We start from the raw sequence: 57,671 nt of genomic DNA, 5'->3' as shown, positions 1-57,671 counted from the left end.
GGATATTCGCTACTTTCGCGGTCAAAGATATTTGTTATGCGAAAATTAAAAGTAACCGAATTGAACCGCCTGACTCCCGAGGCTTTTAAGGAAAGTAAGAAGATACCTTTAATCGTTGTCTTAGACCATATTAGAAGTCTTAACAACGTAGGTTCCGTGTTTCGTACCTCCGATGCTTTCCGGGTAGAGGCTATTTATCTTTGTGGTATTACGGCTTGCCCTCCGAACGCGGAGATCCATAAGACCGCCTTAGGAGCGGAAGAAACCGTAGATTGGGAATATTTCAAGGATACCCCGGAGGCTGTTGATAAACTGCGCCAAGAGGGATATACGGTATGTGCCGTAGAGCAAGCGGAAGGTAGTGTCATGTTAGATAACTTGCAGTTAGACAAGACAAAGAAATACGCTATCGTCATGGGTAACGAAGTAAAAGGCGTTCAACAAAATGTGGTTGATAACTGTGATATATGTATTGAAATACCTCAATACGGTACAAAGCATTCCTTGAACGTATCGGTTACTACCGGTATCGTGATCTGGGATTTCTTCAAGCAACTATCAGATTAAACCATTCTCAACCAATACGACGACCCGTTCGGTCATGGCATCTTTACCTTTCGGGTCGTATTCCGATTTCAGACTGGCTCCGAACATGCCTGCGAAGAAATTCCAAAAGCCCGCACGGAAACTTCCCAGATAGGCTTTCAGTAAATTGTAACTGGATTGATTACATTCCCTATCGATCAGTTTGATAAGTAGCTTGCCTTGCGAGAAGGATAATTTTTTTAGTTCCGGTTTATATTGGGCGAACAACTCTTTCTCCATCCGTTTCAAGTGGGCTTGGCGGGCCTTGTCATTCGGTAAGGTTTCCATGTATTCGTAGGTCTCTATCAACGTATCATACACCATTTTGGCATAGGGCAAAGTACGCTTTACGTCTCGTACCAACTTATTGTACTTGGCTTGTTCACGCTTATTCTTAAACTTAACTTGAGGATATATAAAAACTTCCCGAAGGTTGACGACAGCCATTGTATCACCTTCATACAGTTGAGCTTTCTGATAACCTTCCGGAACAATATTTGTCTTTACCGCCTGCGCCATCCCTTTAAAGCTACAGAGAACAAGTAGAGCCAAAACACAATATATCCCTTTTCGTATCATATACCGCGAAAATATAAATACTGCGTGACTCTCAGCATCATTTATCTGTTAATAACTTGCTAAATGAATATAAAACATTACATTTGCGCAATTGACAACAACTTAAGAATATATTAACTATGAAGAAAGAAGAAATTACCGCCCTATTCGGAAAATTCGAATCCATTTCATGTGAGGTAGAAGGCATAGAATGCTGGAGTGCCAGAGAGTTGCAACCCCTATTAGGATATGCCAAATGGGATAACTTTATCAATAATGTAGTGGTGAAAGCCAAAGAAGCGTGCCGGAATGCGGGAGAAGATGTACAAAACCATTTTCCCGACGTCGGGAAAATGGTTTCAATAGGTTATGGTGTTGAAAAACAAATAGATGACATCTTATTAACACGCTACGCATGCTATTTAATCGCACAAAATGGTGATAGTCGTAAACCACAAGTAGCTTTCGCTCAGACTTATTTTGCGGTACAAACCCGTAAGGCCGAGGTGATTGAACAACGCCTATTGGATTGTGAACGCTTAAAGGCCAGAGAAAAATTAAGTCAGACTGAAAAACAATTATCCGGAATCTTATACGAAAGAGGTATTGATAATAAAGGATTCGCGATTATTCGTTCTAAGGGAGATCAAGCTTTATTCAATTTAAGTACACAGATGTTGAAAAAGAGAATGAACGTCCCCACGAATAGACCTATCGCTGATTTTTTACCGACTATAAGTATAAAAGCTAAAGACCTAGCGACTGAAATGACAAACGTAAATGTGCAAGCGAAGGATCTATATGGACAATCTCCTATTGAAAAAGAACATATTGATAACAATACTGCTGTACGTGATATGTTATTGCAAAGGGGGATTAAGCCTGAACAACTTTCTCCTAATGAGGATATTAAAAAGGTACAGCGTAGGATAAATAAGGATAATAAGAAAAACTTGAAGAATAAGTAGAAACCATACAAAATCTTAACTATGAAATATCTATTGCTATCCCTGTTTGCGGGGGTATTTTCATTGTATGTACATGGTGTTGATAACTTACGTTTACCGGATGTTCGTAGCGTGGGAATGGGAGGGAATGTGGCGACGCAATCTATTTTATTCAATCCGGCCCTTATTGTCGATAAAGAGAAAAAATCTATTCACTTAGAATACTTTAATCGGTACATGTTGAAAGAACTGGGTACGATGTCCGGTAGTTTTTATTATCCGAATCAACTATTATCCGCAGGTGTTGATATCTCTGTTTTCGGGTTTGATAAGTACAGGGAGATGATGGTTCGTGTGCTGGGAGGAAAACGCTTGGGGGATCAATGGGCGTTAGGGCTTGGAGTTCACTATAGTTTCTTGCAAACTGATCTATTGGAAAATACAAGATCCAGACTGTCAACAGATATTGGAATCACTTTCTCTTCTATTGATAAGTTGTTAATAGGAATGTTAATAATGAATTTTCCTTCTGTTTCTATAGGAGATAAAGATATTGAAATAGAAGATTTTAATTATTATTTAATTCAAATAAGTTTTCAATGGGAGATTATAAACAGTCTGTTAATTACAGGAAGTGTAGGAACGGAAAATGAAAACCTAGTTGTTGGAAACTTTGGTCTTGAATACACCGCTTTCGATTCTTTTTTTATTCGTGCCGGAATACAGACCGCTCCTCTCCTGCCCTCTTTAGGAATTGGTTATAACTTTTCTTGCTTTACGATAGATGTAGCCTCTATTTACCATCCGATTTTAGGGATGAGTACCGGTCTTGGTTTATCATTCTCTTTTTAAATGATACTTAGCTATGAAACGATTGTTTATAATCTTGTCGATAATCCTGTTGATAAATAGTTATTACGCTAATTCTCAAATAGAATATTCTGTTGATAAGTGGATGGAGTATGTAGAGGAACTAGCCTTGGAAACCGAGGATACGGAGCGTATCGAAAGTTTGTATGCCGATTTATCTTATTTAACTGAGCATCCTTTTGATTTGAATGCCGTGACGGAAGAACAACTGAAGCGATTACCTTTTCTATCCGATCGCCAAATCGAGCAGCTACTTTCCTACCGGAAACGATACGGAAATATGGTTAGCATCTATGAGTTGAAGAATATAGAGGATATCGATTTTCAGACGATATCTCTTCTCCTTCCATTTGTTTATATAGGTGATAATCTTGTTGAAAAACGGTTGCTTACGGTTAAGAACCTGTTGAAATATGGTCGTAATGAATTACAAATCAGGTATGATCAATGTTTTCAACAGAAAAAGGGATATGGTGAACAAACGGACAGCATACTTTCGTTATATCCAAATCGTAAATATAGAGGAGAACCTTTCTATCACTCCTTACGTTATTCCTATACTTTCGAGGATCGTTTACAAGCAGGCTTCGTAGCCGAGAAAGATGCGGGCGAACCTTTTTGGAACGCATATCATAAAGGATATGACTTTTATTCCGCACATCTATTCCTAAAAGATATCAACTGGTTAAAAAGCTTGGCTATAGGGGATTACAAGATGTCTTTCGGACAAGGTCTGGTGATTAGCAATGACTTTTCTCCTAGTCGTACGGCAGTAGTCGCTCAAGCGGAGCGAAGGACAAATGGCTTCCGTAGGCACTTCTCAACCAATGAACAGGATTTCTTCCGAGGGGTGGCTAGTACGATCACGATTAAAAACTTGGATATAAGTGTTTTCTATTCGTACCGGAAAATGGATGCGGCCGTAGATAGCTTGACATTCACCTCATTAAAAACGGATGGACTTCATCGTTTACAACGGGATTGGGAAAAGAGGAAAATGATAACGATGCAGGTATATGGAGGAAATATCCGCTATGCTACATCTCATTTTCATGTAGGTTTAACGGCTCTCTCCTATTCATTCGGTAAGTTTAAGATGGACCCCGATCCAAAACCTTATAATTTGTTCTATTTCAGAGGTTCCAACAATTTCAACATCGGTGTTGACTATATGTTGAAAAGTAACCGTATTAAGTTTTATGGCGAAACTGCCCTTTCGAAAAACGGAGCTATTTCTACCTTGAATGCCTTGCAGTTAACACCCGCTTCTTATATATCTTTCTTGGTATTATACCGTTATTACGACCGCCGTTATCAAGCTTTGTTTGGAAATGCTTTCTCGCAAGGCTCTACGGTTCAAAACGAGCAAGGGGTTTATATGGGATTGCAATTAACCCCGATCGCCCGCTGGAAATTATCCGTTTATGCGGACTTATTCCGTTTTCCTTGGTTGAAATACGGGATAGACGCTCCTTCCGGAGGACAGGAATATATGGCTCAGATAGATTATACCCCTAGTAGAAACTATTCAGCTTATCTTCGTTATAAATACCGGCAAAAAGAAAAGAATGGAACTTTTGAAAATGATAATTTATTGAGAATCAATTCTTATAAACAACATCGTATTCGTTTTCAACAGGTTTATAACTTTTCTTCTCCTTTTATTTTTAAGACTTCCTTAGATGGTATTCTATTCGATGATCCTATAAAGAAACTTAATAAAGGAATTATGATATCCCAAAGTATAGGCTGGAAGCCCACTACCCTACCTCTTCAAATGGATGGTTATCTAGCGTGGTTTCATACGGATGATTACAATAGCCGGGTCAGTTCGTATGAGAAGAATATATTGTATGCCTTTAATATGCCCTCTTTTTATGGGGATGGGATGCGGTTTGCCCTTACCTTTCGTCTGGATATTTGGAAACGTTTATCCTTATCCGCGAAACTGGCTCACACCCATTATTGGGACAGGGATTTGATAGGTACTGATACGGAGGAGATAAGCGGTTCTGATAAAACAGATCTTTATGCTTTGCTTCGCTGGAAATTTTAGAGTAGATTTGCGTGGGTAAAAACAAACAGCGCTATGTCTACAATTCTTTTTGATAAAATTGTATTTGGCCCGATACATAGTCGGCGCCTAGGTGTCTCTTTAGGGATGAATTTACTTCCTACAGACGGGAAATTATGCTCTTTTAATTGCATTTATTGCGAATGTGGATTGAATGAGAATCATAGGACCCATAGTAAACTGCCTACTCGTACGGAAGTGAGGGAAGCCTTAGAGCAAAAACTAAGTTCCATGAAAGCGGAAGGGATCGCTCCGGATGTAATTACGTTTGCCGGAAACGGAGAGCCTACGATACACCCGGAATTCGGTGGAATCATTGATGATACGGTCGCTATCCGGGATCGGTTTTTCCCTGACGCTAAAATCGCCGTACTTTCTAACTCTACGATGCTCCATAAAGAGGAAGTCTTTCAAGCCTTGAATAAAATAGAGGATAACATATTGAAACTGGATTCTGTATTAGACAGTCGGATTCGGCAGATAGATGTACCTAATTCTCCGGCGTTTAATTTCGAGTCTTTATTAAAACAATTATGTCGTTTTAACGGAAACTTGATTATACAGACCATGTTCTTGAAGGGGGAAGTGAATGGGAAATCGGTTAATAATATGACAGAAGAGGAGATAGCGGGCTGGATTTCCGCCTTAAAACAAATCCGTCCGAAACAAGTCATGATTTATACGATAGACAGGGAGACCCCGGTTAAAGCTTTGAAAAAAGCTACTAAAGAAGAATTAGATGCGATTGCGGAACGGGCCCGGAAGGAGGGTTTTGACGTGACGGTATCTTATTAAACTAACTAATTTAGAGAAACACAATAAGTAGTATGAGAACATTCAGTAAAAAGAAAAAATTGCCTCGACTCTTGACGCTTTGTGGAGCGGTAGCGGTCTCAGCATTGCTAGGGGGATGTGGGCAGAGCGGTGTTCCGGCGGAATCTTTCGATCGGTCGGATTATTATACCAGAGGTATCGGTTCGTATCCGGGAGATCCGGGGGAGGATTTTTCTCCTTCATTACGTCCGGATTATTCCACGTATCGTAACATAGCTCTTTTGCGTAGCGCTTACAACTCCTCCAGTTATGATTACAATCTAACGGCTCAACTGGTGACGGATGGTGTTATTAGCGATAAACAGCCTCAGTATCTCGATCTCTCCACGCAAAATGGGGATATCGCTCGTCGTGAGCGTGAGTGGATGATCGATCAAGGTCCTTATTCTCGTAATGCGGTTACAGGCGAGGATGCCTATTTCCTGTTCACGCTGAATAACTGGAAAGAGAAAGCCGACAAGGTACAATTTCGTGGCAGCGTGGCTTATGACGAGAATAAGATTAAGGATGGATATGAGATTGTTTGCGAGGGATCGAATGATGGAAATACTTGGACGGAATTGGCTGCCTTAAAGGGTAAAGGTATGCCGGGTAAGGCCAGCAAGTATAAGGCCCATTCGGACCCGAATAAGAATAGCTGGGATCCGGGTACGTTGCCCACCCGTATGTTGAATGAGACTTTGACATTCGATCAACCGGGTGAATATGCTTATTATCGGATGCGATTGAAAATGGAAGGTGCCGCTTATTGGGCATTCTTCGAGATGAATTTCTATAACCAAGATAAGTTGATAGATTTGCTTCCTTCCAAATTCTTTAATAGCGCTTGGATGAGTGCCACGACAGGAGAGGAGTGGGTCTATGTAGACTTGGGTAGCCAATCCGAATTCGACAAAGTAAAATTACATTGGATCAATAAAGCGATCAAGGGTAAGATTCAAGTTTCCGACGACGCGAAACAATGGGTTGACATAGCGAATCTTCCGGGTGGAGATGCTAATCTGGATGAGATCAAGCTAAAAGGAAAGGGCCGCTACGTACGGGTATGGATGGAGCAACCGGCTAATGACGGACGCTATATCTTAAGCGAGATAGAGGTGATGGGTAAAGGTGGCTTGCTTGCCCAACCGGCTGCTGCTCCGGCTTCTACAAAAGACGAGATCCGTTTATCGGGTGGAAACTGGAAAGTACAACGAGCTTCCGAGGTAACCGCTTCTGGTGAGGAAATATCGAAACCTTCTTTCTCTCCGGAAAATTGGATCGTGGCGACCGTACCGGGAACGGTATTGAGCAGTTATAAGAATATCGGAGCTATCCCGAATCCGAATTACGCGGATAACTTGATGCAGATATCCGAGTCATTCTTCAACTCTAATTTCTGGTATAGGGATGAGTTTGAGGTACCCGAAGGATTCAAGCAAGATCGTTTGTTCTTGAATTTCGATGGTATCAACTGGAAAGCGAATGTATATTTAAACGGTAACAAGATCGGCCGTATCGAGGGAGCGTTTATCCGGGGTGTATTTGACGTTACAGACAGGGTCGTACCGGGTAAGAACGTTGTCGCGGTGGAGATCATCAAGAATGAGCATATCGGAGCTATCAAGGAGAAATGTGAGAAGAATACGGATTTCAACGGTGGTATCTTAGGCGCTGATAACCCGACCTTCCACGCTTCGATCGGTTGGGATTGGATCTCGACGATCCGTGGTCGTAATATCGGTATTTGGGATGATGTGTACTTGACTTCTACAGGCAAGGTAACGATTCAAGACCCGTTCGTACAGGTTGTATTACCGTTGCCGGATACGACTTCCGCTACCTTGACTCCGGAAGTGATCGTGAAGAACCATGATGCCGCTCCCGTGAAGGGTATATTGACAGGAAAGATCGGTGATATCACTTTCGAGCAACCGGTGGAATTGGCCGCCAACGAGGAGAAGAGCGTTGCTTTCGACCCGAATACCTTTAGCCAATTGAAGGTTCAGAATCCACGTTTGTGGTGGCCTAAAGGGTACGGATCTCCTTATTTATACGACGCTAATTTCACCTTTAAGGTAGGTGATAAGGTATCCGACTCTGAGGATTTCAAGGTAGGTATCCGACAAATGACCTTCAATGAGAATAATAGTATCTTGAGTCTCTTTATCAATGGTCGTCGTTTTATAGGCCGTGGCGGTAACTGGGGATTTGGTGAGTCTAATCTGAATTACCGGGGTCGTGAGTACGATATCGCCGTGGCTTACCATGCCGATATGAACTTTACGATGATGCGTAACTGGGTAGGACAGATTGGCGATAAAGAATTATATGAGGCTTGCGACCGTCATGGTATCATGATCTGGCAAGATTTCTGGTTGGCGAATCCTTCCGACGGACCCGATCCTTATGATCCGGAGATGTTTATCGCTAATGCTGAGGATTATGTGAAACGTTTCCGTAACCATGCCTCTATCGGTATTTATTGCGGGCGCAACGAGGGCTTCCCGCCGGAGCAGATCGACAAGGCTTTACGCCGTATCGTGAAAGAGGATCATCCGGGCTTACATTATATCTCCAGCTCGGCGGATGAGGTGGTAAGTGGCCATGGCCCGTACCGTGCGCTTCCTGTTAAAGAATACTTTAGCTTGAAGAATGGTAGTGATAAGTTCCATAGTGAGCGGGGTATGCCTAACGTGATGAATTACGAGAGCTTGGTTCGTACTTTCTCTCCGGAAGCGCTTTGGCCGCAAAACGCTCAATGGGGACAACACGATTATACGATGGAAGGCGCCCAGTCTTGCGCTTCTTTCAACGCTATCATCGAAAAGGGCTTTGGCAAGCCGAACAACGCCAAGGAATTCGCCGATCTGGCTCAGTGGGTAAACTATGATGGTTACCGGGGTATGTTCGAATCGAGAAGCTTGAACCGTAAGGGATTATTGCTGTGGATGACGCATCCGGCATGGCCTTCTATGGTATGGCAGACCTATGACTATTATTTCGAGCCTACCGCCGCTTATTTTGGCTGTAAGAAAGCTTCCGAGCCTTTGCATATCCAATGGAATCCGGTTACGGACGAGATCGAGGTAGTGAACTATAGCGCCGGCGTACGTAATGGTTTGACGGCAAAGGCTCAAATCATCAATATGGACGGTTCTATTTCATGGGAAAACGAGGTTTCCGTGGATAGTAAGGAAGATACGACCAACAAATGTATGAAACTGGATTTCCCAGCTAGCGTATCCAGCGCTCATTTCGTCAAGTTGACGTTGACCGAGAACGGTAAGATCGTATCGGATAACTTCTATCTGCGTGGCGTAGAGGAAGGCAATTACCAAGCTCTGCGTGAGATGCCAAAGGTTACTTTACAATCCAACGTGACAACCAATAAGGGTAATGACGGTACTTGGACCGTTATCGCTACCTTAGAGAATACTTCATCCACCCCGGCTCTAATGATTCGTGTGAATGTAGTGGGCGAGAAGGATGGCGAGCAATTCCTCCCCGTCTTCTATAGCGATAACTATTTCTCCTTGCTTCCGGGCGAGAAGAAAGAGATCAACATCCATTGGAAAGATGTAGATACGAGAGGCGAGACCCCGAAGGTGGTTATCTCCGGTTATAACGTGAACTAGTCAGCTAGGCTGATACCTATAAAAAATCCAACCATTCTCCGATATGAATAGGAGAGTGGTTGGATTTTTTTTGCAATTCTAAATTTCAGATTTATCTTCGGTTTTATTGTTATTTTTAATACGTTTTACTGTATGTTTAAGTTTTACGGCCATAAGATTCAACTCTATGGTAGATTCCATTTCAGTTGTATCAGCATCATCTATCAACAGATCAGATAAGAGTTGGCCAGTTCGTTTCACAATACCTTTTTGTTTTATTAGGTCAGGTTCATTTTGAATCGCATCTACATTTCGGATAAGCTCACGTAGTTTTACGAAAGAATCTATTATAGCGATAGTTGTTTGTGTGGCTCTTGGACTTTTTAATATAGTAGCCAGCATATAAAGTCCTTTTTCAGTGAAAGCTTTAGGTTCTACTGTTGATTTTTTTAAGTTTTCCATCCGGTGGAAATTTTCCACCACATACTGTTTCTCAGAGGGTTTCAATGTGAAAAAATAACCACTGGGGAACTTTTCAGGATTATTTCTCACGGCTTTGTTTATATCCCTTGTTTCTGTTTTATATAATTCTGCTACATCTCTATCTAGTAGTATTTTTTGTCCTCTTAACTCAATAATACGTTCCTCTACTTCTTTCGTTCCAATAACTTGAAGTTCATTTTCCATAGTTAAATTATTAATTTGATTTTTGTATTTATGCTTTGTATATAGAGCAAATATAGTGATTTTTTGTTCTATATACAGAGCATAGATCATTTCTTTTTACAACTTGATATAAATCTTCTTCTTATACAAGAAATATCCCGGTATCCAGTTTAGTACCACGAAGAAGATAGCCCATGCTAATGAGCCTCCGAAATCGCCGAATATCGGCCTGAACAGATCCATATACATAAAGGCGGAGATACCGCTCATTTCCAGCAATACGGCGAATATATCCCCTTGTACATACAGATATAAGGGGTTGATACCGAACGACTCAAAGAATAACGTCCATTTCTTCTTCCCGTTTATATCGATGATCCAGATTAATAAAGCGAGGAATAAGGAGGCGAATCCGCAAGTAACCAATACGAACGTACTACTCCATATCTTTTTATTGATAGGGCAACCATAGCTTAGCAAGAAACCGGCAAAAAGAATAATCGTACCGAAAATGAAGATATTACGGATAATCAACTCATTGTTCTTTTTACAATCCTGTATTACCTTTCCTACGTAGAAACCGAGTAATACATGCGCTATGCTACCGATGCAGCTCAAGAGCCCTTCCGGATCAAAGGCGATCCGTGTACCATCTGCCATATCATCGTGATACATATGCGATGTACCGAATAAAGTTCTGTCCACGATCGCTATAATGCTATCCTCCGACATTTCCATACTATGCGTGAAACCTAGTAATGCCCAGTAAAATATCAATATACCAGCGGCTACCTGCAAAATATACTTATGATTAATCGCTAATCCTATCAACGACCCGAAGCCGTATGCCAGCGCCAACCTTTGCATCACCCCAAGGATACGTAAATTCTGGAAATCGGTAAATCCATTGTAGCAAACATGCCCGAACAGATTCAGCCCTAATCCCACGAGGAATATCAATACCGTGCGTCTCAATACTTTCGTCACGCTTTCTTTCGACAGCTTGAAGTTATATTTCCGAAGCGAGAAAAACATGGAGACCCCCATGATGAACATAAAGAACGGAAATACCAAATCGGTGGGAGTGAGGCCGTTCCAACGCGCATGCTCTAAAGGCGTATATACATACTTCCATGACCCGGGGTTGTTTACCAAAATCATCCCTGCGATCGTAATTCCCCTCATCACGTCGAGGGATAGCAATCTTCCGGATTGTTGTGCCATATTGATAGTAGATTAAAAAGTTACCAATGAAAGTCCAAAGATAATGGAATTTCCTACAATATCCCTGCCTTTGGGAATACTGTTTTTAGTATATTGAAAATCAGATGTATAAAAACATGTACATGTTTTCGGAAAAACACGTACGTCTTTTTTCGGAAACACGTACGAGAATTTATGAAAACACGTACGTGTTTTTCCAAAAAGATGATGGAGATATCCAAGCGATAAGAATTTTATACAATAAGCCTAATAATCAATTATTCTTTAAGGTTTGATGAAAAATATGCCTATCTTGCGCATAGAATCTAAAGATAGGAACCAATGAGGCATTTGCTTATTTTGATATCGCTATTATCCACACTCTCATTTATAGGTTGTCGAGATGAGAGCGATGCCATATACCTAATCGATCGTGCGGAATCCTTGTTGAAATCCGATCCGGATAGTTCCCATATCCTATTGGATAGCATAGCCGTGCCCGATAATTTGAGTGATAAATTATTGGCTCGTTGGTGTATGCTATCCGGTAAAGTGGCGGACACGTTATATACGGATCTGCCCTATGTACAACAATTGCTACGTGCGCAAGCCTATTATAAGTCACACGGGACAAAGCAAGAACAAGCGAAGATTGGTTTGTATTTGGGGCGTTCGTATGTGGAAGATAAAGAGAACGAGAAAGCGATGAAGGTTTATTTGCAAGCTTTGGATATCGCTTTACGCAGTGAAGACTATAATCAAGCCGGATATATTTGTAGCTATATGGGAGATCTGTATGATTTCGAGGGTAATTATCTGTTAGGAAAGGACAAATATAAGGAAGCGGAATCTTATTTTCGAAAAGCGGGTAATATGCGAAGTTCGGCTTTCGCCTTGCGGGATGTGGGAAGAATGTATGCGTTTTCGGATTCTTTGGATATAGCGTTAATTTTTTTGTTGAAAGCGGATACTATTATAGTTGAAGTAGGTGACTCTTCTGATATAGGGACTATATATAATGGAATAGGAAATATTTATAATATGTTAGGTAATAAAGAGTTAGCTAAATTGTATTTGTGGAAAAATGTCAATATGTCAGATTTTGATGACGCACCAAGTTACAGGACATTGGCTGGTATATATATAGAAGAAGGCGATTTTAAGAATGCACGTATTTGTTTGGAGAAAGCAAGTGTACCTAGTTTTAATGATATGACCCGTTTTTCGGTACTTTATGGTTATTCTTTGTTAGAGAAAGCGGAGGGTAATTGGGAAAAGGCTTGGTTTTACTTGGATGAATATAACAGTGCCTCAGATTCGATCTTGACGATACGAAATAGGGAAAACATAATAAAAATAGAAAAGGAATATGAGCATTTAAAAATATCATTGGAAAATATGCGATTAAAATCGGATAAACAAAAGTATTTTATCTATTGGGTAATATCTGTATCTATTCTTTTAATATTATTATGGGTCTTTCAAATACGAATTGATAGAAAAAATAAAAGACTTCTTAAGCAGGAAATCGATTTGTCGAATAAGAGTAATGAATTATTCAGACTACGGGATAATTTACGTAACAAACAAGATAGATTAGAGGCTTTATCTATTCAATTGTCTGAAAAAAATGAAAAACTGAATGAACTTGATTCAAGAGAGAAACTGGAGAAAGAATATGAACAAATAAAAAAAGAAGAGGAAACCCTCGTCCTTCGGATAGCGGAACGGCGTAAGGATCTATTCTTATCATCCGCTATAGCCAAGAAAGTAATCAAGCTATCCCAAAAAGTAGTACCGGGAGCTACCAAATCTCCACTATCAGAAAAAGACTGGCAAAATATTATTACGCAAGTGAATGAGGTTTATCCTTTTTTAGCGGATCGACTCGCTGCGTTTAATTTATCTGCCGCCGAATTGCGTTATTGTTATTTGAGCTTGTTGGGTTTGGATTCGATAGGTGAATCTATCCTGTTACATATCCAGCCGGATTCGGTAAACAAGCGTCGGCAGCGTGTACGCCAAAGGCTGGGAATCATAGCGAAAGAGCTTGATTTATGTGCTTATCTTATTAATAGTGTACAATAGATTGATAAACAATAGCTTCTATTAATATTGGCTTTACCCTTTGTCCTGCTAGTTGATTTATAATCAATTAAATATTAGTTGATTATGAATTTCGTTTGTCGCTTATTATTTAGCGTTATATTTGCTTGTTTCTTCTATAGGCTTGATCTTTACGTTGAAAAAATAAAAACGAAATGAGACAGCTTAAATTGTTATTAGCGGCAATAGCTTTATTATGGGCTATGCCATGCTGGGGTAAGCCTATAGATCTACATGGTAAATGGGAACATAAGAAAAAATCCATTCCAATAGGTTTGCCAATGGATGCATCGATTGAGGAGGCTAATAGAGAACTGATAGTAAACTTTCACGAGGATCTTGGTGATGTATGTGTTATCGTCACTAGTTCTACGGGAGAAGTGATCTATAATGAAAAGGTACAAACGAGTACTATGCCATATTTAGTAATACCTCTAAAAGTAAGAGATCAAGAAAAAGGAGTATTACATATAATGAATGATTATAATCATGTATTTGGGGATTTTTAAATTTAAACTTTTGTATTTGTAAATGATATAGGAGTAAAAATATAATTTTCTATTGTTTTACCTTTTAAAAAGTAGTATTATGAAAAAGGTGTATTTATTATTTATTTGCTTAGTTTTTATATCATCTTGTAATGATGATTTAGTGATGGAAAGAAATGATATATTATCTACAAATAATATAGAAATTTCTATTCATGATTCTCTTCTAATGAATAAAGACTTAGTTTTGAAAAAAGATTTTGCTAAAGCATTATCAAAAGTTTTTAATGAAAGCCTAATGGCTAGAAATTTGATTAAAAACGAGGCTTTAAAAATGATTGATAATGATTATGATGTTCTTTATCAATTAGTAAAAGATGAGATGCTGGAAGATAATATTACATTTGAACAGTATATAGGGAAATATATTGAAATGGATAAATTATTATCTATTAATGAAAAGTTTCCTACTCTAACAATTTTTGTTCCAGAATTACCTAAGAATTCGTTCTCTGCTGCTCTTTGGAATACTGATAAAGAAATACCAGTTGTTGCTGTTAGAACTTGTATCAGTAACGATGTTCCTATATATGATAAGGATGGGGAAGAAAAAATTATAAAATCAGATCTCATTCCTATGTATCCTATTGTTGTATTAAAGGATAATGAAAGAATCGTAGCGAATGAATATAGTAATTTGTCTAGAAGTAATTTTAGTAGTACTAATTTTACTTTTTCTTCTAAATCGGGAATAACTTATTCTTTTCTTGGAGAATCTTTTAATAATATGAAACAAAAAAACATTTTAAGATCTCGAAATGTAAATAAAAGTATGAAAGATAGATTACAAAAATCAGTTGATGCATATAATATTTATAAAAATAAGGATGGATGGCATAGGGACTATATATATTATGATATGGTTCCAGGTTCAGATAAAGGTGTATTTGTTTATGATTATAAAGAAACACTATATTCTTTCCAAATGAAAGGGGATCCAAATATAGCTTTCCAAAAGATATCAGATCAAACAGGAGATGCACAGTTAGATTATGATCAAATATTTAATCCTAGGCAATCTTATAAAGCTACTCCTTGGACTGATGGTAAATTTGATTTTTTAGTTAAAGTATATGTTGGAACAAAAAGTCCTATAGGGACAGAACAAACTTTTTCTTTTGGCGTAAAACCAGAAGATCTATTTAGAGTATCTTACAAAGATATAGGAGGAGGTAATTCTAAAGTTGATGGTGTAAAAGAATGCCTAGTTGTTCCTCTTGATTTACCTCTGTTTGAATGGAATATAGAAAATTTTAGTTGTGTAATAAAAATTTCTATAGAAGAAATTGATGGTACAGAAACTCAAAGGACGCTTAGCCAAACTACTGCTGAATTTGCAGGAAATTTTGAACTTAATCCTGTAAAAGGAGTTTTTGAAAAAGTAGGATTGAAATTTGGTGCAAGTGCGAAAAAGACAATTACGACTACATTTGAAAAAACATTTACATTGGGTAATGATGAATTGGGGGATGTTATTGTTAATTTTTATGATCCTGTTGTTCTTTCTGGTGATTGGATTGAATATGCAGGACGTAGAGATACGGCATATTCAATTCCATTAAATAGTAAATATTATAATGGTTATTATAAAATAGAGTTGGCTCCTTTGAAAATGTATTAATGGATATGCTTATATGAATAAGCTAAATATGAAGTAAATAGTTTATAAATAACTATTTACTTCATATCTTAAATATAATTAGTAATAAAATGTAATAGTTTCTTTTATTTGATTTTGACGGTTTGACCAATATGAGTGAGAAATCATATTACTATTAGTGTCATGGATGAAAACTGTAATAGAATGAATAGTTTCTTCTGGTTTTATTTCTAGATAGCCATCTATATTTGTTCTTTTTACTTGATTAGGTATAATTGTATTTTTACCATTAGAGTATATACCATTCCCTTTATCTGTGTAATTTGCGAGATCAATAGGTGCTATATCATAATAAATGTATGCTATTGCATTATAAATAGGTGTTTTTGTGTTATCTTTGCTAATTCTAAGCACTTTTATTTCAATATATGATTCACTAATCTCTTCTATGCCATTATCTTTATTACAAGAAGATAGAATTACTATAATAAATAGTAAAATGCTAAGTTTATTAAATGATGATTTTTGCATGGCTTATATTTTATGTTGATTAATATTTCAAATGTAGTGAATATATTGTAATAGGCTATATGTAAAAATATAATTAATGTCTTTTTGTGTAAAATAGAAATAATAAAATACGGTTTACTTTATTGTGATCTTTTATATACATTGAGGATAGGGGTATTTGATGGTTTCCTGTCTTATAAGAAAACAATAGTCATTATGGAATCAACAACTGAAAAACGGAATATCTCTATGCTTTACTGGGATGAAGCTAAAAAAGGAATGATGGCAGGTTTCATCTTTTCTTTATTCATTCTTTTACTATTCTCATTCGTTTCTTGTGACAAGGATGAGGATACTTCTTTTGAAGAAACTCCTTACTATTTGGGGTACTTTGAAGGAAAGGTGAATAGTCAAGATATTTCTATAGCTAATCAGTCGAACTCTCATTCTTTCATTGATCATGGAAATTTTTGGCAGGAGGTAAATACCGATTTAAGCGGTTTCTATTGGGAGATACCATTAGGAGTGCATATCTCTGACTATCCTTATCCTATGCTGAGGATCTCATTGATTCCATTGAGAGAAGGAGAATATCTGATCGATAAGGGTAAATTATTGAATGAAGAGATAGAATCTACTGTTAGGATCACGAAAGATGACGCTAAAATAGTGTATCATCCACTGAAATCTTCATTTCGGATACAAGTGGATAGTATTCGTTTTCATGAGGGAAGTGGTACCCCTTATATTGAAGGGAAGATGGAAGGTATTTTATATAATATAGAGAATTCGGAAGATTCGATCGTCATAAAAGACGCTATATTCGGAATACACTAACTTGGAGCCGAATAATGATATAGAAGCAATATTTAGATTGAATGGGAGTTCTATATCATGATATGTCGAACTTTTATTCAATCTAAATATTAATATTAATACCTTGTAAGTAATGAAGAAGTTGTTTGTTCTGTTAATATTGCTTTTATCTTTTGGTCGATCGCAGGCCGCTGATATAGAAGCTCGTACCGGAATACTAGGAGGAGATGGATGGGGGCTTCAGACGGGGGCGTATATAAACTTTCCACAATCACGGTTGTTTTCTATACAAACGGGATTGTTGCTGCATACCGCAGGGAATTCGTTTTCATATGGAGATGATTGGAATATTGATTTTTTTGTACCCGTGTATGCTTCTTTTCATATTCCGTTGAGCGATAAAGTGAATCTCCGATTAAATGCGGGTGCTTACACCGGTAGTGGTGAATATTGGAATCTGGGAGCTACGGCGGCGGCCGGTATAGAGGTAAAAAGATTTTATGTGGGAGTGAACTATTTCCAGAATTGTGTCAATGACCGGGATTTGAAATTGGGGTTGTCGGTTGGATATAAATTCACATTATTTTAATCTTTTATATATTTTGAGGATAGGGGTATTTGAGCGTTTCCTGTCTTACGATAAAAACAACGAGAATTATGGAGTCAACAAGTAAAAAACAGAATACCCCTAAACTTTGGTACTGGGGGGAACCTAAAGGAGGAATGAGCCTTGAGGATTGTGAGAAAATAGTAAAAGAGATCCCGCATTTTGACAGGAAAACCCGGCTTGCGGATATGTATATAGCTTTTGTTTGACAGCAAGGGTTTCATTGTGGCATTTAACATAAGGAAGAGAGCCTGTTTTTATACATCGCTCTCTTTTTTTTATAACTTAGCCCCCAATTACTAAATCGAAGAACATGAAAAAGACTTTTTTATTAGCGATAGCCTTGTTGTGCTTTTGTGCCCCGATGAGCTTATTCGCACAAAAACAGCTTGCTTTCAAGGATGGGAAATTCAAGATCGTCCAATTTACAGACATTCATTGGGATCAGAAATCATCTAAATGCGCTAAGACAGTCGCTACGATACAATCCGTATTAAAGGCGGAAAATCCGGATGTGGCGATGCTGACGGGCGACGTGGTGACAGCAAATCCCGGTTTGGAAGGATGGAAGTCAGTGATCGGGATCTTTGAGGAGGCCAAGATACCGTTTACGGTGATGATGGGAAATCATGACGCAGAGATCGTTCCCAAGGACGAGATTTATGCCATGCTTAGTAAATCACCTTATTTTATGGGCGAGAAGGGACCGGGTGATATCCATGGAGCCGGAAACTATGTGGTACCGGTCTACAGTTCGGACGGAAAGAAACCGGCGGCCTTATTGTATTGTATCGACTCCAACGATTATCCTACGCTGAAGGATTATGGCACGTATGATTGGATTCATTTCGACCAGATCCATTGGTATCGTGAGCAAAGTATGCGCTATACCAAGGAAAATGGCGGCAAACCGTTGCCAGCCTTGGCTTTTTTCCATATTCCTCTGTTGGAATATAATGAGATCGTTGGGGCGGAGACTACATTAGGACAGAAAGAAGAGGGAATCGCCTCTCCTAAGATCAACACGGGCTTCTTCGCTTCCTTGGTGGAAATGAAGGATGTGATGGCTACTTTCGCCGGGCACGATCATGATAACGATTATATAGGAATGTTATATAACGTGGGGCTAGCTTTCGGGCGTGTATCCGGATGGGACGCTTATGGAGATTTCGAGCGGGGTGGCCGTATCATTGAATTGCGTGAGGGCAAGTTTGAGTTTGATTCATGGATTCGTACCTCGTCCGGAAAGGAATATACGTATTATTATCCGTCTGGCCTGACCTCTAAGGATGAGGAAACGATGGAATTCTTACCCGCCAAAACGGTAAAACCTAAAAAGCACGGGGTAGCTTATACCTATTATGAAGGCAAGTTTAAACATACGGATCAGATCGCTTCCGGGACAAAAGTGAAAGAGGGTACGATGAAAAATATCTCCATTCAGGAGGCTCCGGCCAAGGATCATTTCGCTTATGAGTTCCGTACGTTGATAAATATCCCTGAAAAAGGTGTATATCGCTTTTATACGTATTCGGATGATGGTTCCAAGCTATTTATAGACGGTAAAGCTATTGTTGATAATGATGGCTCTCATAATGCTCGTATAGCGAAAGGAAAGGTAGCGTTAGACGCTGGTTTCCACGAATTACGTGTTTTGTATTTCGAGGATTATATGGGCGAGGCCTTGGAGGTCGGGGTTTCCAGCCGTAAAATAAAGGAAGCTGTCTTACCAGAGGACTGGTATTATTTACCGGAATAAATATCCAGTTGTAGAGACGCAGCATGCTGCGTCTCCCACTGTCTGATAGTATCTTAGTCTTGTACGGCAGCTTTCGCTTTCTCTACCGCCTCATTGATATTACTGCAAATATTTTCTGCGCCAATCTTCTTATCGAATCCGGATTTTGTCAATACACGGTGTACATGTTCATTGACCCCGGAAAGTATCATATGGATATGCTCTGCCTCGGAAAGACGGAAAAGACTTTCCAAGTTATGCAGACCGGTAGAATCTATGAACGAAACCTTACGCATACGGATGATGCGGACTTTCGGTTTATCTCCCATACTTTTCATGATGCCGTCGAACTTATTCGCTACGCCGAAAAAGAACGGACCATCGATCTCGTATACCTCTACACCTTTAGGCAGGGAGAGGACTTCCTCGTCATGATGAATCTCGCCCTCGTCGGAAAGATCGATCTCATCCGTGGTGACGGATACATGCGTGGTCTCAGCCACACGGCGCATAAAAAATAACATGGCGATCAAAAGACCGATCTCTATAGCGATCGTAAGATCAAAGATAACCGTCAGGAAGAAAGTCACCAACAAGACGGATACGTCGCTTTTCGGGTTTTTCATCAAGGAACGGAACGTACGCCACTCACTCATATTATAGGATACGATGATCAATACGCCAGCCAGACAAGCCATTGGAATGTGTTTGGTAAGCGGTCCGAGGAAAAGCAAAATCAATAATAATACGATGGCGTGAATAATACCGGCAACCGGAGTTCGTCCACCATTATTTATATTGGTCATTGTACGGGCGATGGCGCCGGTCACGGGAATACCGCCAAAAATAGGAACGATGATATTCGCCGCACCTTGGGCGATTAGTTCCGTATTTGAATTATGCTTGTCGCCTGTCACACCATCCGCTACCGTAGCGGATAATAAAGACTCGATAGCCCCAAGGATAGCGATCGTAAAGGCGGAGGGAAGCAATAAGTTGATTGTCTCCATATTAAACGTGATCGGAGCCGGGGCTGGCAAGGAAGCGTTAATAGTAAACCGGTCTCCAATCGTCTCGATACCTGTAATACCCAAATGATTACGCATAATGTAAACAACGATCGTCATGATGACGATAGCGATCAAGGAACCCGGAATTTTCTTCGTTAGCCTCGGGCTTAACGTAATGATCAGGATACTAATGATACCGATAACGAATGCCCAAGGGTTAACCGTATCGAACGCCCCGAAATATGCGATCCATTTAGAGATGAAATCGGCGGGGACTTTATCCATAGTCAATCCAAATAAGTCTTTCATTTGTGTCGTGAAGATAGTGATAGCGATACCACTCGTGAAACCTACGACAATCGGGTAGGGGATAAACTTAATCACGGTACCGAGCTTCAGCACGCCCATCAATACCAGAATAATACCCGCTATGACGGTAGCGATGGCAAGCCCTTCGATACCGAAGTTCTGTATAATGCCATAAACGATCACGATAAACGCTCCGGTAGGTCCGCCGATCTGTACGTTGCAGCCTCCTAAAAGGGAGACAATGAATCCACCGATAATAGCCGTGATCAATCCTTTCTCCGGACTTACCCCGGAGGCGATACCAAAAGCGATGGCGAGTGGTAGGGCAACTATGCCGACAATTATACCCGCCATGAGATCCGTCATGAATCTCTCTTTGGAATAATTTCTCAGCGCCGTAAAGAGTTTGGGCTGAAAATCAAATTTGTTCTTCATTTTTCTTCTTGCCTGTTTGATTTGAGGATGCAAAGTTAATAAAATAAAGAAGATGCAAAAAATCTAAAGACGCATTCCGGTTTTGTGTAAACAATTTAGGAGGATTTGTTGTTTCATTGTATAAAGGAGGAGAAGTTTTTCCTTGATAAATAAGTGATATCTATTGAGAGATAGATATTATTTAATGTTTGCGTAATCGATATCTGGAAACAAATTCTTACTTTTGATCGGTCATGAGAAAAACGATATACAAAACAGACTCATTAATTTACTACATAAAATTAGCATTATGGAAAAAAGTATTAAAGGTACACGTACCGAGCAGAATTTATTGAAATCATTCGCCGGAGAATCTCAGGCAAGAAGTCGTTACACATTTTTCGCTAGCGTAGCCAAGAAAGAAGGTTACGAGCAAATCGCAGGTGTTTTCATGGAAACAGCCGAGCAAGAGAAGGAACACGCTAAACGTTTCTTTAAATTCTTGGAAGGTGGAATGGTTGAGATTACCGCTTCTTATCCTGCAGGCGTAATCGGAACAACCGCTGAGAACTTGGCAGCCGCAGCAGCTGGTGAGAATGAGGAGTGGGCTGAATTGTATCCTGAGTTCGCTAAGATTGCGGAGGAAGAAGGTTTTCCCGCTATTGCCGTAGCTTTCAAGATGATCGCAAAGGTAGAGGCTGAACACGAGAAACGTTATCGTAAATTGTTGGCTAACGTAGAGGAAGGTAAAGTATTCGAGAAAGATGAGGCTATCTTCTGGCAATGCCGTAACTGTGGTTTCGTATTCGAGGGTAAGAAGGCTCCGGTTAATTGTCCGGCATGCGCTCATCCGCAAGCTTACTTTGAACCGATGAAACAGAACTATTGATAATTAAAAGTTGAGAATTGAGAATTAACATAGCTAGTAATTCTCAATTCTCAATTTTCAATTATTTAATCGGTGGGTAATCAATCGTATAATGTAATCCCCGGCTCTCTTTCCGTTCCATCGCTTGACGAGTGATCAAATAACCTACATTGATCATATTACGCAACTCACATAATTCACGGGATGCCTTACAACGTTTGAAAAGGCTCTCTGTCTCCTCATATAAAATATCCAAACGGTTCCACGCACGGATCAAACGTGTGTTACTACGAACGATACCTACATACGCTTCCATGATCTGGTTTACCTCTTTCATGCTTTGGGTGATCAATACACGCTCTTCATTGGTGATCGTTCCCTCATCGTTCCATTCCGGTACATCCTGGTTGAACTCATAGCGATCCATGACGCTTAATGAGTGTTTCGCCGCGGCATCGGCATATACAACTGCCTCGATCAATGAGTTTGAGGCCAATCGGTTACCACCGTGCAAGCCGGTACAAGAACATTCTCCGATTGCGTATAGCCGGCGGATGCTGGATTGCCCGTTTAAGTCTACCTTGATACCTCCGCATAAATAATGGGCGGCAGGGGCTACCGGGATGTAATCTTTCGTGATATCGATCCCTAAGCTGAGGCATTTTTTATAGATATTGGGGAAATGTTTCTTCGTCTCTTCCGGATCTTTGTGCGTCACGTCCAAATAGACATGGTCTTCACCCCGTTGTTTCATCTCGCTATCGATCGCACGGGCTACGATATCACGGGGAGCCAAGGAAAGACGGGGATCATATTTATGCATGAACTCCTCTCCGCCAAGGTTTCTCAATACAGCTCCATATCCGCGCATCGCCTCGGTGATGAGGAAAGAGGGACGGTCGCCCGGATGATACAAGGCGGTCGGGTGGAACTGGATGAACTCCATATCTTTTACGGAGCCTTTCGCACGGTAAACCATGGCGATACCGTCTCCGGTAGCTACCAGCGGGTTTGTCGTATTCCGGTAAACGGCCTCGCAACCGCCTGTCGCCATAACGGTTATCTTTGACAAGAAAGTATGTACCTCGCCCGTATCCTCGTTTAATACATAGGCACCGAAACATTTGATACCGGGGGTATGGCGGGTGACGATAATCCCCATATGATGCTGGGTGATAATCTCTACGGCGTAATGGTTCGTGAATACGGCGATGTTGGGATGGTTGTTTACCGTTTCTATCAAGCTCGTCTGTATCTCGGCTCCCGTATTGTCGGCATGGTGCAGGATACGAAACTCGGAGTGTCCTCCTTCTTTATGCAGATCGAATTCTCCGCTTTCTTTCTTATCGAAATTAACTCCCCATCGGATAAGCGCCTCGATCTGGGCAGGGGCCTCGCGCACGACTTTCTCCACGGCTGCCCGGTCACTGATCCAGTCGCCGGCGATCATCGTGTCTTCTATGTGCTTCTCGAAATTATCTACTTTCAAGTTGGTTACGGAAGCGATACCTCCTTGCGCGAAATATGTGTTGGCTTCTTCTTGTCCGGCTTTACAGATAAGTGCTACGCTCTTGCCTTCATTGGCTACTTTCAGAGCGAAACTCATACCGGCGATTCCTGAGCCTATCACTAAGTAATCGAATCTTTGTACCATGTTTTCTATTGTTTAGGCTCACAAAGTTAGGGATTAACTGATTAGGTTGTTCCTTTTGCGCTTGCTTTTCGTACAAAATAAATATTGACTACAGGTTTTCCGGATAGAGCCTTGCGGGTTGTGTTACTGCAACCCGGCTTGCAGTGGAGGTCTTTAGAATTGGACGGATAATCCCAGCGTGAAGGTACGGGCTACAGGATAGATGGAAGTGGTCTCGATACCGGGTTCTACGCCATTCACGTTGATATTAGCGGGATCGCCTCCGGTATATCCGGTAAGTGTAAATACATTATTTACCGAGAAATAGCAGCGTAACGATTGAATCCATTTATTGTCTGGGAGAGGGGACAAAAATATCATTATACGGGATTTAGCGCCGGTGCCCGTGGCTTTGAGACGGATTACTTCGGTTATAACAACCTGAAAGCGGGTGGTACGGTGAAATACGGAGACGTGACTTCTTTCCAAAACGAGAATCGTCTGGCCTCATTCATGGGTCGTTTCAATTATATGTATGACAACCGTTTTATCGCCACCGTGAACTTACGTGCGGACGGTTCCTCTAAATTGGGTATGAATAATAAATGGGGCTTCTTCCCTTCCGCTTCCGCCGCTTGGGTGTTGAATGAGGAGGCTTTCTTGAAAGACGTGGATTGGCTGAGCCAGTTGAAACTACGTGCGGGTTATGGTCTGACCGGTAACCAAGATGCTATCGAGGCTTATAACTCGTTGGCTTTGATGAGCCCGAACGGTGTGACTTCCGTCAATGGAAATTCTACCGCTACCTATGGCTTTACACGTAACTCGAACCCGGACTTGCGTTGGGAGGTGAAAAAGACATTCGATGTGGGTGTGGACGCTGGTATCCTCGATGGCCGCTTTACGTTGACCGCCGATTGGTATACTTCCAAGACTACGGATCTGTTGTATAAATACGCGGTTCCGGTTCCTCCGTTCGTATATCCGGAATTATTGGCGAACTTGGGAGAGATGACCAACTCCGGCGTGGAATTGGCTGTAAGCGGTGGTATCGTGAAGACAAAGGACTTCGATTTCAACATGGGCGTGAATTTCTCTTACCAGAAGAATAAATTGAACTCCTTGAGCGGTTCTTATATGGGACAAGAGTTGCAGGCGAAACAATATATGGATCTGTCCAGTATGAGTGGTGCCGGTTTCGTAGGAAACAACCGTGTGGTTTATCAGATGGTAGGCCAGCCTGTCGGAGTGTTCTACATTCCTCGTTGCTTGGGCTTGACTCCGGCTTTGGATGAGAATGGAAACGCTATCGAAGGCCGCTATATCTACAACTTGGATCAGACGATCGATGGAAAAGAGGGTTTGGATACCAATGATGGTGGCGACCGTTATATCGCCGGACAAGCCATGCCGAAATATTATCTGGGAATGAACTTCAGCTTCCGCTACAAACGCTTTGACTTGATGACGCAGATGAACGGCGCTTTCGGTCATAAGATCTTCAACGGTACATCGCTAGCTTATATGAACTTGAGCCAGTTCCCTACATACAACGCGTTGGCTAAGGCTCCGGAAAGCAAGATCTACGACCAGTCGATCTCTGATTATTGGTTGGAAAAGGGTAATTATTTGAATATCGATTATATTACGTTGGGTTACAACATCGATTGCAAGAAGATCGAGAAATACGTGAAGAATATCCGTGTGACATTCTCGGTGAACAACGTAGCTACGATCACGGGTTACTCCGGTTTGTCTCCGATGATTAACAGTACGACGGTCGATAAAGATAATAATGACCTAGGTATGGATAACAAACGTTTCTATCCGTTATCCCGTACGTATTCATTAGGTTTGAGTGTTAACTTCTAAATCCATTTAAAGAGTCATGAAAAAGAAATTTATATATAGCTTTATGATAGCCGCTGCCGCCGCGGCATTTTCTTCCTGTTCTAATTTTTTGGAAGAGCGTCCTACAGACGCGTTTGATGAGGAGACCGCGTTCCAAAGCCCTACGTTGGTCTATGTAAACACGGTTGCGAGCTTGTACAATAATATGTTTAAGATCATGGGTAACGACCGTCATGTATATGACTTGAATACCTTCTCCAGCGATGAGGCTATGCTTCCTTGCCGTATTGGCGACTGGGAAGATGGCGGTTTATGGCAGAATATTTTCTTACACCGTTGGGGCACGATGAATGATTTGACCAAGAACTCTTGGGATTTCTTGTATGAGCAGATCGGAAAATGCAACCAGAGTGTTGATAAGTTGCAAGCCTTTGCCGAGGAACAACCGGACGTGGAATATTTCAAGGTTTATCTGGAAGAGGTCCGTGCGGTCCGTGCGTTTTTCTATTATGAGTTGTTGGATTTGTTCGCTCGTGTTCCGTTGGTAACTTCCTCTACGACACCGATGTCTGAGGTAAAGCAATCTGAGCGTAGCGTTGTATTTAACTTTGTCCGTTCGGAGTTGGAGGAGGCGTTGCCTTATCTTTCAGATAACCGCAGTAACCAAAAAGGTGAGTATTACGGGCGTATTACCAAGCCGGTGGCTTATATGATCTTGGCTAAGTTGGCGTTGAACGCGGAGGTTTATGCGGACGACAATTGGACGGACGGTAATCGTCCGGATGGAAAGAACATCAAGTTTACCGTTGACGGTAAAGAGATGAACGCTTGGGAAGCTACGATCGCCTATGTGGATAAGTTGGAGGCTTTGGGCTATAAGTTGCAGGGAAACTTCTCTGAGAATTTCGCCGTAGCGAACGAGACCTCGGTTGAGAATATTTTCACGGTTCCTATGGACCCGGTCGCTTATCCGGACGCTAAGGACTACAATTTGGTACGTACCCGCCATTATGATCATGCAACCGCTTACGGCCAATCCGGATGGAATGGCTCTTGCGCTACGGTGAAGGCGATGAACGTGTTTAAGTTCGGTACGGCGGATGAGGATCCTCGTTGTAAGCTTACTTATTTTACGGGCGAGGTGACCGGCCCGGATGGAAAGACGATCTATACGGAATGGGACGGACAGAAAGTGCCTTTGAAATATGAGCCGAACGCCCCGAAGGTATATATGGATGCCTCCGATGGTTTGTTGGTGAAGACCGCCGGAGCTCGTATGGCTAAATATGAGTTCGACCAGAATGCTCAGGATGGTGGAAACTTGCATGGAAATGACTGCGTGATCTTCCGTTTCGCCGACGCGTTGCTGATGAAGGCGGAAGCCAAGATTCGTCTGGGACAGAATGGAGACGATGAGGTGAACCAAGTTCGTAACCGTGTAGGTGCCAAACCGCTACAAAACGTAACGCTGGATACGCTATTAGACGAGCGTATGCTTGAATTAGCTTGGGAAGGCGTACGCCGGCAGGATTTGATCCGTTTCGGCAAGTTTACCGAGGCTACGGTAGACCGCTATGTAGGCGTGAAACATTCCGCCAGCTCGCTGGATTATCAAGAGGATAAGACGGGATATACAACGGTATTCTCCATCTATGCCGATATCCTTAGCCTGAATCCTAACTTGACACAGAATCCGGGATATTAATACGATTCATTTTAATCTTTAAGGCTTTATCAGGGGGCTGTCCGTTATTGGGCAGCCCTTTCTTCTTTTTTCTTGATTTTCCCTAGTATCTTCGGGAATTTCCATATAAATAACAACGTACAGCAAATAGCGGCCGTGGCATCCGATACGGCTTCTGCCGCATATACGCCGGTTACCCCCATAAAATGAGGTAATAGTAATGCCAAAGGAATCAAGAGGATTACTTTACGAAGCAAGGCGATAAAGATAGATATCTTAGCTTGTCCCAACGCTACGAACATATTCTGGCAAGCTCGTTGTAAGCCAAAAATCGTCATACCCGCCAAGAAGATGGGCATGGCCCAACGGACGGTATCGATCAACTCCTTGTCGCTTGTAAAAGCGGAGGCTACGGTTGAGGGGAATAAGATCATGAATAGCATGAGTATCAAGTTGAAAGAGAACATAACGATTAGCACGATACGAAAACAATCTTTCACCCGCTGTTTGTCTCCATGTCCGTAATTATAGCTTATGATCGGTACGAATCCTTGGGCGAAACCGGTCAGCGGTACGCTAGCGAATTGCATGGCACTCTGTAAGATAGCCAATGCGCTCACATAGATATCGCCAAAATTTTTCAAACTACTATTCAAGACGAAACCGACCAGACTCTCCGTGCTGGCCATGATGAACGGAGAAATTCCCAAAGCGAACATCGAGAGTACGATTCTTCGGTCCAGTCTCATATACCGCCTTTCCAAAGGCAAGGAGGCACGTCTTGAGAAAAGGAAGCTCAATACCCATATGGCACTGCAAGCTTGCGATAGGATCGTGGCGAGCGCAGCGCCTTTTACCCCCATATCCAACCAGAAAATGAAGATAGGGTCTAATACGATATTCAATAAAGCCCCGATCAAAACTGAGCACATAGCGATAGACGGACGCCCTTGTGCGTTGATAAAGGCATTCAAGCCCGTGGATATCTCGACAAACAGAGTGCCCAGTAAATAAATAGAGAGATAATCCACCGCATATCCTAACGTATATTTTGATGCTCCTGTAAAAAGCAGGATCGGTTCCATGAAGGTATAGGTGATGAGGGAAGTGAATATAGTAAATAGGATAAGCAATATAAATCCATTTCCCACTATTTTTCCGGCCCGTTCCCGGTCGCCCTGCCCGAGAGCGATAGCCGCTAACGGCGAACCTCCCGCTCCCACGATAGCGGAGAAAGAGGAGATCAAGATCACGATGGAGGTGGTCACCCCTATACCGGCCAAAGCGTTTGTCCCGATCTCGGGAATATGCCCGATATAGATACGATCTACGATATTGTAAAGTAGGTTGACAAATTGGGCCGCTACCGCCGGAAGCGCCATTTTGAAAACCAGCGGTAGCATACGTTCCGTACCTAGCCTAGCCTCGTATTTGTTCTTCATATTCAATCGGGATTTCAATTAAAATGGCTGCAAAGTTACAAGAACTTGTTGGATTATATAATCGAGTTCCATAAATTACCAGTTAATAAAAAACACTTAATATCTACCACATCTACAATTCCTTCTTATATGCCTTATAAATAAACATCTTATATAGTGGTTGTAGATAGAAAATATCTACAATTATCATTCTTTATCTACCATGTTTTGATAGAAAACGCAAGAAACCAAATTATCGTTTAGGTTCGTGTGTCGTAGTGCCTATATATGTAAAAGTAGTTTCTATTAGGGAAAACAAAAGTTTCGTGCTGAAGAAACTTTAGTTTCTATATAGGGAAACAAAAGTTTTCTGCTTGATAAACTTTTGTTTTTTACCATAAAAACTGCAAATGCTTATATGCTAATATTTTAAATACATAATACAACTAGTAGATACGTAGTGTGCCGCATCTCCCTACTGGCTGATTGTATCTCAAAATCACTATTGAAAAACAAATATTTTAGTGGTATTTATAAAATAAATTTTATAACTTGCGTTTAAGTTGTAAACTGTAATCTAAATGAAGAGAACACTAGGACTGACTTTGCTACTTTTCGCTACCCTTTTTTCTTGTATGCGCCAAGAAAAACCATTACCAGCGGAATTATCTCGTGCGGAATCTGTTATGTGGGAGCATCCGGATAGCGCTCTATCTATATTACGTTCTATGCCTCAATCATCACTTTCAAGCGGAAAGAACTATGCTACTTGGGCACTATTGTTGGCACAAGCCCGGGATAAGGTATATGGTAAACGCCTTCCGGATTCGTTGAATATCCCTTTTTCGGATAAGTTGGTTCAAGATGCGATGGATTATTTCGAGAAGGAGGATGACTTGAAAAGGATGGCGCAAGCGTATTATTATAAGGGACAATTATTGGAGGATCAGAAAAAGTTAACGGAAGCGATACCTCTCTTTTTAAAGTCTAAAGATATAATGACAAGGTTGGATGAGCCGCTTTTTACTTATCTGATCTGCCAATCATTAGGAAATACGTATCGTTATCAAGATCTTTATGAAGAATCGTTGGTACAATTAAAGGATGCTTATCAATACGCATTACGATCAGGAAATGGAGAACGGATATCTTATGCTCTATCGGAGCTGGGAAGAACTTATGTACATATAAATGAGATGGATAGTGCCTTATTCTATTTTGGTAAATCATTGGAAAATGCTAAAAGATTAGGAAATTTAGAACTTGAAGCTATGGCTATGGGAGAATTGGGGTTTGTCTATGGGAAACTGAGACTGTATGAAAATGCTTTACAATATATAAGAAAAGAGGTCGATATAAAACAAGAAATATCATGTAGAGAATTACCTCAAGCTTATTATGGGCTAGGTTATGTTTTTTTCGATGCTGGTCAGTTAGATTCATCGAAAGTGTATTTTCTTAAATCATTAGAAACAGATAACTTGTATACGATAAAAGGAGCCTATGACTTTTTATCTAAAATAGAGGAAGAGCAAAATAAATATACAGATGCCATATATTACAATAAACAATACCGTATTTATTCTGATTCGATATATGTATTGACTCATACATATGATCTGGCTGAACTTCAAGCAAGATATGATCATGAGAGATTGTTGAACATAAATAACCAGCTAAAACTAGAAAAAACGAATCAAGAGATAATCGGCTTGTTTGTCACCGCGGTTCTGTTGATTCTTATAATAGTGTATCAATATCGTGTATTGCGGAAGGAAAAATCTTTAGCGCATGCTAGAGAGCAAATACGAATTTACAAGGAATCGATAAGAGAGAATGAGAATCGTATAAAAGAAAATGAGCAATTGATCGCCACGTTAAATAATAAACAGCAGGAAATCGATGAGATTGTTTCAGAGAATAAAAGTTTATTGGATCAAAATGCGGAGTCCCATAAAGAGATAGAGAAATATGAAGAGCTACTGAAATCCTCATATAAGAAACTAGATGAGCAATTGCCTTATTTCGATAAATTGAAAGACCTAAAAGAGCATCCTAGATATCTGAAGGATGCAGATTGGTCATTAATCATAAACTGGACAAACTTGCAATACCATCAGTTCTATACACGGTTAGAGAAAGATTTCCCCGATTTCTCCGAATTAGATAAGCGATATTGCTGCTTGATCAAGATGGGGTTCAGTTCTTCCCAAATAGCTGTTTTTGCGAACTCTCTCCCCGAGTCTGTATCCAAACAGAAACAGCGTATCAAACAGCGTATCAAAAAAAGTAAACAAATACCTTCCGACGTAAGCTTCTTGCTAGATCAATATCTCAAAGAGTACTAAAAACAGGGGATGTCCATATGTTTGTTTTTAATTTGTTGATTATCAGTGGTGTCTGGTCTTGATTTGTCCATGTGTGTTCCTTGACTATGTATGAAAATGAGTCTACATTTGTGCTAGACTTTTATACAAAAGATATGCGTTTATACTCCATTATAATTCCTGTTTATAACAGGCCGGATGAGCTTGATGACCTGTTATCAAGCCTTTGCAAGCAAACCTATGTCCATTTTGAGGTTATCGTGGTGGAGGATGGTTCGGAGATACCGGCGAAAGAGATCGTAAGGCGATACCAAGAGCGGTTGGACCTCCATTATTGTGTGATCACGAACTCCGGCCCGGGTATGGCGCGTAATCATGGCGCTAGGCAAGCGCGTGGCGAGTATCTGCTCATACTGGATTCTGACGTGGTACTACCCTCCACGTGGCTTGAGCATATACACGACTCGTTGAATCATTATCCGGTGGATGCGTTCGGTGGTCCGGATAAGGCGTATGCCTCGTTTTCCCCGATCCAGAAGGCGATCAATTACGCCATGACCTCATTCCTGACGACCGGTGGTATCCGCGGCGGGAAGAAAAAGTTGGATAAATTTTATCCCCGTAGTTTTAATATGGGAATAAGGCGGGATGTATATGAGCGTCTGGGCGGTTTTTCCGGCATGCGATATGGTGAGGACATTGATTTTAGCATACGGATCATGGAGGCTGGTTATCGGACCCGGCTATTTCCTTCGGCATGGGTTTATCATAAAAGGCGGACGGATCTCATGCAGTTCTTCCGTCAGGTGCGTCATTCGGGGGAGGCCCGGATCGCGTTGAACCGGAAACATCCCGGCTCATTGAAATTGGTACATTGCTTACCGGCATTATTCACGTTTTCAGTCTGTCTATTGGTTATCAGTTCATTCTTTTGCCGCTTGTTTCTGGTGCCTCTTATTATTTATGCCCTTTTATTGTTTGTAGACGCAATGTTCCGCAATAAATGTGATTTACGTGTAGGATCGCTATCCGTAATAGCCTCTTTTACGCAATTATTGGGATATGGTACAGGGTTCCTTAGAAGTATTATGAACTTTCCATGAAGAGGAATCTAATTATAATAATGTGACTTGTATTTCGTTAGAAAAATATCAAAAGTGAAATTGTATCAAATAATTATTGTGGAGATATGAGGGTCATCAAAATTTTCTTGCTGTTTGTTTGTTGTATTTCATTAGATGTACAATCTCAAACATTTTTGTCGGACACATTGGGTATCAATGAGGATGGCTCTGTTATCATTGCTAAAAGTTTGGCTTTACCCGGCTGGATTCTTGGAGTAGATGTGGATTCGACGGATAATTTGCTTTTTATCCGGTATCGGAATTTGTCGAAAAATGAGACTTCCTTGAAAAATAGGGGGGGAATTTCCGTTTACTCCTTGGCTGATCAGAGGATGCTATGGCAACGTCCTGTCAATTATTTTAATCAAGATCCAAAGTTGACTTCAGAGGGAGTTTTGTTCGTGACAATGGGGAAGGCTACATCGTTGCTGGATTTGAAAACAGGTAATGAGGTTTGGAAGAAAAAGAAAATGATTCCTTATTGGGTGGACGCTAAGAACCGGATGTTTTTGGCTTATAAAGGCAGTTATATGAACGGGGTGTCTAACGAGTTGGAAGGCCATAGCCTTGCGACGGGAGAAAAGATGTGGAGCCGGAAAATGAGCCATGTATATGGATGGAATGAGAGTGGTTTACTGGATGACTCTACTCGATTGATTGTCTCGGATGGGATTCATCTGGTTCACATGGGAAATGGGGAAGGGCCGAGTTATGCCATGCCGACTGGGGCAAGTGATTATAAAGAGGCCGTCGCTCTTGGTGCGCTCGGTGTGGTGACGGGTGTCTTAACCGGTTTTGCGGCAGTGCCTACTGGGCCGAAGAAGGTGATGGAACTGGTATCGAATGTTTTATCGGACGACACGGTTTTTTACGTGGCAAGCCGGGAGAATTTGTTTTGCCTGGATCGGCAGTTGCAACCTAAATGGGGGTATCCGATACCTGATGGAATGGGATCTCGCTCTCATTTGTTTGCGAGAGGAGATAGCCTTTATATGATTAATATGGGAACTGGGTATCGAAATACTATTTTTGATACTTCTGAGGCTTATGCTCACGAATACTTAAGACTGAAGGTTGGCTGGCCGTTTATCGCCTGTTTCGATAAACGAAAGGGTGAGAAGGTTTGGTTCCGCCAGCTCTCGGATAAGAAAGAGATGGTGGAGGAGTTTGATATAAATTGGGAAGAGGATGCTCTGATGGTCTTGTTTTCCGATCATATCCGGAAGTACTCGTTATCTGGGGATTCCTTGTTGAGTGAGGTATCATGGAATACCGAAGTAAACGGGAAATTATTATATCTTACCAATTCTTCTTATTTCTTGCAGGATTTTGAGGATAGTACATCTTATCAGCGATATAAACGCCCGGATTCGATTTATTGTTTGATTACTGATAAGAATGAAATGGTTGAGCTAGACCAGCAACTGAATGTTTTACAAACTTATCCTTTGTCTAAGTTGCGTACGTTTAAGGCTTTACCAAATGGGGATAATTTGATATTCTTGGGAGACAAAACATTGTGGGTTAATTCAAAGGGTGAGAAGAAAGCTTATTTATATACTTCATCCAAGATGTTTAGGGTAGGTGAAAAGTTTTTCATCTATAGTTTGGATGGTAAAAAGATATATGAATTTCCTTTATAATTAGGGGATATCCAAAGGCGGGTTGGATTGGTAAGTCGTATACAAATGCTTACATGGATAGAATCCCTGTTTTTGACAATGTATCCAAATAGTTTATTATATAACTATCAATGTTTTTAGGTTCTAGGGTATCCCTTGTCCAAGAAACTTGCTTTCCTGTTTCATCAATTTCTTTTTTAGCCCTATACAATAAATCGAAGTCACGCAGTAAAGATATTTTGGAATGTATATATAGTTGACTTAAGCATTGGATTACTTCTAAGACAGTTCTTCTTTTGTGATAATTTTCAAATAAGAGAAATCGAAGATAGTTCAAAAGTATGTATTCTTTGTTAATATCTAAATTGAACTCACATATAAGAATATCCATTCTTTTCCTTAGATCCTTTTGATTATCTATACAAGGTATCTGAGAAGCGAAGTCTTGCATGTTCTTGTTGACAAAGTCTGCTTTTATCATATTTTTAGACCAGGTTATCCATTTTTCATCAATTTCCATATCAAATACTGTCATGGCAAGTATCTCGAGGGTGTTTGGTACTTTATTTAATATTGCGGTGGGATTATAGAATGTGGATGTACGCAAATCAAAACGTCTCATAGCGTACAAAAGTTCTTCAATACTTTTATTTAGGTCTAACTTCGGAAAGACTTTGACTGGTATGGTGAAAAAAGCCATGTCTTGCTTTATCTCAAAAATACATTTCTCGCTCAGATAGCGATTCACATTTTCGATATGCTGTTCTTTGTCTTTTATTGATTTAGGTATATAATAAGGAATAATCATGCAAGTGAACCAATCTTCTTTTCCTTCATTCTTTAAAAGGCAAACCTCAATTCTGAAAAGTTTTCCCTCTTTTATGCATTCGAATGCTGTTTGGCTGACCTTTTTGGGTGGACTATCCCAAAGATAGAGTCCCAATCCTTGAAGTATGTATTTTCTTAATGTCTTTGGTCTCTTATAATTGTTGATAAAAGTCAATGTCAATGTCAGAGGTAAAATAAATATGAAGGGAATCAATGAGATTGCGATCAGTAGGTCCAATGGAATATTTCCGGATATGAGACCTGTAATAATTAGAATAGCCATACAAGGTATACAAAGGATAGTCACTAAAGAAAGTGAATATAGTAACCATCCTTTCAAGGTCAGAAACTCTAGATGAGTAAATTTACCCAAATCATGTATTATTAATTGTAGGTATTGTTTGATTGTAGAGATTGATATCTTATTTTCTTCCAGTTCCATTATGCTTGTTTAATGTCTATATTAATTACAAAATTACAACATATCCTTTATAAACTGGTATATTTCATGTAAATATGTAATAGATTACTTCATAGTTATGGTTAAATGTATTGTCAAGAAAGATATTTTGGCTATTTTTAATTTTTACCTTCTGAACATTTAGGGGTTCACTCTGTTCTAACAAAGCATTGGATATCCGGCATGTATTTAGTAGTGAATTAATTAAACGTCAAAATTATGAAGGTGAAAATATTATACACGGCTTTAATCTCATTGATTGCGGGAGGAGCGATGGCGCAAGACTGTACGTTCTTCTTTCCGCAGACAGAGGGAACGGTATGGGTCCGTAAAGGATATGACGCGAAGGGAAACTTACAATCTGTTATGAGTTATCAAGTGGATGAGGTGGAAACACTACCTTCCGGTCAAGAGGTGGAAGCGGATTACGTATATACCAATCCCTCCGGTACGATCGTGAACAAAGGAGATATCAAGGCATACTGCCAGAATGGAGAATTTTTCCTCGACTCGAAAGAGACGCTCTCTTATCCGGGAGTGGTATCGGAAATGAATACGAATGTGGATATCACGGAGAACTTTATAAATTACCCAAATCCGTATGCGGCTAATTTCGATAAGAATAACGTGTATTTCGACGAGGCTTCCGTAAAGATCTACGATAAGAAGAACCGGAAGAATCGTAAGGATATGGCCATTAAGGACCGTGAGTTTATTAAAACGGAAAGCATAACAACTCCTGCCGGTACGTTCGATTGCGCTAAGGTAAAATATAATATCGCTACACGTTCCCCTAAATCAAAGGAGACAATCACTGGGTATGGCTATGAGTGGTACAGCCCGAATGTAGGCTTAGTGCGTACAGAACAATATGATAAGAATAACGTATTACAATCCTATACGGTATTGGAAGAATTAAAATAAAAAAGGCGACTACAATCTTATGATTTGTATTAACCGGTTTAAGTGGATACGCTGTTGCTGAGAAGTGACAGCGTATTTTCTTTTATGGGAAAGATTGGGCAATTTTCTTTTTGTTTGACGTTTTTCGTTAACTTGCGGCAAATTTCGGAAAATGGAAAGAGAATATAAATCAAAAGTGGGATGGTGGTATCATCTGGTGATTATCATGGTGGTAATTGGTTGTGTGGCTGCGTTTTTGCGTACCAATATATCGGCTATAGTGGGTATGATGGTCGCTGCGTTGGGGGTGCTTCATGTTTTCTTTAATACGTATTACCGGATAACGGAAGATGATATGTTGATAGCGCATTGTAGTATTTTCCCGGAGAAGAAGATCGCTATCGCTGATATAGAGGCGTTGGAATCTACCGTGATGCCGGTGTCCAGCTACGCCCTTTCGTTGGATCGGCTGATCATATGGAGCAATGGGAAACCTTGGATGCTCATATCTCCGACCAACCGGGCTGATTTTATCAAACAGTTGAGAAAGATAAATCCTAATATACAACTTAAATAGATCTAATAGTATGAAATACGATGTCGCTATAATCGGTGGAGGTCCTGCCGGTTATACTGCCGCGGAGAGAGCGGCGCAGGGTGGGCTTTCCACGATTCTTTTTGAGAAAAACGCATTGGGCGGGGTTTGTTTGAATGAGGGATGCGTGCCGACAAAGACGCTTCTTTATTCCGCTAAGACGTATGATAATATCAAGCATGCTTCCAAGTATGCGGTGAAAGCGGAGAATCCTTCTTTTGATCTCCCGAAAATCATCGCCCGTAAGAATAAGGTCGTGAAAAAGCTGACAGCCGGTATCCGTATGAAAATGACGGAGCATGGCGTGGTGATGGTTACGGCGGAAGCCTGTATCCAAGGGCGTGCGGCCGACGGGACGATTACGATCGCCGCCGGAGAAGAGCTATACGAGGCTGCGAACCTTTTGATCTGTACGGGATCAGAAACGGTAATTCCTCCTATACCCGGATTGGCGGAGACGGAATATTGGACGAGCCGGGAGGCGTTGCAATCGAAGGAGCTTCCGGCCTCTTTGGTGATAATCGGTGGAGGCGTGATCGGTATGGAGTTCGCTTCTTTCTTCAATAGCCTTGGGGTAGAGGTACATGTCGTGGAGATGTTGGATAAGATATTAGGCCCGATGGATCGTGAGCTGTCCGAAATGTTGCAAGCGGAATACGCTAAACGGGGGATTAAGTTCTATCTAAGTCATAAAGTGACCGGGGTGCATGGAACCGAGGTTTCTGTAGAGAAAGATGGGGAGACATTCACGTTACATGGCGATAAGGTCCTTTTGAGTGTAGGGCGTCGTCCGGTTACGAAAGGTTTTGGCTTGGAGACACTGGCTCCGGAGACTTTTCGTAATGGGGTGAAGGTGAATGAGTACATGCAGACTTCCCTGCCAAATGTATATGCTTGCGGTGATATTACCGCTTTTTCCTTACTGGCGCATACGGCAGTTAGCGAGGCGGAGGTGGCCGTGGATCATCTCTTGGGCAAATCGCGCCCGATGAGTTATAAGGCTATTCCGGGTGTCGTTTATACGAATCCGGAGATCGCCGGTGTCGGGAAGACAGAGGAGGAGTTGCAGGCAGAAGGTATTTCGTATACCGTGAAAAAAATACCGATGGCATTCTCTGGGCGTTTTGTCGCGGAGAATGAGATGGGGAATGGTGTTTGTAAGTTGATCTTGTCGGAGGATGAGACGTTGATCGGTGCCCATATGTTGGGTAATCCGGCCTCGGAGTTGATCGTGATCGCCGGAATCGTTATTGAGAAGGGGATGAAATCGGATGAGTTAAAGTCGTTTGTGTTCCCGCATCCTACGGTAGGAGAGATTATTAAGGAAGCGCTTTATTGAAATAATTATGTACCTTTGTGCCGATAATAGCGGCACATGGGTACATTTGAAGGATATGTAGGGATTCGTTTGTGGGACGGACAATTGGTGGACGATGTGGTCTTTAGCCTTTTGTTCGTCTTATTTATGTGTTTTGCGTTGGTGTTCCGTACCAATTATCGTTTATTCCTGAAGATGATGCGTGATGTGGTATATGTGAAAGAACGTCAAAATTTATTTGAGGTAACGAGGGGGAGCGAATGGCTCTTCCGGAATTTCATGACGTTTCAAGCCTTGTTTCTTTGTAGCGTTTGCCTTTTTGCTATCGCTAGGGCATATGGGTATTTCAACCATTTGCTAGAAAATACGGTATTGATATCTATTGGGTTGATAATGATGGTATTGATGCTGTTTTATTGGTGTAAGCGCTGTTTCTATTATTTATTGGGGGTTGTTTTTACGGACGCTCCGAAATACAAGTTTTGGAAGACTAATTATAACGCTATTATAGGAGCGTGGGGGATTTGTTTATACATTCCGGCACTTTGGTTGGTATTCGTGGGGAGCAGTATACAGATTCCTGTTTTGTTGTTTGTATTTTTCTATATTCTGTGTCGTTTTGTGATAATTTATAAGACCATACGGATATTTCACAGGAAAAATAGCAGTTTTTTATATATTAGTTTGTACCTTTGCGGCCAAGAAATATTGCCTTTAGTTTTTCTGTATGAAGGCATTATTTATTTGTATAACTTTATCGAGTCAAGTACTCTATGGCATTGAATATTAAAAAATTATTGGTATCACAACCGAAGCCTGCATCGGAGAAATCACCATATTTCGATATTGCAGAAAAATACGGTGTGGAAATAGATTTCCGCCCGTTCATCAAGGTTGAACCTTTATCTTCCAAGGAGTTCAGGCAGCAACGAATCTCGGTTTTGGATCATACCGCCGTTATTTTTACGGCTCGTACGGCTATCGATCATTTCTTTCATTTATGCGAGGAATTGCGTGTGGCTATCCCGGAAACGATGAAGTATTTCTGTATGACAGAGGCGATCGCTGTTTATCTCCAGAAGTATATCGTTTATAGAAAACGTAAGATTTTTTATGGTCAGACCGGTAAGGCAGATGATTTGGTGACTGTTATCGCCAAACATGCGAAGGAGAAATACCTAGTACCTGTTTCCGATGTACATAAAGATGATCTATTCGCTTTGTTAGATGCGAAGAAAATCAACTATACGAAAGCGGTGATGTTCCGTACGGTGAGCAATGATTTCGCGAAGGACGAGAAATTCGATTATGATATGTTGGTTTTCTTTAGTCCGTCGGGTATCTCTTCCTTATTGAAGAACTTCCCGGATTTCAAGCAAGACGATATAAAGATCGGCTGCTTTGGCCCTACTACGGCAAAGGCTGTTAAAGATGCGGGTCTGCGTTTGGACGTTGAGGCTCCCACGGTGGAAGCCCCTTCTATGACTGCTGCTTTGGATTTATATCTGAAAAAACAGCAAGACGGTAAAAAATAATGACGACAAAAAGGTATACCCTTTCAAAAGAAGAACGCCTGTCGTGGAAACGTTACATTGACCTATTATTCGAAAAAGGACAATCGTTCGTGGCGTTTCCACTGCGGGTCGTTTATTTACCGATGGAGGAAGAGATGCCTGCCCGTGCTTCCTTCTTAGTGAGTGTACCGAAGAAAAAATTTAAGAGAGCCGTAAAGCGTAACTTGATCAAACGACAGGTACGTGAGGCTTACCGGGTTCGTAAATATGATTTACTGGAACCGTTGGAAGCGAAGAATAAGGGCATGTTAATCGCTTTCCTGTACCTCGATAAAGAGATCCATCCGTACGCTGCGATGGAAAAGGCAATGAAGAAAGCGATCCATATCCTTCGGGATAAAGAATAATGAGACGCTTTTTTACCACATTACTCTTATTGCCGGTTTATTTCTATAAATATTGTATCTCTCCTATGACACCGGCTTCGTGCAGGTATACGCCCACTTGTTCCGAATATGCGGTGCAAGCCTTGAAGAAATATGGCCCTGTGAAAGGATTGTATCTTGCGGTTAAACGAATACTTCGTTGCCATCCTTGGGGTGGGAGCGGTTATGATCCGGTTCCGTAACGCCATGGGTTATTATGATATACATACGCATCAGATGCCTTTCCATAAGGAGGATATTGCGATTATAAATAGGATCGTGAGTCCAATGGGTGATATGCAGCCGGGTCCACTTCTTGATACGGTTATTCGCTCATATGGTATCCATCCGTGGTATATATATAATGTAAAGGAGCAGATGGACCTACTTAGGGTATTGGTGTCTGGTTCGGGAGTCGTGGCGATCGGAGAGGCTGGACTTGATACACTGGCCGAATCTCCAATAGATTTGCAAAAAGAGGTGTTTCTGGCACAAGCCAATTTAGCGGAGGAAACACATAAGCCATTAATCATCCATTGCGTAAAAGCGTGGGCGGATCTCATTGCCTGTAAAAAGGCCGTGAAACCGGAGATGCCTTGGATTATCCATGGCTTTCGAGGTAATGGTGAACTTGCCTCCCAATTGGTTCGCTTGGGGTTTTATCTCTCCTTTGGAGATCGTTTTAATCCATCGGCTTTGCGTGCCGCATGGCCTGATTTCCTTTTCTTGGAGACCGATGATAAATCGATTGATATCCGCGGGGTCTACCAAAATGTAGCGGAAGCGTTGGATATTCCGGAAGAAAAGCTGCGGATTCAAATCGCTAAAAACGTTTCTATCTTCCACCTAAACGGATAATTATCAATTATCAATTTTCGATTCTCAATTAAAAAGTCGTACCTTTGCCTCGTATGAGATAAAGTGACAAATATATTAATGTAATACGATATAAATTAATACGATGAATTTTGTAGAAGAATTAAGATGGAGGGGCATGATCGCTGATATGATGCCCGGGACGGAAGAGCAATTGCAGAAAGAGTTGACATCGGCCTATGTGGGGATTGACCCAACGGCAGACTCTTTGCATATCGGACACTTAGTAAGTGTGATGATGCTGAAGCATTTCCAACGTGCCGGTCATCGTCCTATCGCTTTAGTGGGTGGCGCTACCGGTATGATCGGTGACCCGTCTATGAAGTCTGCCGAGCGTAATTTGCTGGACGAGGCTACTCTTCGTCACAATCAGGATTGCATCAAGAAACAATTGGCTAAGTTCCTTGATTTTGACTCCGACGCTCCTAATGCCGCTAAGTTGGTGAACAACTATGACTGGATGAAGGGTTATTCTTTCTTGAATTTTATCCGTGATATTGGTAAGCATATTACCGTGAACTACATGATGGCTAAGGATTCAGTGAAGAAACGTTTGAGCCGCGAATCTAGTGTAGGTATGTCTTTCACCGAGTTTTCTTATCAATTGCTACAAGGCTACGATTATTTGTATTTGTATGAGCATGAGGGTTGCCGCCTACAGATGGGTGGTACTGATCAATGGGGTAATATCACGACTGGAACGGAATTGATCCGTCGTACGTTGGGAGGGGAGGCTTATGCCTTGACTTGCCCGTTAATCACGAAGGCTGACGGTGGTAAGTTCGGAAAGACGGAATCCGGTAATATCTGGTTGGATCGTCGCTATACTTCTCCGTATAAATTCTATCAATTCTGGTTAAACGTAAGCGACGCTGACGCCGCCAAATATATCAAGATCTTCACGGACTTGAGCCAAGAAGAGATCGCCGCTTTGGAGGCGGAGCAAGAGGCCGCTCCTCATTTGCGTCCGTTGCAGAAACGTTTGGCGAAAGAGGTGACTGTTATGGTTCACTCTTTGGAAGATTATGAGGCCGCTGTCGAGGCTTCCAATATCTTGTTTGGTAACTCCACGCACGAGGCTTTGTTGAAATTGGATGAGGACACATTACTAGCCGTATTCGAGGGTGTTCCTCATTTCGATATCTCCCGTGATGAATTGGCCGCAGGAATCAAGGCTGTTGATTTGTGTACTGAAAAAGCCGCTATCTTCCCTTCAAAAGGTGAGATGCGTAAATTGGTACAAAGTGGTGGCGTAAGTTTTAACAAAGAGAAATTAGCGGAGGTTGATACTGTAATCGACTGTTCTTCACTGCTTGACGATAAGTATTTATTGGTTCAAAGAGGTAAGAAAAATTATTATTTGTTGATCGCAAAGTAAAAAAATAATCAAAAAATTTGCAAGGTAAGATTTTATTCTTACCTTTGCATCGCTTTAGTAAAGCAATCGGATTGTCTCATGGTGTAATGGTAGCACTACAGTTTTTGGTTCTGTCTGTCGAGGTTCGAATCCTCGTGAGACAACTCAACAATCCAGAGAGAGGGATGTCAATTGTGGCATCCCTTTTTTATTTTGTGACATTTTCTCGTATAGATAGCTTATCCGATAAATCCCTAGGGAAAATGGGGTAGTACTTACTTTGGCCATGAAGTATATCTTCTCTGCCACTTGAAGTATATCTCCTGTGGTATTTGCAGTATAATTGCGGGGATAACCTTGCGATGTGTTTTTCATCTACACTTTTATTTATTTTTCATATATTTGTGGAAATTCTGATTTAAATCTATATTGTTATGTCACGTTCATTTCTTTTGTTTGGTTTTATCCTATATAGTGTTTTCTTGAGCAGTCTGGCGAATGCTAGTGATATCGATTTGTCTGCACCCAATGGATAAAGGCGGGTGGAAATTGATATGGAGTGAGGAGTTTGACTATACGGGATTTCCTGATTCTACGAAATGGTCTTATGATACGGAAGGTAATGTATATCAATGGGGAAATAACGAGGCTCAATATTATACATCCGGCAGAAAGGAGAACGCTTGGGTCTCGGATGGGGTGTTGAGGATTACGGCCTTGAAAGAACCGATGGAAGGTCGTTCATATACATCGGCTCGCCTGATTACGAAAGGAAAAGGGGATTGGTTGTACGGACGTTTTGAGATTCGGGCGAAACTCCCGACTGGACGAGGGACATGGCCGGCCATCTGGATGCTTCCAACGGATTGGGAATACGGGGATTGGCCAAAAAGCGGGGAAATAGATATTATGGAAAATGTGGGCTATGATCCCGACACGATCGTAGGTTCTTCGCATACGGAAAAATATAATCATGCGATCGGAACTCAAAAAAATGCTAAAATTGCGTGTCCGGATTGTTATAAAGCGTTTCACGTGTACGCCTTGGAATGGGAGGAAGATGAGTACCGGCTTTATGTAGATGATCAATTATACTTTACATTTAAGAACGAGGGGACAGGCTATGAGGTTTGGCCTTACGATAAACGCTTTCATATCTTGCTGAATCTGGCGATCGGTGGGAATTGGGGAGGCCAAAAGGGTATTGATGATTCTCTTTTTCCACATGTGTTCGAGATTGATTATGTGAGAGTTTATAAGAAGTAGGGTGTAACGTGATGTTTTTTTATTTACTTTTGTGGTACATAACATTCTGTACTATATAGTGAAGGAGATACTTAAGAGGACGTTGGTTCGTATGTTGATTTGTTGCGTTATTGCCTTGTTATTTTGTATAACGGGGAATGCGAAGGTACCCTATATTCCTAAAATCATCAATTATTCCGTAAGCGATTACAAAGCGGGAAACCAGAATTGGGCCGTCTCCCAAGGTCCGGGAGGAAAGATGTATATTGGGAATAACCGGGGGCTTTTGGTTTTTGACGGTATTCACTGGGATCTTGTGAAATTACCGAATAATCTAGGTGTCCGTGCTTTGTATATATCGAAGGACGGACGTATTTATGTCGGCTCTTTCGAGGAGTTCGGGTATTTTGAGATGGATGATGAGAATGATCTGATTTATCATTCACTCAGTTCGTCTGAGATGAACGTCTATCTGAATAATGATGAGTTCTGGACGATTAATGAATATAAGGGTGAGATTTATTTTCAATCATTCCGGAGCTTTTTTATTTATGACGGGGAAAAAGTAAGAAAAGGTGTATCCGACCTGTCTCCATTGTATATTTTCACATTAGACGATCATCTATACGTTCAGTTCATGGAGGGAGGAAGCTTTTGTCGAATGGATGACGGCCAGTTTACAGAGTTACTATCGAAAAAGGTTTTGGAGGATGATGTGGTTTCGGTCTTGCCATTTGATCATCAGCTATTATTGGTCTCGGCTCGTAGTGGATGTTTTATCTATGATGAGGTGCGTAAAAAATTGTCTGTGTGGAATACACCAGCCAATGAGATATTAAAGGAAGGGATCGCAAACCGGGGAGTCATGATGAAAGATTCTACTTTTATTGTGGGTACGATTTCTAATGGGGTTGTAGCGATTAATAAGCAGGGGGAAACTTTGTGGCATATCAACAGGGAGAATGGCTTGATTAATAATACGGTATTGAGAGTATTTGCTGATAATTCGGATAATTTATGGGTTACATTGGATAATGGTATCGCGCAGATACATGTGAATTCTCCGATCTATTTTTATGAACCGCTTGAGGCCCAGATTGGTATGGTGCATGATATGGTGATAGAGAAGGGTATTGTTTATTTAGCTACGAACCAAGGTCTTTATGCGTTATCTGAGAATGATAGTTATCCAACCTTGATTCCCGGTACTCAAGAACAGACATGGTATATCTCCGATGTCGGAAATCAACTGATTGCCGGACATAATACAGGTACCTTACAGCTAGAGGGCCGAAAAGCTACTCAGATACCGGGGCCCAATGGAGGGGGTACCGCATTACGTAAGACAATTATCCATGGAAAGGAAGTTTTACTCCAGATGTCTTACCGTCTACTCAGTGTTTTCACCCGGGATATGGTTACTAATCGTTGGAAATTTAGCCATAATGTAGAAGGATTCTCTAATTTGATCAAATCGTTTGAGGTTGACCCTACCGGCAATATATGGGCTAGCCATATGTATAAAGGTATCTATCGTCTTCGCTTGAATGAGGATTTGAGGAGTGTGAAAGAGATGGAGTATATCGGAAAACTGGAGGAAGGTAATGAGAGTGGTACGATTAATGTAATGAAATTACGCGGACGTATTGTTTTCTCGGATGGGAGTAAGTTTTATACTTATGAGGATTTGACTGGAAAGATCGTTCCTTATGATTTGTTGAATGAGGATTTTCCCGAGTTAAGCGATACCTATCGAGTTGTTTCCTTGAATAATGATTTATATTGTTTTATCCGGAATTCGGAATATGTATTGTTAGGATATGAGTCCGGGCGATTCCAGTTAAAACAGCGTATTCCTTTTACTTTGTTTGATAATCCGACCATAGAGGATAGGGGAAATATTTATGTGGCTTCCGACGGGACGTCTTATTTTTGTCTAAACGGGGGGATCGCTCGTTATGACAGATACCGGAATTATGTGGATACGACTCGAGTTCCATTGAGTTTGTCGCAAGTAAGAGCTTATAATCGGCACGAAAATGAGTTCGCTCCGCTCCCTTGCAAGGGAGCGGACGCACCGGAAGCTGGTGCGTCCGCATTGAGTTATAGTTATAATACAATCCTTTTCAAGTTTTCGTATCCGGATTTTACGGGGCGCCGTTTCCTGATCTATTATAAATTGGACGGATTTGATAATGAATGGATAGAAGGCACCAGTAATTTTCAACGGACTTATTCTAATTTACCCTATGGTAATTTTGTGTTACATGCGGTTGTGAAAGACGATCGAGGAAAAGAGCTATCTTCTCTGTCTTATCCATTCAAGATCGAACGTCCATTTTATAGCTCTTGGTGGGCGCTGATCATCTATTTTGCTTTGTTTTTATGTATACTGGTCGTATTAGTGAGAATGTATACGATGTGGATTGTCATGCGTGAGAAAAAAGTTAACGAGGAGCAAAAGAGATTGCAAGAAGAGCAATTGAGGGCGCAAGAGCAATTAATTGTCAAGCTAGAGAATGAAAAATTAGAAAATGACCTTACTTATAAGAGTAAGGAATTAGCCAGTGCTACTTTGTCTGTTATCTCTCATAATGATTTCCTTGAAGGTCTAAAAAAGGAAATACAAGCTCAACAATTATCAGGAAGTTATACGAAACGATTCTTCGATAAGCTCATCCGCATGATCGAAGAGAATATATCAGGCGAGGATGAATGGGCCATTTTCCAGACTAATTTCGATCGTATCCACGAAAAGTTCTTTACGAATCTAAAAGAGCGGTATCCCGATTTGACTCCGGGCGATTTACGATTATGCGCTTTATTACGTTTGAATATGCCAACTAAGGATATGGCTCGTATGCAAAATCTTTCCGTACGTGGTATCGAGGCGGCGCGCTATCGATTGCGTAAAAAACTAAATCTACCGGAGGGGCAAAGCTTGGTAGATTTCATGATCCAGTTCCACTAAGAAATTTCATAGTTATGAATGAAAAATATCATAACTATGAAATAAGAAAATCATAACTATGAGTTTTCCTTGTCATTTTTGTGTTCCCATATTTAGTGAGATGTGTTTAATAACATATAATGTTCTCCTTTTGAATTAACAAATGTATTATAACTGAAAATAAGATAATTAATATGTATTGCAGTAGTATAAAAGTAGTAATTTTCTGCTTGCGCAAGGCTTGCAGTAGTGTTGAAGTATACAAAAATTTGCCCTTTTTTAGGTTTGGGTGTTCATTTGCTTCAAATTTAATAATGAGTGTAAAAACAAATGTTCAACTTTAAAACTAGAATGAATGAAAGCTAAATTAATGCTTTGTTTATGCCTGTTACTTGCCGCGACAACAATGTTTGCGCAGAATCTGACAGTTACTGGTGTGGTAACTGAAAAGGCCACAGGATACCCGGCTATCGGGGTGAGTGTTTTGGTTAAGGGTACGACTAACGGTACCATAACCTCTATGGATGGAGACTATACTTTGAGTAATGTTCCCAAGAATGCGACTTTAGTATTTAGTTATGTAGGTATGACTACACAAGAAGTTCCGGTTAACGGACAGACTGTAGTAAATGTTCTTATGAGTGAGGATACGCAAAACTTGGAAGAGGTTGTCGTTATCGGTTATGGTACGAGTAAGGCTAAGGATTTGACAGCTCCAATTGCCGTGATCAAGGCTGATGAGATTACGAAACATGCGACATCATCTCCGATGAGTGCTTTGCAAGGAAAAGTGCCGGGTGTGCAGATTACGAATAGTGGCCAGCCAGGTTCCGGTCCTTCCGTACGTATTCGTGGTATCGGTTCTATGAATACGGATAGCCAACCTTTGTATGTTGTAGATGGAATGTTCTTTGATAATATTGATTTTTTGAATAATAGTGATATTCAAGATTTGTCTATTTTGAAAGATGCTTCTGCCGCTTCTATTTATGGTGTACGTGCGGCGAATGGCGTAGTCTTGGTTACGACAAAGAAAGGTGCGTTGAATCGTCCTGCTACGGTTACTTATGATGGTTATGTTGGCTTTCAAAAGGCTACGAATGTATTGAAAATGGCTAATAGTGAGCAATATGCGACTATGATCAGTGAGATGGGTAATGAAACCTTACAGGCTGTTGTAAATAACGCTAAAAATGTTTGGGGAACACTTCCGAATACAAACTGGTATGATGAGATCTTACATACAGCTTTAACTCACAACCATTCTTTAGACATTTCTGGAGGTACTGAAAAAGCTACTTATTCTGTGGGTACCTCTTATTTGTATCAAGATGGTATCTTGGATTCTAAAAATGATTACTCTCGTTTCAATTTGCGTACGAAAGCGGATTATAAGGCTTTTGATTGGTTGAAAGTAGGAGCTAACGTTGTTTTGAGCAACTCTACGCAAAACTTGCCAAACGGCGAGGTTTGGTTAGCAGCTTTCCGTACACCGGGTATTATTCCTGTATATGATGAAAATAGCTCCTTGAATCCGTATCCTACGAAATATGGTTCTCCTGCCCAAATCGGTTTGAGTGAGTATTACTACAATCCGGTTGCTCAAGCGGAGTATTATGATTCTAAAAATTCAATGTTGCGCGTAATGCCTTCTTTCTATGCGCAATTCGACTTCTTGCCGGAGAATAAGTTATTCTTTAAAACGGCTTATAGTCAAGATATCAATGTTATCCAGACAAGAGCTTATACTCCAGAATTTTTGGTTGGTGGAACTCAGTTGAATTCGACTCCCCTTTTGAATAAGAAGAATGATATTTATCACAGTTGGATTTTAGATAATACATTGACCTATACAGATACGTTCGGTGATCATGGTTTAACCGCGATGTTGGGTCAATCCGTACGTGAAGAGAACTGGCGTAACCTATGGGGAGAAGCTACAGGTGTTCCGGGCGGACACGAGGAATATTACTATTTGAATCAAGGTAATGCGGATGGACGTAAAACTGGCGATGACGGTACGACTTATCGTGGTGTTTCTTGGTTCGGTCGTGTATCTTATGATTATAAAGGCAAATATTTATTGTCTGCTACAATGCGTGCTGATGGTTCTTCCAAATACCAAGAGAAATGGGGTTATTTCCCTTCTGTAGGTGCTGCTTGGAATATTTCAGAAGAAGGATTCATGAAAGATCAGAAATGGGTTGATTATCTGAAATTACGTGCGAGCTGGGGTAAGTTAGGTAACGATAAGGTTGCGGCTAGTGATGGTTTCGCTTCCATTACGCAAGATATGGGTACCTCTGGTATATTTGGAGGAAGCGCTGTTCCTGGTTATACGAACTTGGTTTATTTTAGTTGGTTAGGTTGGGAAGTCGTGAATGAGACGAACGTCGGTTTAGATTTTCGTACGTTGAATAGCCGTTTGACAATAGAGGCAGACTGGTATTATCGTTTGACTCAAAATGCCGTGATCGATGCTCCTCTGCCAATGGGTGCCGGTAACTTATTAGGTAACAGAGGTGAGATTTTGAATACAGGTGTTGAGTTGTCTTTTAACTGGGCTGATAAGATCGGTAAAGATTTCTCTTACTACATTGGAGCAAACTTGACAACCTTGCACAATGAGGTAAAAGATTTGAATGGTTTATCTTATTTATATGGTGGTTCTGCGGAGTTCCGTACGATTTCTCAAGTTGGTGGTGAGTTGAATGCTTACTATGGATATGATATTGAGGGTGTTTATCAGAATGCCGCAGAGATCGCTGCAGATCCGATTGCTGTAGCAAATGGTTTGGAGCCCGGAGATTTCAAGTATGTTGACCAAAATAAGGATGGTAAGATTGATAATAAAGACCGTGTAACATTGGGTTCTTATATCCCGAACTTCAATTACGGTATCAACTTAGGATTCTCTTACAAGAATTTCGATTTCTCTATGGTTATGCAAGGTGTAGCTGGAAACCAGATCGTAAACCGTAAACGTGGTGACCGCCGTTGGCACTCTGAATTGAACTATGACTTAGATCAGTTCGAGAATCGTTGGACAGGTGAGGGCTCTACTAACGAATATATGTCTGCGAAAGGTTCTGTAAAACCTTGGAATATCTCTAACTTTAACTCATTCTATGTAGAAGATGGTTCTTATTTCCGTATTCAGAATGTACAAGTTGCTTATACATTCCCGAAGAAAGACTTTGGAAAATTCAAGATGCCGAGCATTCGTTTGAGCTTGACTGCTGATCGTCCTTTGACTGTTTTCAAGGCAAACAGCTTCAGCCCAGAGTTGGGTAGTAAGAACGAGAAAGGTGAGATAGCATCTTCTTCTTATGGATTTGATGAGCGTGTATATCCTTTAGCATCTTCTTATACGTTAGGTCTTCGTATTATTTATTAATCTTTAAATGCTAATCAAAAGTATATGAAAAATATATTAAAAAAACAGATTTTATGGGCTATCCCTTTAGCCTTTTCATTGCTGACATCCAGTTGTAGTGATTACTTGGATAAGCTTCCAGAGAATACTGTAGAGGTAGAGGGTATTGATTATACGAATAAATCGAATATGTATATGCCTGTTTCCGGTGTATATGCGACCGCTCGTGGTTATCTGGGGTCTTGGTCCTCGTATGGATGTATCATAGTTCGCGGTGACGATGTGAATAAAGGAGGATCTCCTACGGACCAGATTGAGTATGAGTATGCTAGTAAATTCCAGTATGATCGTTTGACTACTTTCTGGGCATTAAGTGGCCTTTGGGGAAACTGCTATTATGTTGTCTCTACTTCTAATTCAGCATTGGAGTCTTTAGAGAATTACGCTAAACATTTGACGAGTGAGTCAGACAAGCAATTAAACGCTCAATATGCTGCTGAAGTTCGCTTTTTCCGAGCATATGCTTATTTCCAGTTGGTAAATTTATTTGGCGATGTGCCTCTTTTATTAGACAATCAAGAACTGAATGTATTCAAGAATACGAAAGAGGATGTAAAGAAGTACATTTATGACGAGTTGGATTATTGTATAGCAAACTTACCGGCTATTCGTCCGAATGAGTCTGAGCATCCGGGAGCGGTTACAAAATATACCGCTGAGATGTTGAAAGCGAAACAGAAGATGTATGATAATGAATGGGATGAGGTATTGGCCTTGACCGAGGATATCGTCAATAGCGGAAAGTTTGAGTTGTATAATGACTTCTATGAGTTGTTTAAGATTCCGGGAAAATTGTGTAATGAGTCTTTGCTAGAGTATCAATTTACTGACTTTGGAAATGGAAGTGGTGATATCGTTTCTTCTGACAACTGGTTTGCGTTCCAAGGTCCTCGTGGAGAGGCTCCTATCTCTGGATGGGCATTTATTGAGCCGACTGAGAAAATCCGTAATTTATTCTCTAAACGTGGTGAAGCGGTTCGTGCGGAAACAACGTTCCTCATGACGGATGCCACTACTCGTGACGGTGATTATATTCCTGTCGCTCAACCGGGTGAACCGACTGCTTATAATGGAAAGGCTTATACACCGGCTAATCAAATGACTCCGGGACGTACTGGATATGGCGATAATAATAATATCCGTGTATTCCGTTATGCTGATGTGTTGTTAATGAACGCTGAGGCTAAAGTTCGTAAGGGACAAAATGGAGACGCTCCATTAAACTTGGTTCGCGAACGTGCTGGTTTAGCTCCGATTGCAAATGCGACTTTGGATCAAATTCTGGAAGAGCGTCAAGTTGAGTTGGCATTGGAATGGGGCGAACGTTTCTTCGATTTAGTCCGTACGGACAGAGCCACTAAAGAACTTCCGGGTTTTGTGAAAGGAGAAAGCGAATATTATCCGATACCACAGGATCAAATTGACTTGAATCCTAACTTAGAAGCTGAGCCTGTGCCTTTTGAGCCGGAAGTAACAGAGTAATATAAGATTCTCATTATTTACTAGACCTTTGTAGTTTGGCAAGGCGGTGTCAACCCGTTTGGCACCGCCTATTTTATCTCAAATCATATCTTTATTTATATAAATATCAGCATCATGAAACACATCGCATTACTAACTACTCTCTTATTATCCGCCAGCTTGCAAGCGGTGGAGAAACCTTACGACTATGTTTTCTTCGAGAATAGCTTGATGAAAGGGGATTACTTTTATTCTCAAGCGAAATATACCTCACCTTCTTGGATTAAAAATGCGAGACATCATCTTCCAGTTGCCGGCTCTGTCGCTTTTACTCCCGGCAATTCCTTGGAGCTTACCTATGTATCCGCTCCCGGTGGAGATTGGTATAGCGAGATACAATATTGCCCGGTCCGTGGCAATGACTTCTTTCGTGAGCCCTCTACGCTCTCTTTACAAGTACAACTGAGAGAGAGCATGAATGCTGCCGCTCTTCCCAATATCGCTATTCGTTATGCGGACAGCACGTATACCCAATACCTAAACCTGAGAAATTATCTGAAAGATACACGTCCCGGCGTATGGCATTCCGTATCCATTCCTTTGAAGGATTTCGGATTAAACGCCGTGAACGATACGAACATCAAGAAATTAGCGGCTGTAGCCCTTCGTCCCGGTACGGCCGATGGAAACGAATATACGATTTATCTGGACGATATAGAGCTTTTGCCGGCTTCCCTCCCGTCGGTAAGTGCCTTAAACGCTCCGGTCTTGCAGGAAGCCAAGGCGTATGAGCGTCATATCGATATCAAATGGATTCCTCAATCGAAGGAGGATATAAAATACTATCGCATTTACCGTTCTTTCGACGGGATCACTTACCAGCCGGTCGCTGTCCGCCGCCCTTGGATGAATCGTTATACTGATTTCTTGGGAGAGGTTGGTAAAAAGGCTTATTATAAGGTGACGGCCGTGGATTATGCGCTGAATGAATCCAATGATTCCCAGACAGTCTCGGCCACTACCTATCCAATGACGGACGAGCAATTGCTGGATATGGTACAGGAAGCGAACTTCCGTTATTATTGGGAGGGAGCGGAGCCGAACAGCGGTCTTGCCCGTGAGAATATTCCCGGACGGAATGATATGATCGCTACCGGGGCTTCCGGCTTCGGTATCATGGCGATCGTGGCGGGTATCGAAAGGGGATTTATCACCCGGGAAGAGGGCGTACAGCGTTTCTTGAAAATCACTTCTTTCTTGGAGAAAGCGGATAAATTCCATGGGGCGGTCTCTCACTTTATCGATGGGACAACCGGGAAGACAGTCGCTTTCTTCGGCCCGAAAGATAATGGAGGTGATTTGGTGGAGACCTCTTTCTTATTCCAAGGGCTGTTAACGGCTCGTCAATATTTCAACCAAGAGAATGACAAGGAGAAACAAATCCGTAAGAGCATCGATAATCTATGGAAAAACGTGGAATGGAGCTGGTATAAGCAATTTAAGGACAGCCCATATCTATATTGGCACTGGTCTCCAGATCAGGCGTGGGTGATCAATCATAAATTGATCGGCTGGAATGAGACCATGATTACCTATATGTTGGCTATCATGGGGCCGAAATACGGAATCTCTCCGGAGATGTATTATAGCGGCTGGGCCAGCCAAGAGGAGTATGCGCAAGAATACCGTGCCGATTGGGGGCGTGTAGAAGATGGTAAGATGTATACGAATGGCAATACTTATTATGGGGAGAACTTGAAAGTAGGTGTCTCTAATGGAGGTCCTCTTTTCTTTATCCATTACTCCTATCTCGGGCTGGACCCACATAAGTTCACGGATAAGTACACGAATTATTTCGAGAACAACCAGAAAATGGCAAAGATCAATCAACGGTATTGTATCGAGAATCAAGGGGGGTATGTTGGTTATGGAGAAGATTGTTGGGGATTAACCGCCAGCGATTTCGCTTGGAACTATCAAGCTCAGGAGCCGATGCCGCACAGGGATAACGGAACGATGGCACCTACGGGCGCTCTGGCTTCTTTCCCTTATACGCCGGACGCTTCCATGAAAGCCTTGCGGAATTATTATCGTAACCACGGCAGCTTCTTATGGGGTGAGTACGGTTTCCGGGATGCTTTCAACTTGACTGTAAATTGGGTATCTCCCTTATTTATGGGATTGAATCAAGCACCTGTAACGGTTATGGTCGAGAATTATCGTACGAATCTGTTGTGGAACCTTTTCATGAGTCATCCGGATGTCCAGAAAGGTATCCAAAGCATAGAATCCCTAAAATGATAACATCCAGTTGTAGAGACGGGGCACGCCCCGTCTCTACAACTAGATACAATAACTAATTATAATATAATATGGTGATTCACAAATATATAAATAAGCTTGTCAACTCTTTTGAAAAACATGTACGTGTTTTCCGAAAAGCATGTACGTGTTTCAGCGAAAACATGTACGTGTTTTGGGCAAAATATGTAGGGACTTATATCGCCCCTTTAAAAATATACAATAAGTATATTCTCATATCACTTCTTTTTTCCATCTTTGTGATTCCTCCAACAGCCGCTCAAGTAAACGAGCGGGGAGATTCCGTGATCGTGATCAAGGGGCAGGTAAGTGATTACTATATTACCGTATCCCAAAAACATTTTCTGGAAGGTACGATTACCGGACCGGACGGCAAGCCCTTGGAAGGCGCTACGGTGATGTTCACGGCCAGCCCGGTTCATTATACCACCGATGCGACAGGCTATTATAAGATACAAGCAAGCCGCTACGATCATGAGTTATTCGTGTATTATCCGGGGATGAAGTACGCTTATCGCACCTTTGGCGATAACGATACGAAAATAGATATCCGGATGGAGGCCGATCCTCGTGATGTACGGGTAAAAGCTCCTCAGCAAGCCACCCGCTGGTTCGACGCTACGGCCGATCATCCCTCTACCTATTGCAACCCGATGAATTTGAGCTACTGCTTCCGGGCGAATCTGCCGGATTTGGTGAAGAATGGCTCTTTCCGCTCTACGGCCGATCCGATGATGGTCATGTATAAAGGGGAATATTTCCTTTTCGCCACGAACCAAGCCGGATTCTATTATTCCAAGGACTTGAGTAATTGGGAGTTCGTATTCGCCGGTTTCCAACGTTATCCGGAAGATGACGACTTGTGCGCTCCGGCGGCTTTCGTAAGTGGAGATACCTTGTTCTATACCGGTTCTACCTATGCGGGATTGCCTATTTGGTATAGTACGAACCCGAAAAGCGGAAAGTTCAAGCGGTATGTGGAGAAAACGGCTCTTCCTAGCTGGGACCCGGCATTTTTGCTGGATGATGACGGACGTTTGTATATGTACTATGGTTCAAGTAATGAGTTCGCTTTGAAGGGAGTGGAATTGGATCGCCGTGATTTCCATCCGATTAGCAAGATCCAAGAGATCATGATGCTGCGCCCGGAAGAACACGGATGGGAACGTTTCGGGATGAACAATGACGATAGTACGACTTTAGCGCCTTTTACGGAAGGAGCTTTCGTGACCAAGCATAACGGTAAATATTATTTCCAATACGGTGCGCCGGGAACGGAGTTCAAGGTCTATGCGGATGGTGTCTATGTATCCGACAAGCCGATGGGCCCGTTCACCTACCAGAAACATAACCCGATGAGCTATAAACCGGGAGGTTTCGTACAAGGTGCCGGTCATGGTGGTACTTTCGAGGATGCGTATGGCAATTACTGGCATGTGGCTACTTGCATGCTTTCTTTGAAATATAAGTTTGAGCGTCGTATCGGTTTGTACCCTACGGCATTCGATAAGGATGGCGTGATGTATTCGAACACCGCTTTCGGGGACTATCCTTTGCTTACGCCGAAAGGGAAGGTAGATGATATCGCGAATACGTTTTCCGGTTGGATGTTGCTATCGTATGGAAAACCGGTGATGGCCTCTTCCATGGATAGTACGTTAGTACCAGAGAATGTAACGGATGAGAGCATGCGTACTTTCTGGTCCGCCCGCTCGGGAGAACCGGGTGAATGGCTCCAGATCTCTTTAGAGGGATTGAAAGAGGTACGTGCGATCCAGTTGAACTATTACGAGCATAGAGCCGTACAGCATAATAAGGCGATGGACTTGTATCATCAATATCGTATTTATCATTCTATAGATGGACAAAATTGGGAATTGGTAGTCGATAAGAGCGATAACGACAAGGACGTTCCGCACGACTATATCGAGTTACGTGAGCCTTTGAAAACCCGTTATTTGAAAATAGTGAACGAACATGTGCCTTCGGGCAACTTCGCTATGTCTGGATTTCGTATTTTTGGAAATGGTTTGGGAGAAGCTCCCGCCGCCGTTAAGAACTTAAAGGTGGAACGCTCAAAAGCGGATAAGCGGAATGCGATGATCACTTGGGAGCCGGTAAAAGAGGCGTACGCTTACAATATCTATTATGGTATAGCGCCGGATAAATTGTACAACAGTATCACGGTACTGGGAGATACGATGTACGATTTCAGGGGCTTGGATAAGGATACGGACTATTATTTCTCGATCGAGGCATTGGGAGAGAGCGGCCGTTCACCGATGAGTAAAGTATTGAGACGATAACTATTTTAAATGTATATATCTATGAATACCTATTTCCGTACAGGCGTTGTTACCCTGTTGCTTGGCTTTTCGTTGACCGCTTGTCATGAGGCCAAGAAAAGTGACACATCCGCAGAGTCTACGGCCAATGAGCGTAAGTTGGATTTTCAGTCGGATGATGAATTCTTGACCTATATACAAAAGGCTCACTTTAATTATATGTGGGAAGGTGCGGAGCCTACCTCCGGACTGGCCTGTGAGCGTATCCATACGGATGGCGTGTATCCTGAGAACGACGCTGATATCGTGACCACCGGAGGTAGTGGTTTTGGCATCGCCGGGCTGTTGGTAGGTATTGAGCGTGGCTTTATCACCCGTGAGGAAGGTGTGGTTCGTTTTCATCAAATCGCTGATTACTTGGCGAAGGCCGATCGTTTCCATGGGGTCTGGCCTCACTGGATGCATGGACCTACGGGTAAGGTAAAGCCTTTCGGCCAGAAGGATAACGGAGGCGATTTGGTAGAGAGCGCTTTCTTAATGCAAGGTCTCTTATGCGTACGCCAATATTTCAAGGATGGTAATGAGAGCGAGAAAGCGTTGGCCGCGAAGATTGACCAGCTATGGCGTGAGATGGAATGGACCTGGTATTTGAACGGGCAGGATGTATTGTATTGGCATTGGAGCCCGAATTACGCATGGGAGATGAATTTTCCTTTGGAAGGTTACAATGAATGTCTGATTACTTATATTTTGGCGGCGTCTTCGCCTACGTATCCGATCCCGGCTTCCGCTTATCATAACGGATGGGCTCGTAAAGGAGGGATCAAGAGCGATGCGGTCGCTTACGATTTACCTTTGATCTTGAAACATAATTATGCCGAGGAGTACGGCGGCCCGTTGTTTTGGGCGCATTATTCTTATATCGGCCTATGTCCGGTAGGCTTGTCGGATCGATACGCTAACTACTGGGACTTGAACCGGAATCACGTCTTGATCGATTACCGTTATTGCGCGGAGAATCCGAAGGGCTTCAAGGGATATAGCGACGCTTGCTGGGGATTGACCGCCAGTTATTCCGTGAAAGGCTATAACGCGCATATGCCCTCCAACGATCATGGGGTAATTACGCCGACAGCCGCCTTGAGCAGTTATCCGTATACACCGGAGGAATCCTCGAAGGCATTGAAGCATTTCTATTTCAATCTGGGAGATAGCATCTGGGGTAAGTATGGTTTTTACGACGCTTTCAGTGAAGGCGAGAATTGGTATCCGCGTCGTTATCTGGCGATAGACCAATGTACGATCGCACCGATGATCGAGAATTACCGTACGGGCCTTCTGTGGCGTTTGTTTATGAGCTGTCCGGAAATTCAAGACGGTTTGAAAAAGTTGGGTTTCTCTATTCAATGAAAATAATAGTGGCTGGCTGCATTTATAATACCTAGTTGTAGAGACGGGGCGTGCCCCGTCTTACCACCGTCTGATAGTAATTTGGAATACCATTTTGCTGGGATGAGACGGGGCACGCCCCGTCTCTACAACTGGATAAATAGTGAATATAAATAATTAAATATATGAAGAAGATATTAGTTTCTTTCGCCGTCTGCCTAGCGCTTACCGCTTATGGGCAGAGACAAGATAAGGTACAGATGGATATATTTATCAATGACTTAATGGGTAAAATGACTTTGGACGATAAGATCGGGCAGTTGAACTTATCCGGAGGCGGTGTTCCCGGTATATTGAGTGGCTCGGAAGGAGCGGACGAGACGGTTCGCCGGGGTTGGCTAGGTGCGACCGGGTTCTCTGATATGGAAGGTTTGCGTAGGTTACAGAAGATCGCGGTAGAGGAATCTCCTGCTAAGATCCCTTTGCTGATCGGGGTTGACGTAATTCACGGATATAAGACAGTCTTTCCGATACCATTAGCTTTGTCTTGTAGTTGGGATACCACATTAATAGAACAAAGTGCCCGTATCGCCGCTATTGAGGCCAGTGCCAATGGTATAACATGGACGTATTCCCCGATGGTGGATATCGCCCGTGACGCTCGTTGGGGACGTATCGCCGAGGGTAGTGGAGAGGACCCTTGGTGGGGTGGAAAGATCGCCGCCGCCATGGTGAGAGGCTATCAAGGAGATGACTTGACGAAAGAGAACACGATCTTGTCTTGCT

Annotated in this window: 44 protein-coding genes and 1 pseudogene (1 of these 45 only partly in view); 36 read left to right on the top strand and 9 right to left on the bottom strand. The window is 41.6% G+C overall.

Annotated elements, in window-relative coordinates:
• Positions 1 to 36 precede the first annotated feature (36 nt).
• The gene (locus NBH07_RS08825; protein ID WP_005860365.1) at positions 37 to 567 is read left to right on the top strand and encodes an RNA methyltransferase; all 531 of its coding nucleotides are present in this window, start codon (positions 37 to 39) and stop codon (positions 565 to 567) included.
• Here NBH07_RS08825 and NBH07_RS08820 read toward each other — a convergent pair.
• On the bottom strand, positions 559 to 1,164 hold the full coding sequence (locus NBH07_RS08820) for a DUF4294 domain-containing protein (protein WP_008773191.1): 606 nt from the start codon (positions 1,162 to 1,164) through the stop codon (positions 559 to 561). The two genes, NBH07_RS08825 and NBH07_RS08820, sit on opposite strands and share 9 nt — an antisense overlap.
• Before the next feature lie 119 nt (positions 1,165 to 1,283).
• Here NBH07_RS08820 and dinD point away from each other — a divergent pair, with 119 nt between their 5' ends.
• Genes dinD through NBH07_RS08795 form a run of 5 tightly spaced genes read left to right on the top strand, consistent with a single transcriptional unit; the run spans position 1,284 to position 9,485 of the window.
• Positions 1,284 to 2,111: a DNA damage-inducible protein D gene (gene dinD / locus NBH07_RS08815; RefSeq protein ID WP_005860360.1), complete on the top strand. Its 828-nt coding sequence runs from the start codon at positions 1,284 to 1,286 to the stop codon at positions 2,109 to 2,111.
• Between the two features lie 21 nt (positions 2,112 to 2,132).
• Entirely contained in the window at positions 2,133 to 2,942 is an 810-nt protein-coding gene (locus tag NBH07_RS08810) for a PorV/PorQ family protein (protein ID WP_009016541.1), read from the top strand.
• A gap of 13 nt (positions 2,943 to 2,955) precedes the next feature.
• Complete coding sequence (locus NBH07_RS08805) at positions 2,956 to 5,016, top strand: ComEA family DNA-binding protein (protein ID WP_009016542.1); 2,061 nt, start codon at positions 2,956 to 2,958, stop codon at positions 5,014 to 5,016.
• 33 nt (positions 5,017 to 5,049) lie between these two features.
• Positions 5,050 to 5,829, top strand: coding sequence for a radical SAM protein (locus NBH07_RS08800; RefSeq protein WP_009016543.1), 780 nt, complete (start codon positions 5,050 to 5,052; stop codon positions 5,827 to 5,829).
• A 32-nt stretch (positions 5,830 to 5,861) separates the two neighbouring features.
• On the top strand, positions 5,862 to 9,485 hold the full coding sequence (locus tag NBH07_RS08795) for a glycosyl hydrolase 2 galactose-binding domain-containing protein (RefSeq protein ID WP_009016544.1): 3,624 nt from the start codon (positions 5,862 to 5,864) through the stop codon (positions 9,483 to 9,485).
• A gap of 78 nt (positions 9,486 to 9,563) precedes the next feature.
• On the opposite strand, the gene NBH07_RS08790 is transcribed toward NBH07_RS08795, so the two are convergent.
• Positions 9,564 to 10,241, bottom strand: coding sequence for an ORF6N domain-containing protein (locus NBH07_RS08790; RefSeq protein ID WP_005860350.1), 678 nt, complete (start codon positions 10,239 to 10,241; stop codon positions 9,564 to 9,566).
• Between the two features lie 6 nt (positions 10,242 to 10,247).
• Entirely contained in the window at positions 10,248 to 11,354 is a 1,107-nt protein-coding gene (locus NBH07_RS08785) for an acyltransferase family protein (RefSeq protein ID WP_156682760.1), read from the bottom strand.
• Between the two features lie 321 nt (positions 11,355 to 11,675).
• Between NBH07_RS08785 and NBH07_RS08780 the strand changes: the two genes are divergently transcribed.
• From NBH07_RS08780 to NBH07_RS08770, 3 genes are all read left to right on the top strand, one after another.
• Entirely contained in the window at positions 11,676 to 13,421 is a 1,746-nt protein-coding gene (locus NBH07_RS08780) for a hypothetical protein (RefSeq protein ID WP_005860344.1), read from the top strand.
• Between the two features lie 173 nt (positions 13,422 to 13,594).
• Positions 13,595 to 13,948 (top strand): DUF3244 domain-containing protein, encoded by a 354-nt coding sequence (locus NBH07_RS08775; RefSeq protein ID WP_005860342.1) that lies wholly within the window; start codon positions 13,595 to 13,597, stop codon positions 13,946 to 13,948.
• A 79-nt stretch (positions 13,949 to 14,027) separates the two neighbouring features.
• Complete coding sequence (locus NBH07_RS08770) at positions 14,028 to 15,608, top strand: hypothetical protein (protein ID WP_005860340.1); 1,581 nt, start codon at positions 14,028 to 14,030, stop codon at positions 15,606 to 15,608.
• Between the two features lie 78 nt (positions 15,609 to 15,686).
• Here the strand turns inward: NBH07_RS08770 and NBH07_RS08765 are convergent, their stop codons facing one another.
• Positions 15,687 to 16,118, bottom strand: coding sequence for a hypothetical protein (locus tag NBH07_RS08765; RefSeq protein ID WP_005860338.1), 432 nt, complete (start codon positions 16,116 to 16,118; stop codon positions 15,687 to 15,689).
• A 228-nt stretch (positions 16,119 to 16,346) separates the two neighbouring features.
• Here NBH07_RS08765 and NBH07_RS08760 point away from each other — a divergent pair, with 228 nt between their 5' ends.
• The 4 genes from NBH07_RS08760 to NBH07_RS08745 all read left to right on the top strand — a co-directional run bounded on the left by NBH07_RS08760 (position 16,347) and on the right by NBH07_RS08745 (position 19,279).
• Positions 16,347 to 16,934 (top strand): DUF5025 domain-containing protein, encoded by a 588-nt coding sequence (locus NBH07_RS08760; protein ID WP_005860336.1) that lies wholly within the window; start codon positions 16,347 to 16,349, stop codon positions 16,932 to 16,934.
• A 112-nt stretch (positions 16,935 to 17,046) separates the two neighbouring features.
• Positions 17,047 to 17,502: a hypothetical protein gene (locus NBH07_RS08755; protein WP_005863718.1), complete on the top strand. Its 456-nt coding sequence runs from the start codon at positions 17,047 to 17,049 to the stop codon at positions 17,500 to 17,502.
• A 68-nt stretch (positions 17,503 to 17,570) separates the two neighbouring features.
• A complete protein-coding gene (locus NBH07_RS08750; RefSeq protein WP_005860331.1) occupies positions 17,571 to 17,729 on the top strand; it encodes a hypothetical protein in 159 nt (52 codons plus the stop codon).
• 104 nt (positions 17,730 to 17,833) lie between these two features.
• Entirely contained in the window at positions 17,834 to 19,279 is a 1,446-nt protein-coding gene (locus tag NBH07_RS08745; protein WP_005860329.1) for a PA14 domain-containing metallophosphoesterase, read from the top strand.
• A 53-nt stretch (positions 19,280 to 19,332) separates the two neighbouring features.
• Here the strand turns inward: NBH07_RS08745 and NBH07_RS08740 are convergent, their stop codons facing one another.
• Positions 19,333 to 21,012 (bottom strand): SulP family inorganic anion transporter, encoded by a 1,680-nt coding sequence (locus NBH07_RS08740; RefSeq protein WP_005860327.1) that lies wholly within the window; start codon positions 21,010 to 21,012, stop codon positions 19,333 to 19,335.
• 289 nt (positions 21,013 to 21,301) lie between these two features.
• Between NBH07_RS08740 and rbr the strand changes: the two genes are divergently transcribed.
• Positions 21,302 to 21,880 (top strand): rubrerythrin, encoded by a 579-nt coding sequence (gene rbr / locus NBH07_RS08735; protein WP_005860325.1) that lies wholly within the window; start codon positions 21,302 to 21,304, stop codon positions 21,878 to 21,880.
• A gap of 61 nt (positions 21,881 to 21,941) precedes the next feature.
• Here rbr and nadB read toward each other — a convergent pair whose 3' ends face one another.
• Both nadB and NBH07_RS08725 read right to left on the bottom strand, forming a co-directional pair.
• On the bottom strand, positions 21,942 to 23,513 hold the full coding sequence (gene nadB, locus NBH07_RS08730) for an L-aspartate oxidase (RefSeq protein ID WP_005860322.1): 1,572 nt from the start codon (positions 23,511 to 23,513) through the stop codon (positions 21,942 to 21,944).
• Positions 23,514 to 23,666: 153 nt separating this feature from the next.
• Complete coding sequence (locus NBH07_RS08725; RefSeq protein WP_009016546.1) at positions 23,667 to 23,873, bottom strand: hypothetical protein; 207 nt, start codon at positions 23,871 to 23,873, stop codon at positions 23,667 to 23,669.
• Between NBH07_RS08725 and NBH07_RS08720 the strand changes: the two are divergent.
• Both NBH07_RS08720 and NBH07_RS08715 read left to right on the top strand, forming a co-directional pair.
• A pseudogene (locus NBH07_RS08720) lies at positions 23,859 to 25,364 on the top strand (TonB-dependent receptor domain-containing protein); the annotation flags it as partial. The gene NBH07_RS08725 and the pseudogene NBH07_RS08720 overlap by 15 nt on opposite strands.
• 16 nt (positions 25,365 to 25,380) lie before the next feature.
• Positions 25,381 to 27,048 carry a RagB/SusD family nutrient uptake outer membrane protein gene (locus NBH07_RS08715; protein ID WP_121772701.1) on the top strand — a complete coding sequence of 556 codons (1,668 nt, stop codon included), beginning with the start codon at positions 25,381 to 25,383 and terminating at the stop codon, positions 27,046 to 27,048.
• A gap of 44 nt (positions 27,049 to 27,092) precedes the next feature.
• On the opposite strand, the gene NBH07_RS08710 is transcribed toward NBH07_RS08715, so the two are convergent.
• The gene (locus tag NBH07_RS08710; RefSeq protein ID WP_156682759.1) at positions 27,093 to 28,469 is read right to left on the bottom strand and encodes an MATE family efflux transporter; all 1,377 of its coding nucleotides are present in this window, start codon (positions 28,467 to 28,469) and stop codon (positions 27,093 to 27,095) included.
• 560 nt (positions 28,470 to 29,029) lie between these two features.
• Between NBH07_RS08710 and NBH07_RS08705 the strand changes: the two genes are divergently transcribed.
• The 3 genes from NBH07_RS08705 (at position 29,030) to NBH07_RS08695 (ending at position 33,542) form a co-directional block, all read left to right on the top strand.
• Entirely contained in the window at positions 29,030 to 30,796 is a 1,767-nt protein-coding gene (locus NBH07_RS08705; protein ID WP_156682758.1) for a tetratricopeptide repeat protein, read from the top strand.
• A gap of 134 nt (positions 30,797 to 30,930) precedes the next feature.
• Entirely contained in the window at positions 30,931 to 31,878 is a 948-nt protein-coding gene (locus NBH07_RS08700) for a glycosyltransferase family 2 protein (protein WP_250833498.1), read from the top strand.
• Positions 31,879 to 31,964: 86 nt separating this feature from the next.
• Positions 31,965 to 33,542, top strand: coding sequence for an outer membrane protein assembly factor BamB family protein (locus NBH07_RS08695; protein ID WP_008773166.1), 1,578 nt, complete (start codon positions 31,965 to 31,967; stop codon positions 33,540 to 33,542).
• Between the two features lie 49 nt (positions 33,543 to 33,591).
• Here NBH07_RS08695 and NBH07_RS08690 read toward each other — a convergent pair whose 3' ends face one another.
• Positions 33,592 to 34,791, bottom strand: a complete 1,200-nt coding sequence (locus NBH07_RS08690; RefSeq protein ID WP_008778963.1) for a hypothetical protein — start codon at positions 34,789 to 34,791, stop codon at positions 33,592 to 33,594.
• Positions 34,792 to 35,028: 237 nt separating this feature from the next.
• On the opposite strand from NBH07_RS08690, the gene NBH07_RS08685 reads away from it, so the two are divergent.
• From NBH07_RS08685 to bglX, 17 genes are all read left to right on the top strand, one after another.
• Positions 35,029 to 35,733: a TapB family protein gene (locus tag NBH07_RS08685; protein WP_005860303.1), complete on the top strand. Its 705-nt coding sequence runs from the start codon at positions 35,029 to 35,031 to the stop codon at positions 35,731 to 35,733.
• Between the two features lie 151 nt (positions 35,734 to 35,884).
• The gene (locus NBH07_RS08680; RefSeq protein WP_009016772.1) at positions 35,885 to 36,289 is read left to right on the top strand and encodes a PH domain-containing protein; all 405 of its coding nucleotides are present in this window, start codon (positions 35,885 to 35,887) and stop codon (positions 36,287 to 36,289) included.
• A 10-nt stretch (positions 36,290 to 36,299) separates the two neighbouring features.
• Positions 36,300 to 37,646 (top strand): dihydrolipoyl dehydrogenase, encoded by a 1,347-nt coding sequence (lpdA, locus tag NBH07_RS08675; RefSeq protein ID WP_156682756.1) that lies wholly within the window; start codon positions 36,300 to 36,302, stop codon positions 37,644 to 37,646.
• Between the two features lie 36 nt (positions 37,647 to 37,682).
• Positions 37,683 to 38,408, top strand: coding sequence for a DUF4271 domain-containing protein (locus NBH07_RS08670; protein ID WP_008773164.1), 726 nt, complete (start codon positions 37,683 to 37,685; stop codon positions 38,406 to 38,408).
• Positions 38,405 to 39,160, top strand: coding sequence for a uroporphyrinogen-III synthase (locus NBH07_RS08665; RefSeq protein WP_029257164.1), 756 nt, complete (start codon positions 38,405 to 38,407; stop codon positions 39,158 to 39,160). The genes NBH07_RS08670 and NBH07_RS08665 overlap by 4 nt, the downstream gene beginning before the upstream one ends.
• Complete coding sequence (gene rnpA, locus NBH07_RS08660; protein ID WP_009016771.1) at positions 39,160 to 39,546, top strand: ribonuclease P protein component; 387 nt, start codon at positions 39,160 to 39,162, stop codon at positions 39,544 to 39,546. The genes NBH07_RS08665 and rnpA overlap by 1 nt, the downstream gene beginning before the upstream one ends.
• The gene (yidD, locus tag NBH07_RS08655; RefSeq protein WP_005863660.1) at positions 39,546 to 39,767 is read left to right on the top strand and encodes a membrane protein insertion efficiency factor YidD; all 222 of its coding nucleotides are present in this window, start codon (positions 39,546 to 39,548) and stop codon (positions 39,765 to 39,767) included. Before rnpA ends, yidD begins: the two co-directional genes overlap by 1 nt.
• The gene (locus NBH07_RS08650; protein ID WP_156682755.1) at positions 39,751 to 40,422 is read left to right on the top strand and encodes a TatD family hydrolase; all 672 of its coding nucleotides are present in this window, start codon (positions 39,751 to 39,753) and stop codon (positions 40,420 to 40,422) included. The genes yidD and NBH07_RS08650 overlap by 17 nt, the downstream gene beginning before the upstream one ends.
• Before the next feature lie 103 nt (positions 40,423 to 40,525).
• Positions 40,526 to 41,818 (top strand): tyrosine--tRNA ligase, encoded by a 1,293-nt coding sequence (tyrS, locus tag NBH07_RS08645; RefSeq protein WP_008778966.1) that lies wholly within the window; start codon positions 40,526 to 40,528, stop codon positions 41,816 to 41,818.
• A 477-nt stretch (positions 41,819 to 42,295) separates the two neighbouring features.
• Positions 42,296 to 43,063 carry a glycoside hydrolase family 16 protein gene (locus NBH07_RS08640; protein WP_009016769.1) on the top strand — a complete coding sequence of 256 codons (768 nt, stop codon included), beginning with the start codon at positions 42,296 to 42,298 and terminating at the stop codon, positions 43,061 to 43,063.
• Positions 43,064 to 43,154: 91 nt separating this feature from the next.
• Complete coding sequence (locus NBH07_RS08635; protein WP_284706082.1) at positions 43,155 to 46,013, top strand: helix-turn-helix and ligand-binding sensor domain-containing protein; 2,859 nt, start codon at positions 43,155 to 43,157, stop codon at positions 46,011 to 46,013.
• A gap of 334 nt (positions 46,014 to 46,347) precedes the next feature.
• Complete coding sequence (locus tag NBH07_RS08630; protein ID WP_005863650.1) at positions 46,348 to 49,389, top strand: SusC/RagA family TonB-linked outer membrane protein; 3,042 nt, start codon at positions 46,348 to 46,350, stop codon at positions 49,387 to 49,389.
• Between the two features lie 24 nt (positions 49,390 to 49,413).
• The gene (locus tag NBH07_RS08625; protein ID WP_009016767.1) at positions 49,414 to 50,910 is read left to right on the top strand and encodes a RagB/SusD family nutrient uptake outer membrane protein; all 1,497 of its coding nucleotides are present in this window, start codon (positions 49,414 to 49,416) and stop codon (positions 50,908 to 50,910) included.
• 114 nt (positions 50,911 to 51,024) lie between these two features.
• Positions 51,025 to 53,190 (top strand): exo beta-1,2-glucooligosaccharide sophorohydrolase, encoded by a 2,166-nt coding sequence (locus NBH07_RS08620; protein WP_156682754.1) that lies wholly within the window; start codon positions 51,025 to 51,027, stop codon positions 53,188 to 53,190.
• Between the two features lie 170 nt (positions 53,191 to 53,360).
• On the top strand, positions 53,361 to 55,517 hold the full coding sequence (locus NBH07_RS08615; RefSeq protein ID WP_156682753.1) for a family 43 glycosylhydrolase: 2,157 nt from the start codon (positions 53,361 to 53,363) through the stop codon (positions 55,515 to 55,517).
• 9 nt (positions 55,518 to 55,526) lie between these two features.
• Positions 55,527 to 56,906 carry a glucoamylase family protein gene (locus tag NBH07_RS08610; RefSeq protein ID WP_156682752.1) on the top strand — a complete coding sequence of 460 codons (1,380 nt, stop codon included), beginning with the start codon at positions 55,527 to 55,529 and terminating at the stop codon, positions 56,904 to 56,906.
• 164 nt (positions 56,907 to 57,070) lie between these two features.
• Positions 57,071 to 57,671 carry the beginning of a beta-glucosidase BglX gene (gene bglX, locus NBH07_RS08605; RefSeq protein WP_156682751.1) on the top strand. 1,649 nt of this gene lie beyond the right edge of the window, so 601 of the gene's 2,250 nt are visible here — the first part of the coding sequence; it begins with the start codon at positions 57,071 to 57,073; the stop codon falls past the right edge of the window.

The organism is Parabacteroides sp. B2-S-102 (assembly GCF_023656665.1).
Classification (GTDB): Bacteria; Bacteroidota; Bacteroidia; order Bacteroidales; family Tannerellaceae; genus Parabacteroides; species Parabacteroides distasonis.
Note: the sequence above shows the minus strand (reverse complement) of the source record. Positions and strands in the feature narration are given on the sequence as shown.

What these genes read in the sequence shown, in the direction of transcription:
- NBH07_RS08715 (WP_121772701.1), top strand. Translation starts at nt 25,381, where the DNA reads ATGAAAAAGAAATTTATATATAGCTTTATGATAGCCGCTGCCGCCGCG.
- NBH07_RS08630 (WP_005863650.1), top strand. Translation starts at nt 46,348, where the DNA reads ATGAAAGCTAAATTAATGCTTTGTTTATGCCTGTTACTTGCCGCGACA.
- NBH07_RS08705 (WP_156682758.1), top strand. Translation starts at nt 29,030, where the DNA reads ATGAAGAGAACACTAGGACTGACTTTGCTACTTTTCGCTACCCTTTTT.
- NBH07_RS08800 (WP_009016543.1), top strand. Translation starts at nt 5,050, where the DNA reads ATGTCTACAATTCTTTTTGATAAAATTGTATTTGGCCCGATACATAGT.
- NBH07_RS08760 (WP_005860336.1), top strand. Translation starts at nt 16,347, where the DNA reads ATGCTTTACTGGGATGAAGCTAAAAAAGGAATGATGGCAGGTTTCATC.
- NBH07_RS08700 (WP_250833498.1), top strand. Translation starts at nt 30,931, where the DNA reads ATGCGTTTATACTCCATTATAATTCCTGTTTATAACAGGCCGGATGAG.
- NBH07_RS08775 (WP_005860342.1), top strand. Translation starts at nt 13,595, where the DNA reads ATGAGACAGCTTAAATTGTTATTAGCGGCAATAGCTTTATTATGGGCT.
- NBH07_RS08625 (WP_009016767.1), top strand. Translation starts at nt 49,414, where the DNA reads ATGAAAAATATATTAAAAAAACAGATTTTATGGGCTATCCCTTTAGCC.
- NBH07_RS08825 (WP_005860365.1), top strand. Translation starts at nt 37, where the DNA reads ATGCGAAAATTAAAAGTAACCGAATTGAACCGCCTGACTCCCGAGGCT.
- NBH07_RS08650 (WP_156682755.1), top strand. Translation starts at nt 39,751, where the DNA reads ATGATCCGGTTCCGTAACGCCATGGGTTATTATGATATACATACGCAT.
- nadB (WP_005860322.1), bottom strand. Translation starts at nt 23,513, where the DNA reads ATGGTACAAAGATTCGATTACTTAGTGATAGGCTCAGGAATCGCCGGT.
- tyrS (WP_008778966.1), top strand. Translation starts at nt 40,526, where the DNA reads ATGAATTTTGTAGAAGAATTAAGATGGAGGGGCATGATCGCTGATATG.
- NBH07_RS08745 (WP_005860329.1), top strand. Translation starts at nt 17,834, where the DNA reads ATGAAAAAGACTTTTTTATTAGCGATAGCCTTGTTGTGCTTTTGTGCC.
- NBH07_RS08725 (WP_009016546.1), bottom strand. Translation starts at nt 23,873, where the DNA reads ATGATATTTTTGTCCCCTCTCCCAGACAATAAATGGATTCAATCGTTA.
- NBH07_RS08755 (WP_005863718.1), top strand. Translation starts at nt 17,047, where the DNA reads ATGAAGAAGTTGTTTGTTCTGTTAATATTGCTTTTATCTTTTGGTCGA.
- NBH07_RS08640 (WP_009016769.1), top strand. Translation starts at nt 42,296, where the DNA reads ATGCTAGTGATATCGATTTGTCTGCACCCAATGGATAAAGGCGGGTGG.
- NBH07_RS08795 (WP_009016544.1), top strand. Translation starts at nt 5,862, where the DNA reads ATGAGAACATTCAGTAAAAAGAAAAAATTGCCTCGACTCTTGACGCTT.
- NBH07_RS08750 (WP_005860331.1), top strand. Translation starts at nt 17,571, where the DNA reads ATGGAGTCAACAAGTAAAAAACAGAATACCCCTAAACTTTGGTACTGG.
- NBH07_RS08780 (WP_005860344.1), top strand. Translation starts at nt 11,676, where the DNA reads ATGAGGCATTTGCTTATTTTGATATCGCTATTATCCACACTCTCATTT.
- NBH07_RS08710 (WP_156682759.1), bottom strand. Translation starts at nt 28,469, where the DNA reads ATGAAGAACAAATACGAGGCTAGGCTAGGTACGGAACGTATGCTACCG.
- NBH07_RS08670 (WP_008773164.1), top strand. Translation starts at nt 37,683, where the DNA reads ATGGGTACATTTGAAGGATATGTAGGGATTCGTTTGTGGGACGGACAA.
- NBH07_RS08820 (WP_008773191.1), bottom strand. Translation starts at nt 1,164, where the DNA reads ATGATACGAAAAGGGATATATTGTGTTTTGGCTCTACTTGTTCTCTGT.
- NBH07_RS08805 (WP_009016542.1), top strand. Translation starts at nt 2,956, where the DNA reads ATGAAACGATTGTTTATAATCTTGTCGATAATCCTGTTGATAAATAGT.
- NBH07_RS08810 (WP_009016541.1), top strand. Translation starts at nt 2,133, where the DNA reads ATGAAATATCTATTGCTATCCCTGTTTGCGGGGGTATTTTCATTGTAT.
- NBH07_RS08770 (WP_005860340.1), top strand. Translation starts at nt 14,028, where the DNA reads ATGAAAAAGGTGTATTTATTATTTATTTGCTTAGTTTTTATATCATCT.
- NBH07_RS08695 (WP_008773166.1), top strand. Translation starts at nt 31,965, where the DNA reads ATGAGGGTCATCAAAATTTTCTTGCTGTTTGTTTGTTGTATTTCATTA.
- lpdA (WP_156682756.1), top strand. Translation starts at nt 36,300, where the DNA reads ATGAAATACGATGTCGCTATAATCGGTGGAGGTCCTGCCGGTTATACT.
- NBH07_RS08765 (WP_005860338.1), bottom strand. Translation starts at nt 16,118, where the DNA reads ATGCAAAAATCATCATTTAATAAACTTAGCATTTTACTATTTATTATA.
- dinD (WP_005860360.1), top strand. Translation starts at nt 1,284, where the DNA reads ATGAAGAAAGAAGAAATTACCGCCCTATTCGGAAAATTCGAATCCATT.
- NBH07_RS08785 (WP_156682760.1), bottom strand. Translation starts at nt 11,354, where the DNA reads ATGGCACAACAATCCGGAAGATTGCTATCCCTCGACGTGATGAGGGGA.
- NBH07_RS08620 (WP_156682754.1), top strand. Translation starts at nt 51,025, where the DNA reads ATGAAACACATCGCATTACTAACTACTCTCTTATTATCCGCCAGCTTG.
- NBH07_RS08790 (WP_005860350.1), bottom strand. Translation starts at nt 10,241, where the DNA reads ATGATCTATGCTCTGTATATAGAACAAAAAATCACTATATTTGCTCTA.
- NBH07_RS08610 (WP_156682752.1), top strand. Translation starts at nt 55,527, where the DNA reads ATGTATATATCTATGAATACCTATTTCCGTACAGGCGTTGTTACCCTG.
- NBH07_RS08690 (WP_008778963.1), bottom strand. Translation starts at nt 34,791, where the DNA reads ATGGAACTGGAAGAAAATAAGATATCAATCTCTACAATCAAACAATAC.
- rnpA (WP_009016771.1), top strand. Translation starts at nt 39,160, where the DNA reads ATGACGACAAAAAGGTATACCCTTTCAAAAGAAGAACGCCTGTCGTGG.
- yidD (WP_005863660.1), top strand. Translation starts at nt 39,546, where the DNA reads ATGAGACGCTTTTTTACCACATTACTCTTATTGCCGGTTTATTTCTAT.
- NBH07_RS08740 (WP_005860327.1), bottom strand. Translation starts at nt 21,012, where the DNA reads ATGAAGAACAAATTTGATTTTCAGCCCAAACTCTTTACGGCGCTGAGA.
- NBH07_RS08635 (WP_284706082.1), top strand. Translation starts at nt 43,155, where the DNA reads ATGTTGATTTGTTGCGTTATTGCCTTGTTATTTTGTATAACGGGGAAT.
- rbr (WP_005860325.1), top strand. Translation starts at nt 21,302, where the DNA reads ATGGAAAAAAGTATTAAAGGTACACGTACCGAGCAGAATTTATTGAAA.
- NBH07_RS08685 (WP_005860303.1), top strand. Translation starts at nt 35,029, where the DNA reads ATGAAGGTGAAAATATTATACACGGCTTTAATCTCATTGATTGCGGGA.
- NBH07_RS08680 (WP_009016772.1), top strand. Translation starts at nt 35,885, where the DNA reads ATGGAAAGAGAATATAAATCAAAAGTGGGATGGTGGTATCATCTGGTG.